Origin of the sequence: Pseudomonas fluorescens, assembly GCF_041354075.1 — a bacterium.
GTDB classification, from domain to species: Bacteria; Pseudomonadota; Gammaproteobacteria; order Pseudomonadales; family Pseudomonadaceae; genus Aquipseudomonas; species Aquipseudomonas fluorescens_CE.
The window spans coordinates 47,480-105,150 of sequence record NZ_JARZGC010000017.1; the positions used below are offsets into that span (position 1 = coordinate 47,480).

The following is a 57,671-nucleotide window of genomic DNA, read 5'->3' on the forward strand; positions in this document are numbered from 1 at the left end:
GCCAACAGACTCGCCGCTGACGGCGCAGACAAGGTCGGGGCCAACAGACTCGCCGCTGACGGCGCAGACAAGGTCGGGGCCAACAGACTCGCCGCTGACGGCGCAGACAAGGTCGGGGCCAACAGACTCGCCGCTGACGGCGCCGATCATGTCGGCGCGGCTCGTCTCGCGTACTCCCGCAACGGCATAGGTTCGGATCGGGTCGCCTCCGCGCTCATGGACGAAGGCAGCTACACCGACCAGTTTAACGACGCCCAGTAAACGGACGCGCTCCACGCGTCTTTTCGGCCCGAAACCGCCGTCCCGGCGACGGCGGTTTCCCGAGTTTTTGTATCTGTTTGTATATGAACCCTGAACAGATACGCAGACCTCGATTTCAAAGTGTTCAAGCACACATCGACGATACACCCGAGCGTTTAACTGTGTTCACCGGATAGCAGCAGCTACCGACTCACTGAACTCAAACGCACGGAGCATCACCATGATCAACTTCCCGAAAGTTTCCTCTCTCGTTCTCGGTCTGGCACTGATCGGCGGCCTGGGCCTGTCAAACCTGGCCTCGGCCAACAGCACAAGCTTCGCCGCGCCCAGCCAGGCCCAGCCGCTTCTGGTGGAAGGTGGTGCGGACCGTCTGCAGGAATTGCGTGAGCGTGTAGCCGAGGGCGGTTCCGATCGCCTGATCGAACGCCGGGTGGCCGAAGGTGGTGCGGATCGACTGCAGGAATTGCGTGAACGTGTTGCCGAAGGCGGCTCCGATCGCCTGATCGAGCGCCGTGTGGCCGAAGGTGGTGCGGACCGCCTGCAGGAATTGCGTGAACGGTTCGCACAGGCCAACTCGGGCAACACCCTGCAAAAAGGCGTGCTCGTCGCGGAGAACCGTGCCGAATTCGGTTCGAAATATCAGCGCTACTGATAGCCGCCTGACCCGCGACACCTCAAGCCCGGAATTCCGGGCTTTGTTTTGGCGCTACAGCGCGCAGAAAAGGGAACACAGCTCATGAAAATCGGTTTTCTCGGTTTGGGCAGAATGGGACAGGCGATTGCCACCCGGCTGTTGAAAAGCGGCCACGACCTTTGGGTGTGGAATCGCTCCCCGCACGCGACGCACCCCATGCTGGGGCTTGGCGCGAAGGCCGTCGACACGGCGCAACAGGCCTTCGACGCCGATGTGGTGTTCAGCATACTCGCGGACGAGACGGCCCTGCGCGCGGTGCTGCTTGACTGCGGATTGCTGGCACGGCTGACCGGCCCGCTCATCCACATCAATCTGTCCACCGTCTCCATCACCTTCGCCGACGAGCTGGCGGCCTTGCATGCGGCGCAAGGCATCGATTACATCGCCGCACCGGTATTGGGTGGTCCCGACGCGGCAATGGCCGGCCAGCTCAACATTTTGGTCGCCGGACCCGACACTGCCATCGATCGTGTACAAACGCTGCTCGACCTGCTTGCTCGCAACACCTGGCGCATCGGCAAAAAAGCCTCGAGCGCCAACGCCATGAAACTGGCCACCCTCCACCTGCAGAAGGCGACCGCGCCGGGTCAGTGAGGCGTGAACAGCTTCTTGCCTGCGCGCAGCCCCTTAAACACCGCCCTCGCCCCCGCAAACATTGGCGCTTATCATGTCTGCCGAATCCCTCCCGGCCCTTTATGAGATAAGCATGACTTTCGATTTTGATCAGGTGTTCGATCGCCACCACACCGGCAGCACCAAGTGGAGCCGCTACCCGGCCGATGTGTTGCCGATGTGGGTCGCCGACATGGATTTCGCCGCGCCGCCGGTGGTCATCCAGGCCCTGCAAAAACGCCTGCAACACCCCTTGCTCGGTTACAGCGTGGCCCAGGATGACTTGCGCGACGCCATCGTCGCCGACCTGTGGAACAAGTACGCCTGGCGCGTCGAGCCACAGGAACTGATTTTCCTGCCGGGCGTGGAGTCCGGTTTCAACATGGCGCTGAAGGCGCTGGTGCACGCGCCCCAGAACGTGGTCGTGCAGGTCCCCAACTATCCGCCGCTGCGCCACGCGCCGAGCCACTGGGGGCTGAACAAGGTCGAGCTGAACTTCGACGCCCAGGCCGATGGCACTTACCGCACACCGCTGGACACCCTGCGTCAGTCACTGGCCGGTGGTGGTGCCTTGCTGCTGAGCAACCCGCACAACCCGCTGGGCAAAGCCTTCCCCCGGGAAGAACTGCAAGCGGTGGCCGATATCTGCCTGGCGCAGGACGCCTGGATCATATCCGACGAGATTCACGCCGAATTGTGCTTCGACGGGCGTCGGCACATTCCAACCGCATCGCTGGGGCCGGATGTCGCCCGACGCACCATTACCCTGATGTCGGCGAGCAAGGCCTACAACATCGCCGGCCTGAAAACCTCGTTCATGATCATCCAGGACCGTGCCCTGCGTGAGCGGGTCAACCATGCCCGGTGTGGCATGGTCGACAGCGTCAACCCGCTGGGCATGGAGGCTACCCGTGTGGCTTACGCCGAGGGCGCACCGTGGCTGGCCGGGTTGCGGGGCTACCTGCAAGCCAACCGTGATTATCTGGTCGAAGCCGTTCGCACCCGCCTGCCGGGCATCAGCATGAACGTACCGCAAAGCACTTACCTGGCCTGGCTCGATTGCTCGGCACTGGGGCTGGAGAACCCGCAGCGGTTCTTCCTCGAACAGGCCAAGGTTGGCCTTAGCCCTGGCCTGGACTTCGGCGATGACCATCAGCAGTTCGTGCGCCTGAACTTCGGTTGCCCACGCGCCTTGCTGGAAGAAGGCATTGCGCGGATGGAACGCAGTTTGATCGAACGTCAGCGCTGACAGGACACTGAAATCCATTTGTAGGAGCTGGCTTGCCAGCGATGGCGGTGCATCAGTCAACATTGCAGTTGAATGTGAATCCGCTATCGCTGGCAAGCCAGCTGCCACAGGTTCTTGATTGATCCTTCGAGGTGGATTACAACCCGTCATCAATCCAACCGAACTCAACGCAAAAGCGCCGGGTCCACCCCTGTGACTCTTTCACGATGAGAACGGAGATTTCTTATGACCGACTATCCCAAACCGCCCTTCAAGAAACAGGCTCAGCCGGTCCCCGGCAGCCAGAAGAAGATGGACCCGTACCCTGACTGCGGCGAACAAAGCTATAAAGGCTCGGGGCGCCTGCAGGGCAAGATTGCACTGATCACCGGTGCCGACAGTGGTATCGGTCGCGCCGTCGCCATCGCCTTCGCCCGTGAAGGCGCCGACGTCGCGATTGCCTACCTCAATGAACACGAAGACGCGCAGGAAACCGCACGCTGGGTCGAACAGGCCGGGCGCCAGAGCCTGCTGCTGCCCGGGGACATCGCGCAAAAGGCCCAGTGCCAGGCCCTCGTCGACAAGACCGTCGAGCGTTTTGGCCGCATCGACGTCCTCGTCAACAACGCCGCGTACCAGATGACCCATGAAAACTTCGAGGACATTCCCGATGAGGAATGGGTGATGACCTTCGACGTCAATATCACCGCCATTTTCCGCATCTGCCAGGCCGCGTTGAAACACATGAAGCCCGGCAGCTCGATCATCAACACCAGCTCGGTGAATTCGGACATGCCCAAGCCGACCCTGCTGCCCTACGCCACCACCAAGGGGGCGATAGCCAACTTCACCGCCGGGCTGGGGCAGATGCTCGGCGAGAAAAACATCCGGGTGAACTGCGTGGCGCCGGGGCCGATCTGGACGCCGCTGATCGTCTCGACCATGACGGATGAGGAAGTGCAGAACTTTGGCGGGCAAACCCCGTTGGGGCGACCGGGTCAACCGGTCGAGGTGGCGCCGATCTACGTGCTGCTGGCCTCGGACGAGGCCAGCTACATCACCGGTCAACGCTACGGCATCACCGGCGGCAAGCCGATGCTGTAACTCACCGTGTCGCTGCGGGTTTCCGGCAGCGGCACCCTCGTCGAGAAAAACTGAACCCCTGACAAACCCTGCCCCTCAATAGCTTTAAGGGCCCCAACGCGGGCCGCTCCCCTTCAGGAGGTTGTCATGTCCGCCCCTCTCGTCAAACTGTTTACCCAGCCGAATTTCGCCTGGACGGATATCCGCAAGGAGGAGGAAGCGCATCCGCGCCACTACCTCGCTCATTTGCTGTTGCTCGCCCTGATCCCCGCCGTGTGCCTGTTCATTGGCACAACCTACGTCGGCTGGAGCCTGGCCGAGAATGAAACGGTGAAACTCAGCAGCGCCAGCGCTCTGCAACTATGCGTGCTGCTGTACGTGACCATCGTCGCCGGCGTGGCGCTGATGGGGCTGTTCATCCGCTGGATGTCGCGTACGTTCGAGGCACGTCCCACGCTCAACCAGTGCATCGGATTTGCCGCCTACACCGTGACCCCGTTCTTCATCGCAGGTTTTGCCGGCCTTTACCCGAGCCGCTGGCTGGCGATCATCGTGCTGGGCGCCGCCTCGGTGTACTCGACCTTTCTGTTGTTCGTCGGGCTACCGACCTTCATGCATGAGCGCAAGGAACAGGGGCTGTTGAACGCTGCCTGTGTCTGGGGTGTCGGCCTGCTGGTGCTGGTGACGATCCTGGTCGAAATGATCCTGGTGTGGTTCAACGTCCTGTCGCCGGAGTATCTGCGCGCAACAGTGGGTTAAGCCTCCGATCCCGGCCTCGGGCGAGTACAGCGCATGAGCTTCATTCATTGGGTGGCGGTGCTCGGGGCGGTGCTGTTGACGCTGGCGTTGACCTCGTCGTACTTGCGCTGGATGCCGGTTACCACATCGGCAGTGTGCCTGGTGCTGGGCGTCGCCATCGGACCTGCGGCGCTCGGGTTTTTGCAATTGAACCTGGACGACGCCAGCACCTGGATGGAGCACCTGACGGAAGTCGCGGTGCTCTTTTCTTTATTCGTCTGCGGTTTGAAGCTGCGTTCCCCCTTCAGGAACAAGAACTGGCGCATTGCTGTGAGTCTGGCCGGCCCAGTGATGCTGTTGACCATCGCCGGCACAGGGTTGCTGCTGCATTACGGCTTTGAACTGCCCTGGGGCGTCGCGGTGCTGATTGGTTCGATCCTGGCACCCACCGACCCGGTGCTCGCCGCGCTGGTGCAGGTCAACGACGCGCGGGATGACGACAGCGTGCGCTTCGGGCTCTCCGGAGAAGCCGGTCTCAATGACGGCATCGCTTTCCCGTTCGTGATCCTCGGTCTATTGCTGATGCGCCAGGACGACAACCCCGGCTTTCTTGGCGACTGGGCGCTGCAAAGCGTACTGTGGGCCGTTCCCGCCGGTCTGCTGATCGGTTACGGCATGGGGCGCGGTATCGGACGCCTGACCCTGGCGCTACGGATCCGGAACGAGGACAGCACCCTCTCACCCAACGACTACCTGGCCCTCGCCTTGATCGCACTGGCGTACGTCGGCGCCGAGGCGCTGCATGGCTACGGCTTTCTGTCGGTGTTTGCCGCCGGCCTTGGCCTGCGCCATGAGGAGGTCAACTCCACTGGCGACGATGAGCTGCCCGCCGAGCATCTGGTCCAGCCGGTGGTCGGCCACCAGAACGTGGAACCGCAACATGCCGTGCACGGTGATACCCGGCGCATGGAAGACAGTCAGGTGGCCGCCGGCATCATGATGGGTGACATGCTCGCTTTCGGCGGTCTGGTGGAGCGGGCCATGGAGGTGTTCCTGGTCACCTTGCTCGGTGTCGTGCTGATTGCGCACTGGGATTGGCGCGCACTGTGGATCGGCGCCGCACTGTTTTGCCTGATAAGGCCGCTGAGCGTCGCCGCCCTGCCCTGGCGCCGCCTGCTGAACGGTCGTCAGCGCCTGCTGATCGGCTGGTTCGGCATTCGCGGCATCGGCAGCCTGTACTACCTGTTTTATGCCTTGAACCATGGCTTGGCGCCTTCGATTGCCGCGCTTTGCACCGACCTGACCTTGTCGGTGGTCGCGCTGAGTATCCTCATCCATGGTTTCAGCACGCAACCGCTCCTGGCGTGGTACGAACGGCGTAAAGAGCAAATTCCTTGATTGGATCTCTGCAACTTTCCGTCATGAGTCATCAACTTTTCCTGTTCATAAATTTGAAATCCTGGAGACCCGGGACGGGTCACAGGTTTAATTCCCCCAGATTCAGGTGCCGGTCATGATCCAGTATTCCACCCGCGATGAAATCAAGGCCTGCCGGGCCTTCGCCCTGGAGCGCAACCACCAGATGTTCGAAGAAGCCCAGGCGCTGAGCCGCAGCGCCTTCGAACTGCTTGAGGCTGGCGATCTGGACGGCGAGCTGTTTGATCGGTATCAGGCCCTGCGCAGAAAAGCCGACTTGAAATTCGCCGAGGCCATCGAACACTTGCGCGTGCTCAACGAGAACTTTCCTCCGATACACAGGGTGGCCAGCGTGCCCAGCGAATCGATCAGGCATCCATCGATCGCCTGAACACCCGGTTAACCTGTAGGAGCGAGCATGTCGAGGCGTCGAACCGTCGCGATGGTGGCGCAGACACCGCGTGGTATCAGACATACCGTGTCCATCGCGAGCATGCTCGCTCCTACAGGTTAATCGGGGGTCGCCATTGCCCCGTGTTCATTTCAGGGTGGAGGCGATGATCTCGATCAGGTTCAGTTGAGTGAATGGCTTGGACAGGCGCGGCAACTGGAGTGCGAAACCCTCCAGCCGTTCGGCGTAGCCGGTGGCGAGTATGATCGGCAGGTTCGGTCGGATCGAACGGATGGTCTGCGCCAGCTGGGCACCGTTCATGTGCGGCATGGCCATGTCGGTAATCACCAGGTCAATGGCCTTCTCGTGGTCGAACACCTCCAGCGCCTGCGCCCCGGACACGGCACTGAGCACCCGATGCCCCAGGTCTTCAAGCAACAGGCAGGTACTGGTCAGCACCAGGCTGTCGTCGTCCACCACCAGCACGCACAGACGGGACACGCCCGGTACGGATTCTTCCTGAACGGACGGCGCCACCGCCCCCTGTGTGGCCACCGGTATCCACAATTCGGCCGTGGTGCCGTGGTCCTTGCGGCTTTTCAGGATAAAGCGGCCACCCAGTTGCTCGATGTAACCGTGAACCATCGACAACCCCAGCCCCGTACCTTTACCAACGCCCTTGGTGGTGAAGAACGGGTCCATCGCCTGGGCCAGGGTCATGTCATCCATGCCCTCCCCGGTGTCACTGATACTGAGGCAGACGAAATGCCCGGTCAGCGGAGCCAGCGGTGGGTGATCCTTGGCATTTTCCGCTCTGGCGCTGACCTCGATCCTGCCGCCATGGGGCATGGCATCGCGGGCGTTGGTCACCAGATTGAGGATGGCCAGCTCCAACTGGTTGATGTCGGCCAGCACCGCCTCGACTTCCGGGGGGAAACGGGTTTCCAGCACCACCGACGGCCCGAGGGAGCTGCGCAACAGGCTGCTGATGCCTTCCACCAGGCCGGGAATGTCGACGGGCTCGGTCTTGAGTTCCTGGCGCCTGGCGAACGCCAGCATGCGCTGGGTCAGCGAAACCCCGCGCAAGGCGCCCTGCGTGGCGTTATCCAGCAAGCGAGTGAGTTTCGAATCGCCGTCCACCCGTTTGCGGACAATTTCCAGATTGCCCAGGATCACCGTCAACAGGTTGTTGAAGTCATGGGCAATGCCGCCGCTGAGTTGACCAATGGCCTGCATTTTCTGCGCCTGGAACAGGGCTTCGCGGGTTTTCTCCAGGGTTTGCTGGGCGACTGTCGCTTCGGTGATGTCCCGAGTGATCTTGGCGAAGCCGAGTAACGTGCCGGTGTCACCCCAGATCGGGTCGACCACCACGTGCGCCATGAAACGCGTGCCGTCCTTGCGCAACCGCCATCCCTTGTTCTCGAAGCGCCCTTCATGGATGGCAATGCTCAGCGTGCGCTGCGGTTCGCCGGCATCGCGATCTTCCGGCGTGTAGAACATCGAGAAATGCTCGCCGATTACCTCGAGGGGTGAGTAGCCCTTGATGCGCTGGGCGCCGGCATTCCAGTTGGTCACCCGCCCATTCGGATCCAGCATGTAGATCGCGTAATCCGTGACGCTTTGCACCAGCAGGCGAAACTGCTGTTCACTTTGCTTGAGGACTTCCTCGGCCATCTTGCGTTCGGTCAGGTCCCGGGTGATCTTGGCGAACCCCAGCAGTTGACCACTTGGTTCGTAGATCGGGTCAATCACCACGTGACACCAGAACCGCGAGCCGTCCTTGCGCACCCGCCAACCTTCGCCCTCAAAACGTCCTTCACAGGTGGCCGTGTCCAGCGCTCGCTGGGGGAGCCCTTTGAAGCGGTCCTCCTCGGTGTAGAACTGCGAAAAGTGTCGACCGAGAATTTCCGCTTCTTCATAGCCCTTGAAGCGCCTGGCGCCGGCGTTCCAACTGATGATGACGCCGTCGGGATCAATCATGTAGATCGCATAATCAATCACCGCATCGATCAACAGGCGAAAACGCCCGTCTTCGATGGCGCGGGTCTGGGGTCGATGTTCTTTCATTGCGCGCTCACGCCAGGTGGTTTTGCTGAAGTATGGGACAAACGGAAAAATTGGACAGCTGGAAATCGTATCCGCAACCGCCCGGTTCAGCCTGAAGCCAACGGCGCAGCTCCCGAGGTGTCATCCACCGACCACCAGCGGGGCAGCAATTGCCTGACCTTGTTTTCGCCAAACCGGTCATCGATCAACATCACCACGCCACTGTCTTGCTGGGTGCGTATCACCCGTCCCGCCGCCTGCACCACCTTTTGCACGCCGGGATACAGGTAGGTGTAGTCATAACCGGCACCGAAAATGGCCGCCATCCGGTGTTTGAGTTGTTCATTGACCGGGTTGAGCTGGGCCAGACCCAGGGTCGCGATGAACGCGCCGATCAGCCGCGCCCCCGGCAGATCGATGCCTTCGCCAAAGGCCCCGCCCAGCACGGCGAAGCCGATGCCCTGGCCGTCAGCGCTGAACTGATCGAGAAACGCCTGGCGTTGTCCTTCGGCCATGCCCCGCGATTGAGACCAGAGCGGGATGTGGGGATGGGTTTCGGCCAGCAATTGAGCCACCTGCTGCAAGTAGTCGAAACTGCTGAAAAACGCCAGGTAGTTGCCCGGTCGCTCGCTGAATTGTCGGGCGATCAGCGCCACGATCGGCGCCAGGGACGACTGTCGATGGACGAAACGGGTGGAGATCTGGCTGACGATGCTCACTTGCAACTGACCGGCATGGAACGGCGACTCGACATCGATCCATACCGTATTGGCCGGCGTGCCGAGCAGATCAGCGTAGTAATGCCGGGGGCTCAAGGTGGCCGAGAACAGCACGGTGCTGCGCGCCGCCGTCAGGCGCGGGCCAATGAAACCGGCGGGCACCACGTTGCGCAGGCACAGCTGTGACAACGGCCGCTTGCGATCGAGGTCGCGCTTGCTGATGTCGAACAGGTACTGCTCGTCGAAGAGTTCGGCCACCCGGCAGAACTGCAGCAGGTCGAAATAGAAGTTCTGCAGGGCGCTGTCCAGGCCCTGCGGGTGATCGTTGAGGTAATCGCCGATGCTGGCGCCACAGGAAAACAGGGCCTGGAGCAGTTTTTCCGGAGGTTTGTCATAGGCCTGATAGGGCGCCAATTGCAGGTTATGCAGGGTATTCCATTCCCGATTGACCCGCTGCAAGGGTTTCTTCAACGGCTCCGGCGCAGTTTTGCGCACGCCATTGAGGGTCGCCTGGTCGAGGCTGGCGCTGTACATCTGCCGCCCGCGTTCCACCAGGTTGTGCGCTTCGTCGACCAGCACGGAGACGTTCCACTGGTTGGCCTGGGCCAGCCCGAACAGCAGCGCACTGAAATCGAAATAGTAGTTGTAGTCGGCGACCACCACGTCGGCCCAGCGCGCCATTTCCTGGCTCAGGTAATAGGGGCAGATCTCGTGCTCCAGGGCCACCTCACGCAGGCCAGCCTGGTCGAGCAGCCGCCGCTGGCTGGCCGCCTGGCGTGCGGCGGGCAAGCGGTCGTAGAACCCCTGGGCCAACGGACAGGATTCGCCGTGGCAAGCCTTGTCCGGATGCTCGCAGGCCTTGTCCCGGGCGATCATTTCCAGCACCCGCAGCGGTGGAGAACTGGCGCTGTCGAGAATCACCTGCGCGGCATCGAGCGCCAGCTTGCGGCCCGGGGTCTTCGCTGTCAGGAACAACACCTTGTCCAGTTGCTGCGGTGCCAGGGCCTTGAGCATCGGGAACAGCGTGCCGACGGTCTTGCCAATGCCGGTCGGCGCCTGGGCCATGAGGCACCGGCCCGTGCTGACGGCCTTGAACACCGACTCCGCCAGATGCCGCTGCCCCGGGCGAAACCCGACATGGGGAAACGCCAGGCCTTGCGCCGCCTCGTTGCGTGCCTGGCGATGGGTCATTTCCTGTTCGGCCCAGTCCAGGAACAAGTCGCAATGGTGCTCGAAGAACCCTTTCAGTGTTTCGGCGCTGAAGGCCTCCACCAGGCAGGTTTCCCTTTCGCTGGTGATGTCGAAGTACACCAGCGCCACATTGATCTGCGCCAGGTCGAGTTTCCGGCACATCAGCCAGCCGTAGACCTTGGCCTGTGCCCAGTGCAGTTGCCGATGGTTGGCCGGCTGCCGGCTCAGTTCGCCGCGGTAGGTTTTGACTTCTTCGAGGCAGTTTTGCGTCGGGTCGTAGCCGTCCGCCCTGCCCCTGACCTTCAACGTCCGGTACAGGCCCTCCAGCGCGACTTCGCTCTGATAGCCGTCACTGCGCCGGGACGCGACCGTGCGGTGGCCTGCGATGCCTTCCAGCGCGGTCGGCGATGGCGTGAAACGCAGGTCGAGGTCACCGGCCTTGGCGGTGAACTCGCACAATGCGCGCACGGCAATGCTGTAGCTCAAGCGCTCTGCTCCGCCCATTGCACATAACACACGGCAATGGGCATCTGGTGTTCATGGCAGAAGTCGAGCCAGCGCAACTGGTTGTCCTGCAGGCGATCGCCGGGGCCTTTGACTTCGATCATGCGATAGGTCTTGTCCTGCGGCCAGAACTGGATCAGGTCCGGCATGCCCGCACGGTTGGCCTTGATGTCCAGCAACAATCGGGTGAACCAGTGCTTGAGGTGCTCGGCCGGCAGGCAATCGAGGGCCTGTTCGAGCAGTTCGCCACTCAGCGCGCCCCAAAAGACAAAGGGCGATTGCACGTTCCATTTGCTGGCGTAACGTTCGCGGATCGTTTGCCGGTAGCGCCCGTCATCGAGCTCGGCAAAACAGGCCTGGAACAGCTCCGCCCGCCGCGCATGGAAATCCTCGTAGTGCAGATCCACAGGCCCACGCTGGAACGGGTGAAAAAAGGCGCCCGGCAACGGCGCGAAGATGGCCGGCCAGCACAGCAGGCCAAACAGCGAGTTGATCAGGCTGTTTTCAACGTAATGCACCGGCGCCGATTCCTGCGCCAGATGCGCCTGAACGTAAAATTCCACAGACAGTTCGGGATCGATCCTGGGCAGTTGCAGGTCCAGTCGCTGCATGGCCCTGGGCGGCGGCCGTTTATTCGGCGGGCCACCCAGCTTGCGGCGCAACCTTGGCATGACCCGCAGCAACTGCTGTTGCTCGGCAGCACTCTGGGGCGCTTGCTCGGCAACCGTGGCCAGGTCCATCGCCAGTTGATACTCACCGCACCGTTCCAGCACCCGAATCATCCGCCCGCGCGCACCGGGCCAGTCGCAGTCGCGGTAAATGCCCAGCGCATTGGCGAAATCGGCCACGCGTTCACAGTGCTGACCGATCTGGAACAGTAACTTCGCGCGGCGCTTGTGCAGCCAGGGATTGCTCAATGTCAGTCCGTTGATCTGCGCAACGACCGTTTCCAGCGCAGCACCGGCTTCCAGATCCTGCTGGTACTGATGCAGCAACAGGCAGGCATCCACGTCGTCGCGGCTGCGCAAACCACGGGATTCGGCGCAGAACTCGACCTTTTCATAGTTGAAGATCCCGAGGTCGGCCAACACGAACTCCGACCAGTCCTGATACAGATTGCCGAAAAACATCAAGCGCAAGCGCTCGCACAGGCCCATGATGGTCAGGCTGAACAAGCGGTCCTGCAGTGCCCCGCACCATTGGCTGAACGCCAGCGCCTGGGGGTACTGCTCGCCCAGTGCCGGCAACCAGTCGGTCTTCCTGCCTTTGGGTTGCTCGATGGCGGCGCCGAAGCATTGCACGATTTCCGCCTTGAGCAGCACCTCGAACAGGGTTTCCAGGGTCAGCGGCGCCTGCTCGTCGATCCAGCCCAGCGCCAGCAACGGGCCTGCGGCGGCGGCGATGTCGCCGATCTCGAGGTAACGCAGCTTGCTCGCGCGAAAATGAATGCCCTTGCGCATCACCAACCGCACCAGCAATGCGCGTGACTCACGGGGCAGCCGACTGAAATCGCGAATGAACGCCTGCTCGTCGACACTCAGCACATCGGCATAACGTTGATCCAGCCAATCAAGCACTTGCGTGAAATTGTTCAGGTAGTAGAACGAATCGTCTAAAGGATTTTGGGTCACGGGAAAACACGGCCATGGCGGGCAATACTGGTTATGCGTACAGATACCAGCAACCACCCATGCGGTGCAAATGGAAAAGGATCAGCGGCGAGGGTCGGGCGGTTTTTTTCCCGGTCGGTCGAACTTTCTGCCGATCCACCGAACCAACCGCGTTAGAAGCTTAACGGTGGTGACCGTGCTCATCTCGTCACCACCTCATCGCAGATGAATATCGAGAGGTGCTCATGAACATCAAGAATCCGGGTCTGGCCCTGATCGTCGCCGCTTTCCTGGCCCTGGCCGGTTGCTCGACACCGACCGTGGTGACCCTGCAGAACGGCACCCAGTATTTGACCAAGGACATGCCTGACACCGACACCGCAGACGGTTTTTACGAGTTCGAGGACATTTCCGGTGCCAAGGTCAGGGTCAAGGCGGATGAGGTAGCGAACGTCCGCAAGGAAGACTGAATCTTTGCCGAACCCGCTCCCGGAGAGATACTGCCGCAGCTCATGGCCTCAGCGATCACTGGGCAGCTGGATATTCAGGGTTGTTCAGCTTAGGTTCAGGTAAATGTCAATGATTGCCATATGGGAATGAGTGTCATTATGTTACAACTTAGCACCCTATCTATTGCAGACGCGGTGCTGAATGCTCGTTCCCTTTTTGATCATGTTGCGCGAGGGCATTGAAGCCGCGTTGATTGTCGGCATCATTGCCAGTTATCTCAAGCAAACCGGTCGCGGCCAGTGGATGCCTGCGGTGTGGATCGGCGTATTTCTCGCCGCCGCGCTGGCGCTGCTGGTGGGTGGCGGCCTGGAACTGGTCAGCGCTGAATTCCCGCAGAAACAACAGGAGCTGTTCGAAGGCCTGGTCGGCCTGGTGGCCGTCGGCATCCTCAGTTCCATGGTGTTCTGGATGCGCAAGGTGGCGCGCTCCATCAAGCATTCGCTGCACGTCTCCCTCGATCATGCACTGGCCGGCTCCCGGCACCAGGTCACCGCGTTGATTGCGATGGTGTTCTTCGCCGTGGCTCGCGAAGGCCTGGAAACCGTGTTTTTCCTGCTGGCGGTGTTTCAACAGAGCGAAGGCCCGGGCGCGCCCATCGGTGCTCTGCTCGGCCTGATCCTGGCCATCATCGTCGGTTTCCTGATCTACAGCGGCAGCATGCGCCTGAACCTCTCGGCGTTCTTCCGCTGGACCGGGCTGTTCATCCTGGTCGTCGCCGCCGGCATTCTCGCCAACTCGGTGCAGGCCCTGCATGAAGCCGGGATCTGGAATCACCTGCAAACCGTCCTCTTCGACTTCAGCACCGCCCTGCCCATGGACAGCCCCCTGGGCTCGGTGCTGGCCGGCATGTTCGGTTATCAGGAAGCACCGACCGTAAGCACCCTGGGCGCCTATGTGATTTATCTGGTGGTGGCGTTGGTGATGTTTTTTCTTCCCGCCCCGCCCCCCTGTAGGAGCGCGCTTGCTCGCGATGGTCGTCAACGCTGACGCTGGCTGTCTGGCACCCAGCGGTGCCTGAGCCTCCATCGCGAGCATGCTCGCTCCTACCGTTCGGGCGATGTTGTATTCGGATTTTCATGTCAGTCAGTAAGGGCCTCCATGCCAAGTCAAACTCCACCTCAAGCCTCCCCTCCCCGTGCGCTGCGCTGGGCGGTGGCCGGTTCGGTGATCGTGATGATCGCCGCCGGCGGCCTGTTCTACTACGCCTCGAAGATGGCGGCGGCCAAGCGTCAGCCCCACCATGACGAAGTGCTGGTGACCATTCACCCGCACAGTTGCGAGCCGAACGCCCTGACGGTGCCGGCCGGCCGCGCCAGTTTCCGCATCGTCAACCGTTCGGACCGGGCCGTTGAATGGGAGATCCTCGACGGCGTGCTGGTGGTCGAGGAGCGGGAAAACATCGCCCCGGGCCTGAGCCAGGTGATCAACGCCAACCTGTTGCCCGGCGATTACGCGATCACCTGCGGTTTGCTGAGCAATCCGCGTGGCACCTTGCATGTCACGCCCACTGCCGCCTCCGATGCCGCCGCCAAAGCCAAGCCGTCGATGGTCGCCTTCGTCGGGCCGTTGTCGGAGTTCCGTGTGTACCTGAGCAGTCAGGGTACGGCGCTGATCAAAGCGGTCACTGCGCTGGAACAAGCCATCCAGGCCGGTGACCTGGCCCAGGCCCAGGCCTTGTATGTCCCGGCCCGCGTGGCGTATCAGCGCCTTGCCCCAGCGGCGCAACGGCTGGCCGAACTCGACAACCGGATCAATGCGCGCGCCGATTACTTCGAGAAACGCGAGCAGGATCCGGGCTTCAGTGGCTTCCATCGCCTGGAATTCGCGCTGTTCCATCAACGCAGCCTTGACGGCCTGGCCCCGGCAGCCCAGCAATTGCTCGCCGACGTCACCGCGCTCAAGCAGCAACTGCTGGCCCAATCGCTGCCCCCGGAACAACTGGTCAGCATCGTGCTGCGCAATCTCGACAACCTGGGCGACGTACGCGCCACCAGCGGCGAAGAGGAACGCTACAGCCACAGCGACCTCAACGGTTTCGCCGGCAATCTCGACGCCGCCCGCAAAGTGCTCGACCTGTTGCGCCCGTTGCTGGCCAAGTCCGCCGCCGACCTGCTGCCGCCCCTCGACAACGCGCTGGCCGGCCTCGACGCCGAACTCGATCGGTTCAAGGCCAAGGGCGGTTACGCCAGCTACGACAGTGTCAGCGCCGAGCAACGTCAACAGATCGCCGACAAGGCCAAGGCATTGGCCCACGCACTCGATGCCATCGATCCCGCCCTTGGCCTCTCCGGCCTGTAAGAGAAGACTTTTTCAGATGAACGATTCAGAGACATTCGACCTGCAACGTCGCCGGGTATTGATGGGCATGGGCGCCGCCGGTGTTGCCCTTGCCGGCTCGGCGTTGAGTTGCCCGGCCATGGCCGCCAGCCCTGCGCAAGTCACGGAAGCGCCCAGCAGCGACCGCACCGAAGACCACCACGATTTCCAGGGCCTGCATCAGAGCGGCATCGTCACACCGCGCCCGGCGTCCGGCATGCTGGTGTCTTTCGACGTGCTGGCCAGCGACCGCGACGACCTGGAGCGACTGTTTCGCACGCTAAACGAACGCATCGCGTTCCTGATGAAGGGCGGCCCGGTGGCCCAGGTCGATCCGAAGCTGCCGCCGGTGGATTCGGGCATTCTCGGCCCGGTGGTCACACCGGACAACCTGACCATCACCGTGTCCGTGGGCGACTCGCTGTTCGATGAGCGTTTCGGCCTGGCCGCCGCCAAGCCTAAACGCCTGATGCGCATGGTCGGTTTTCCCAACGACGCGCTGGAACCCGACTGCTGCCACGGCGACCTGAGCCTGCAATTTTGCGCCAACACCGCCGACACCAACATCCATGCCCTGCGCGACATTGTGAAAAACCTGCCGGACCTGTTGCTGGTGCGCTGGAAACAGGAAGGCAGCGTGCCGCCGCAAGCCCCCGTCAAACCCGGGGTACCAGCCCAGAGTGCGCGCAACTTCCTCGGTTTTCGCGACGGCTCGGCCAACCCGGACTCCAACGACGGCAAGACCATGGACCGCATCGTCTGGGTGCAGCCGGGCACCGACGAACCGGCCTGGGCCGCGCACGGCAGCTATCAGGCCGTGCGGATCATCCGCAACTTCGTCGAACGCTGGGACCGCACCCCATTGCAGGAGCAGGAAAGCATTCTGGGGCGTGTCAAAACCACGGGCGCGCCCATGGGTGGCACCCATGAAACCCAGGTGCCGGACTACGCCAAAGACCCCGAAGGCAAGCTGACCAAGCTCGATGCACACATCCGCCTGGCCAACCCGCGCACGGCCGCCAGCCAGGCCAACCTGATCCTGCGCCGGCCCTTCAACTACTCCAATGGCGTGAACAGGAATGGGCAGCTGGACATGGGCCTGCTGTTCATCTGCTACCAGGCCGACCTGGAAAAAGGCTTCATCACCGTGCAAACCCGACTCAACGGCGAGCCGCTGGAGGAATACCTCAAGCCGGTCGGCGGTGGGTATTTCTTCACCCTGCCGGGTGTCACGGGCGACCAGGACTTCATTGGCCGCTCGCTGCTGCAAGCCACACAACCGACAAAAACCGCGTGAACCGCACTGCACACAAACTCCTACGGAGCCGCCCCATGAAAAAATCGCCACTCGCTGTATTGCTGACCCTTGGCTTGCTCAACACCCCGTTTTCGGCTTTCGCGGCGACGGCGCCGCTGGAACTGGTGGGACCGATCTCGGACTACAAGATCTACGTCACCGAGCAATTGGACGAACTGGCCAGCCACACCCAACAGTTCACCGACGCGGTGAAAAAAGGTGATCTGGCCACCGCGCAGAAGCTCTACGCGCCGACCCGGGTGTACTACGAGTCGATCGAGCCGATTGCCGAACTCTTCAGTGACCTCGACGCCTCCATCGACTCCCGTGTCGATGACCACGAGAAAGGTGTGAAGGCTGAGGATTTCACCGGTTTCCACCGCATCGAATACTCGCTGTTCTCCGAAAAGAGCACCCAGGGCCTGGGCGAATTGGCCGACGGTTTGAACAAGGATGTCCAGGACCTGCAAACCCGTGTCGCCGGCCTGACCTTCCCGCCGGAAAAAGTGGTGGGTGGCGCGGCGGCGCTGCTGGAAGAAGTGGCGGCGACCAAGATATCCGGCGAGGAAGATCGCTACAGCCACACCGATCTCTATGACTTCCAGGGCAACATCGATGGGGCGAAGAAGATCGTCGACCTGTTCCGTCCCCAGATCGAGAAGCAGGACGCGGCGTTCATCGCCAAGGTCGACAAGAATTTCGCCACGGTGAACAAGACCCTGGCCAAGTACCGGACCCGCGACGGTGGTTTCGAAACCTACGACAAGGTGAAGGAAAACGATCGCAAGGCGCTGGTCGGGCCGGTGAATACCTTGGCCGAAGACCTGTCGACGCTGCGGGGCAAGCTGGGTCTGAACTGAGTTTCGCCTCCGCCCCCCGTTCCCTGTGGGAGCGAGCCTGCTCGCGATGGAGGCTCAGACACCGCTGAGTGTCAGGCAGCCAGCGTTATCGTTGACGACCATCGCGGACAAGTCCGCTCCTACAGATGACCGTATTTCCCTGTAGGCGCGAGCCTGCTCGCGATGGGGCCAGCAGCCCCCAACAGTTTCACGACATCACAAAATGCGGTACAGCAACCGCTCGATCCGCACCCGACTGACCCGCTTGAGAAACTTCGCCACGCCGGCCGGGTATTCCGGCAAGGTCTCCAGCGACTGATAACGCTCGATTCGGGTGGTGTGCTGGAAAATCTCCGCCAGCTCCTGACGGCGCGGCGCCAGCAACTCCCCTTTCGGGTCGTCGATCAGCAGGGCGTTCTCCAGGTCGAGGCGGAAGGCACGCGGGTTGAGATTGTTGCCGGTCAGCAGGGTGTAACGCTGATCGACCCACATGCCCTTCAGGTGATAGGTGTTATCGCCATCTTTCCACAGATGCAGGTTCAACTGACCGCTCTCGATGCTGCGATGGTGACGCTTGGCGAAACGCCGCAGGCTGATCTCGTAAAGGTACGGCAGCGCCGCGATCACCTTGAAGGGTTCGCTGGGTGGAATGTAGAAGTCGTTGGCGGTCTTGTCGCCGACCACGATGTCGATCTTCACCCCTCTGGCCAGCGCCCGGTTGATTTCCCGGATCACGGCCAGTGGCAGGTTGAAGTACGGCGTGCAGATCGTCAGTTGCTGCTGGGCGCTGGCGATCAACTCGCAGATGACCCGGTTCAACGGGTTGTTCTTGCCGACGCCAAGCAACGGGCTGACCGACAACCCGCTCCTGTCGGTACTGCCCGACGTGGTGTCATACGCCGCGTGCTTGAGACGACTGCGCAGGTCGCCAATGTCGTTGCGCAGGCTGCGGGTGGTGGGCAGGTTCGGCAAATCCAGGCGATGCACAGCCTTGGAGGCGACCAGACCGTGCTGCACCAGGTGCTGCATCGAGTCGGCCAGTTCGCGGTTGTGCAGCAGGTGATAACGGTCGTAACGATACTTGTCGAACTTGTGCAGGTAGACGTTATTCAGGCTCGCGCCGCTGTAGACCACGCAGTCATCGATCACAAAACCCTTGAGGTGCAACACCCCGAACAGCTCGCGGGTCTGCACCGGGACGCCATACACCGGGACCACGCTTTCATGGGTTCGTGTCATCTCCTGATACCACGCCGCGTTGCCCGGCTGCTTGCCGGCGCCAATCAGGCCACGCTGGGCGCGCAACCAGTCGACGACGACCACCACGTCCAGTGCAGGACAGGCCAATTTGGCGGCGTGCAGGGCATCGAGGATTTCCTGGCCGGCTTCGTCCTGTTGCAGGTACAGCGCGACGATATAGATGCGCTGGGTCGCGGTGGCGATTTTTTCCAGCAGGCATCGGCGGAACTCGGCCGCGCCACTGAGGAAGGTCACGGACTCGGCAGACAGCGCAAAGCTGCGCAGTTTAGGCAGAAGGGAGCGTTTGAAAAGCGACGGCATAGGGCTCGCAATGGGTCGAATTCACTGAGGTTGAGAGCTTACACCATGGAGGGGCCCGGGTCTTGGTGGTGTCAGCATTAACGCTATCGCGAGCAGGCTCGCGATAGCGTTTCAACAAACAACAAAAAGCATTTGACCGCGGAGAACGACCGTTCTACTGTAAGCCCCATGAACGTAATCACAAATACTGAAACCCGCGACATCATTCTGGATGTCACCGAAAAGCTGATCTACAAAAGTGGCATCGCCGCCACGGGCATGGATCTTCTGGTGAAAACCGCCGGCGTCTCCAGAAAAAGCATCTACCGCTACTTCGCCAACAAGGACGAACTGGTGGTGGCCGCCCTGCAACGCCGCGATGAACGCTGGATGCACTGGTACCGGACCTCCGTCGACCAGGCCCCGACGCCGGCCGATCGCCTGCTGAACCTGTTTACCGTGCTCGGCACCTGGTTCGCCTCCGAAGGCTTCCGTGGCTGTGCATTCATCAACACCAGCGGTGAAACCGGCGACCCGCAAGATCCGGTGCGTCTGCTCGCCAAGGAACACAAACAGAAGCTGCTCGACTACGTGTGCGAGCTCTGCACCGAACAGGGTGCAACCGATCCGCCGACGCTGGCCCGACAGCTGCTGATCCTGATCGAGGGTGCCATTACCGTGGCGCTGGTCATGGGTGATCACAGTGCGGCCGACAATGCGCAATGCGTGGCGCGAAAATTATTGGACCTGTAACAGGTTGACCAAGCCCGACAGCCACCGACAACCGTATCGCCGTGCGTTAAGCCCAGGAATGGCACGACGACTTGGGTCACTGGTTCCGCTCCTGCGCAACTGAGCAGGAATGTGGGAGCGAGCCTGCTCCCACAATGATGGCCGTGCGGTACGTCAGGCAACGGCCGCCGATTTCACCGCAGCCTCTGCTTCAAGCTCCCGTACCAACGGCAGCACTCGCTTGCCGAAGTACTCCACTTCCTCCTGGAAGTGCAGGAACCCAGCCAGTACCAGATCCACGCCCACGGCCTTCAACGCCACGATCCGTTCGGCAATCTGCCGGGGCGTGCCGATCAGGTTGGTCTTGAAGCCGTCGTTGTACTGCACCAGGTCCTCGAAGGTCGACTTGGCCCAGTTGCCCTCGCCCTCCGGCGACGCCCTGCCCGCCTGCTTCGCGGCATCGCCGAAGGCGTTCACCGCTTCCGGGTCGGCCTGGTCGATGATCTGCGCGAGCACGGCGCGCGCTTCTTCCTCGGTATCACGGGCGATGACGAAGGCGTTGACGCCGATCTTCACCGAATGATGGTTCGCCGCCGCCTTGCTGCGGATATCATCAACCTGCGCCTTGATGCCTTCGGGGGTGTTGCCGTTGGTGAAATACCAGTCCGAGACCCTTGCCGCCATATCACGGGCAGCGCGGGAACTGCCGCCCTGGAAAATCTCCGGCTGGCCCAGTGGCTTGGGCTTGAGGGTGTAATTGTCGAAGCGGTAGAAATCCCCCCGAAAGGTGAAGTTGTCCTGGCTCCAGACGCCCTTGAGCGAGCGGATGAACTCTTCGGAGCGGCGATAACGTTCGTCGTGCTCCAGCCAATGCTCGCCGATGGCCTGGAACTCCCCCTTGAACCAGCCGCTGACGATGTTCACCGCAATGCGGCCATTGGTCAGTTGATCGATGGTCGCCAGCTGTTTGGCCGCCAACGCAGGTTGCCAGGGGCCGGGCAGGATCGCCGCGATCACTTTCAATCGGCTGGTGGCGCCCAGCAGCGCGTGGCTGAACGCCACCGACTCATGCTGATACTCGGCACCGTAGCCGGCGGTGAAGCGAATCTGGGTCAAGGCGTATTCAAAACCGGCCGCCTCGGCCAGTTGCGCCAGCTTGCGGTTGTAATCGATGCCCCAGTGGGTGCGTTGCTCGATCTTGCTGACCACCAGCCCACCGCTGACGTTCGGCACCCAGTAGGCAAATTTGACGGCTTGCAGACTCATTGGCGTGTCCTCGGGACGTTAGGGATGTCCTGGGGAGAGAGCAGCAAGCGTGCCAGTGCTCAACTTGAATCCAGCGAAACCCTGGGGGAGCGAGCCTGCCCGCGATAACGGAGTGTCAGTCCACGAACCAGAGACTGATCCGTCGCTATCGCGAGCAGGCTCGCGCCCACAACTGGACCCTGTCTGCCAGGGCAATTTGTGACTTTGCTGTTGGTGCAGCAACAGTTCGCAGGAGCTGGAGAGCCAAATGGATGAACAAACCCGGGGTGCCCCTACCCGGCATGGACCCTGCAATCCTCCCTGGCATCCACTGCCGATCCAAGGAGCTGTCCCCATGACCGAACACCAGGTAATCAACCCGCTGTCCGTTGGCGTCGACTATGAGACGCTGGCCGCGCGCTTTCGCCCGATCTTCCAGCGCATTGCCGCCGGGGCGGTGGAGCGCGAACAGTCGCGCAGCCTGCCCCATGAGCCAATCCAATGGCTCAAGCACGCCGGGTTCGGCGCCGTGCGGGTGCCCGTGGAATACGGCGGTGGCGGTGCCTCCCTGCCGCAGTTGTTCGAGTTGCTGATCGAACTGGCCGAAGCCGACTCCAATGTGCCGCAAGCCCTGCGCGGGCATTTCGCGTTCGCCGAGGACCGTTTGAATGCCACGCCGGGCCCGGCGCGGGACCTGTGGTTCAAGCGTTTCGTCGAAGGTGACATCGTCGGTTGCGCCTGGACCGAAATCGGCAATGTGACCATTGGCGAAGTGATCACCAAGGTCTCGCCCCATGCCAACGGCTGGCGGCTCAACGGCGAGAAGTTCTACAGCACCGGCAGCCTGTTTTCCGACTGGATCGATGTCTACGCCCAGCGCAGCGACACCGGGGGCGATGTGATCGCCGCAGTGCGCACCCAGCAACCGGGGATCGTGCAGAGCGACGACTGGGACGGTTTCGGCCAACGCACAACGGGCAGCGGCACCTCACGGTTCATCGAGGCCGACGTCGACGCCGAAAACATCATCGACTTCGCCACGCGCTTCAAATACCAGACAGCGTTCTATCAATTGGTGCTCCTCGCCACCCTCGCCGGGATCGGTCGCGCCGCGTTGCGCGATGTGGCGCATCAGGTGCGCGAACGTAAACGCATCTACAGCCACGGCAACGCCCCGCGCGTCAGTGAAGATCCACAAATCCAGCAAGTGGTGGGCGAAGTGGCGGCGCTGGTGTACGCCGCCGAGGCCAGCGCACTGAAGGCCGCGCAACCTGCGCAGCGGGCGTACCTGGCGCGGTTCTCCGGCGATGAAGCGCTGGAACGCGAAGCCAATGCCGACGCCGAAATCCAGTCGGCGACGGCGCAAGTAGTGGTGTCGGAGCTGATCCAACGGGCCACCAGCGAGCTGTTCAACGCGCTCGGGGCGTCGGACATCCGTGAAGGCAAATCCTTGGACCGGCACTGGCGCAATGCCCGAACCGTGTCCTCACATAATCCGGTGATCTACAAGGCGCGGATTGTCGGGGATTGGGCGATCAATGGCACTGAGCCGCCGTTTGTCTGGCAGATCGGCAATGGGCCGGCCTCGAAATGATGTAGTGCCCGGCCATTAGCAATCGCGAGCAGGCTCGCTCCCACAGGGTGGAGGCATTTCAAGGGGGAGCGAGCCGAGGCCGGAGCAGTCGCCGCAACGTCTGGATACAGGTAACATATCGGCCTTCCCGCAGCGATGTCCTGCACCCTGCCGACTTAAGCCGATTCCATGCCTTTCGAACTCAGTGTTGACCTCACCACCCTGGCCATTCTGGCCCTTGTCGCTTTCATTGCCGGTTTCATCGACGCCATTGCCGGTGGCGGCGGCCTGTTGACCACACCGGCGCTGTTGACCGCCGGCCTGCCGCCCCACCTGGTGCTGGGCACCAACAAACTCAGCTCGACCTTCGGTTCGGCCACCGCCAGTTTCACCTTCTATCGGCGCAAGCTGTTTCATCCCCGGCAGTGGATGCATGCCATCGTCGGCACGTTGGTGGGTGCGCTGACCGGCGCCGTGGTTGCGCATTACCTGCCGGCCGAATGGCTGAACAAGATGCTGCCGGTGATCGTGTTCGCCTGCGGCATCTATCTATTGTTCGGTGGCACGCCGAAAGCACCGCTGGATGCCGACGCGCCGATCAAGAAGAAATGGCAGTCGACCCAGGGCTTCAGCCTTGGCTTCTACGACGGCGTGGCGGGCCCCGGCACCGGCGCGTTCTGGACGGTCAGCAGCCTGCTGATGTACCCCATCGATCTGGTCAAGGCCAGTGGCGTGGCGCGCAGCATGAACTTCGTCAGCAACATCGCGGCGCTGTCGGTATTCGTGTATTCCGGGCAGGTCGACTGGATCATCGGCCTGAGCATGGGCCTGTCGGTGATGGTCGGCGCCTTCTTTGGCGCCCGCTCCGCCATCAGCGGCGGCGCCAAGTTCATTCGCCCGGTGTTCATCACTGTGGTGCTGGGCCTGACGGTGCGCCTAGCCTGGCAGCACTGGTTCAGCGTGTCCTAAGCGGCGCGCCACGTAGACGTCGATCAGGTAACGGGCAATCGAGCGCGACGCCGGCAACGGCGGCAGCGCATGCACGTTGAACCACTGGGCGTCCTCGATCTCGTCTTCCTGGCAGACGATCTCGCCACCGGCGTACTCGGCGTGGAAGCCCAGCATCATCGAGTGCGGGAACGGCCAGCATTGGCTGCCCATGTACTGAATGTTCTTCACCTCGATCCGCACTTCCTCGCGCACCTCGCGAATCAGGCAGTCTTCGGCCGATTCGCCGGGTTCGGCAAAGCCTGCCAAAGTGCTGTAGACCCCGGAAACGAACCGCGGTGAACGCGCCAGCAGGATCTCGTCGCCCCGGGTGATCAGTACGATCATGCTCGGCGAAATGCGCGGGTAATAGCGCAAATCGCAGGGTTCGCAGTACATCGCCCGTTCCAGGGTGACCTGCCGGGTCGCCTGCCCGCAATTACCGCAAAAGCGGTGTTCGCGGGCCCAGGTGCCGATCTGCGCGGCATAACCGAGCACCTTGTAGACCACCTGATCGCCTTCGAGCATGAACGCCCGCAGACCTTTCCAGTTGCAACCGGGCACTTCACTGGCGTGGCGCAGTTCCAGCAGGAACACGGGCTCGCCATCCAGATGACCAATGCCATGCTCGGCAATGACCGACAAGTCCTGGCGCTTGAGCCATTCACGGGGGAACAGCGCGCCATTGTCATCGAACAGAAAGCCGTCGGGGCTGCGCGCAACGGCCAGGCCGCCGGGTTGATCGGTGTCCAGTACTGCGGTGGTCCAGCGTGAAATCATGGTTCAGTCAATCCGCGAAATCGGGTTTCTGTTTGCTCATGTGGGCGGCCATGGCCACGCGCAGATCGGTGGATTGCAGCATGGCGGCATTCCACGTGGCGACGTATTCGAGGCCGTCGTCGATGCGGTGATCGCGCATGTAGCTGATCATCTCCTTGGTACCGCTGACAGCGATGGGCGACTTGCTGGCGATCTCGCGGGCAATGCCCATCACACCGTCCAGCAGGCTGGCGTGATCGCTGTAGACACGATTGATCAGGCCGATGCTGCGCGCTTCCTCGGCACCGAACGAGCGACCAGTGTAAGCCAGTTCACGCAGCATGCCGTCACCGATGATCCGCGGCAAGCGTTGCAGCGTGCCGACATCGGCGGCCATCCCGATGTCGATTTCCTTGATCGAGAATTGCGCGTCCTCGGCGGCGTACCGCATGTCGCAAGCGGCGATCAGGTCGATGGCACCGCCCAGGCAGTAACCCTGGATCGCGGCGAGCACCGGTTTGCGGCATTGGTCGACTGCGTTGAACGACGCTTGCAGGGTGAGGATCTTGCGTCGCAGCAGGCGCGCATTGCGGCCCACGTCCTTGCCCAGTTCATTGGCCACGCCAGCGAGCATCATCAGGTCGATACCCGAGGAAAAATGCTTGCCGGCGCCGCTGAGCACCACCACGCGCACTTCATCGGTGTCATCGATCCACTGGAAGATCTCGATGATTTCGCTCCAGAACGCGGCGTTCATCGAATTGATTTTCTCCGGACGGTTTATTTGCACATGGGCAATGTTATCGGCCAGTTCGACGGTGAACGCGCTGTATTGGGACATGGCTGTGATCCTTTTCTACCGGGCAGAAATGAGCCACGAACTATAACAAGGCAGCCCCTCTCACCGTCAGGCAGCGCTTCGGCCAAAAACGGGACCTGCGAGTGCACCACCAAGGTGCGACGGCATTTTCCACCCTGCACATCCATATGACGCAGAGGTGACTTTTTAGGGCCGGCCGGCAGAAAAACATGCACTTCGTCGGAACAATCGGGCCACGATCAGGCACGCTCGTACCGCTTCGGACCGATTGTCGAACAATTTTGCTATCTGTCCTTTACCGCTCTAAGTTCTGGCCTAGACTCATTTTCGCGGAGCAAAACCGGTCGGTCACAAAGAATAAAAATAATAGAAACTTTTGCCGTTGCTGTCCGGTCCTCTAAAAGGTAGGCGCGTTGCGACTGGTGCATTCCTTGCAACGTCCACTCCAGCCAATCTGCTTGAGCGCGTGGTGAGCCCAGCTTGCCGATGCGGCGCCTGCCTGCGCGTGGCCACAGGATTGGCCATGAATACCCTTTGCCAGATTTTGGAACAGATCAACAACGCGGGAGATTCAGATGATAAGTGCGGCATTAGATATTCAGGGAGAGCGTGCTCATCAGCCGGTCGGGGAATCGAACAATGTGAGCGCCCCGAGTGCTCAATCGATCAGCGTCACGGGGACCCGTGCACTGACACCGGTGACCAGTCAGAATCCAAACCGAAAGCGCGTGTTGTTCGTCACCTCGGAAATCGCCGACCTGGTCAAGACCGGCGGCCTGGGCGACGTTTCCGCCGCGCTGCCCCGGGCGATGGCGCACCTGCACGACGTGCGGGTGCTGATCCCAGGCTACCCGCAAGTGCTGCACAGTGAAAACCCGATCCACATCATCGGCGAACTCGGCGGTCACGCGGCGCTGCCCCCTTGCAAGATCGGACGCATGGACATGCCCGACGGCCTGGTGATCTATGTGTTGATCTGCCCGGAATTGTACGAGCGCGAAGGTTCGCCCTACGGCGCCAACAACGGCCGCGACTGGCCGGACAACCATATTCGATTTGCCCGCCTGGGCCTCGCGGCTGCCGATATCGCAGCCAACCTGGCGCAGATTCACTGGTGCCCGGACCTGGTGCACGCCCACGACTGGCCGGCCGGCCTGGCGCCCGCGTACATGCACTGGCGCGGTCAGCGCACGCCGACGCTGTTCACCATTCACAACCTTGCCTATCAGGGCGTGACCAGCCTGGGTTCCTGCCCTGAGCTCGGCATTCCCGCCCATGCCCTGCAACAGGAAGGCATGGAGTTCTACGGCAAGATGTCGTTCCTCAAGGCCGGCATGGCCTATTCGAGCCACATCACCACGGTCAGCGCCACCTACGCCCAGGAAATCACCACCCCGGCATTCGGCTGCGGCCTGGACGGTTTCCTCGCGGCCAAGACCCAGCAAGGCCAGCTCAGCGGCATCCCCAACGGCATCGATGAAAGCTGGGACTCGGCGACCGATTCGCACCTGTTCCGCCCCTTCGCCATCGGTGACTGGGAAGGCAAGGCCGTGAACGCTGCGCACGTGCGTGAGCTGTTCGGCCTGGACGACTCCGAAGGCCCGCTGTTTGCCGTGGTCTCGCGCCTGGTCTACCAGAAAGGCCTGGACCTGACCGAAGCCGTGTCCGAATACATCGTCAAATCCGGCGGGCAGATCGCGATCATCGGTCGTGGCGAACCGGAAGAAGAACAAGCCATGCGCGAACTCGCCCTGCGCTTTCCCGGGCAGATCGGTGTGCGCATCGGTTTCAACGAAACGGATGCCCGGCGCATGTTCGCCGGCAGCGATTTCCTGCTGATGCCTTCGCGTTACGAGCCTTGCGGCCTGAGCCAGATGTACGCCCAGCGCTTCGGCTCGTTGCCGGTGGCACGCAATACCGGCGGCCTGGCCGACACCATCGAGAACGGCGTGACCGGTTTCCTGTTCGACGAATCCACCGTGGAGAGTTACCAGGAAGCCCTGAGCCGGGCATTCAAGGTCTTCGCCTTCCCGGAACTGCTCAACGCCATGCGCTGCCGCGCCATGGCCGCGCCGTTCAACTGGTGCAAGGCGGTGGAACCCTACGCCGAGCTCTACGAGCAACTGGTCGCCAAGGCCCTGGGGAAGTCGCACAAACAGTAAGAGGTTTTCATCAATGCCGTTAAGGACCCCTGAGACCTGGCCCCACGGCGCAATCATGCTGGACGCAGAACATACGCGTTTTGCCTTGTGGGCGCCTGATGCGTTTTTTGTCAGTGTCGAACTGGAAAATGGACAATCCTTGCCGCTGCTGCCTCAGGCTGATGGTTGGTTTGTGATCAAGGCCCGCTGCAAGGCGGGCACGCGTTATCGCTACAACATCGACGGCGAGATCGAAGTGCCTGATCCCGCCTCGCGGGCACAGGAGGGTGACATCACGGGGCAGAGCATCGTGGTCGACCCGCTCGCCTACGCCTGGCAAAACAGCCATTGGCTGGGCAGGCCGTGGAACGAGGCGGTGATCTACGAATTGCACGTGGGTGCGCTGGGCGGCTTCGCTGAGGTTGAAAAGCACCTGGCGCGTCTGGTGGAACTGGGTATCACCGCCATCGAGTTGATGCCCATTGCGCAATTTCCCGGCGAGCGCAACTGGGGCTACGACGGGGTCCTGCCCTTTGCGCCCCAGGCCTCCTATGGCACACCCGAACAACTCAAGCACCTGATCGACACCGCGCACGGCCATGGCCTGGCGGTGATCCTCGACGTGGTCTACAACCACTTCGGCCCTGACGGCAATTACCTGCACCGTTACGCCAAGGGCTTCTTCAATGAAGACCGGCACACACCCTGGGGCGCCGCCATCGATTTCCAGCGGCGCGAGGTGCGTGACTTCTTCATCGAGAACTCGCTGATGTGGTTGCTGGAATACCATTTCGACGGCCTGCGTTTCGATGCGGTGCATGCCATCGAGAGCCCGGACTTCCTCCAGAAACTGGCGCAGCAGGTGCGCGAGCAGGTCGACCCGGCGCGACACGTGTGGCTCACCGTGGAGAACGAACACAACCAGGCCAGTCTGCTCGAACAAGGTTACGACGCGCAGTGGAACGACGACGGCCACAACGCCTTGCACGTGCTGCTGACCGGGGAAACCGATGCCTATTACGCCGACTATGCCGACCAGCCCACGCAGCAACTGGCCCGCTGTCTGAGCCAGGGTTTCGTGTTCCAGGGGCACATCAATCGCCATGGCCAGGCCCGTGGTGAATACAGCGCTCATTTGCCCCCGACCGCGTTCGTGCTGTTCCTGCAGAACCATGACCAGATCGGCAATCGCGCGTTTGGCGAACGCTTGCATCAGTTGGCCCACCCCGACGCCCTCAAAGCGGCGACGGCGCTGTTGCTGCTGTCGCCGATGATCCCGTTGCTGTTCATGGGTGATGAATTCGCCGCCGAGCAACCCTTCCTGTTTTTCACCAGTCACCACGGCGAACTGGCGAAGCTGGTGCGTGAGGGACGCCGCAACGAATTTGCCGCGTTCAGCGCGTTTGCCGACCCCCACCAGCGCGAACGGATTCCCGACCCCAATGCACCGGACACCTTCGAAGCCTCCCGGCCACAACGGCCCACCGCGCAGGCCTCGCAAACCGAGCAGCTGTACCGTCAACTGTTGCGCATCCGCCAGCAACAGATCGTCCCGCACCTGCCCGGCACACAGGCCCTGGGCACCGATGTTCTGGGGCCTGGGGCCGTGTCGGCGCGCTGGCGACTGGGCAACGGCAGCCAGCTGCGAATAGACCTGAACCTCGGCGACAAGCCGGTGGTCCACTCCCCACAGGCCGACGCCGTGGTGCTGTTCGAACATCCGCCACAGTCCGTTGACCTGCTGAACCAGGGCACGCTTGCCCCGTATTGCGCGCTAGTCAGTCTCACGGCCGCAGCCCCTTTGCTACCCCCGGACGGAGAGCGTCAATGAGTGATGCGCAACTTGAAATACTGGCCACCCACGCGGGCCTGGCGGTGGACTGGATCGACGCCAACGGCCGTCCGCAAAAAGTCGCGCCGGCGGTACTGCGCAACGTCCTGACCGGACTGGGCCACCCTGCCGGGACCGCCCAGGAAATCGACGCCAGCCTGCTCGAACTGCAACAGGTTCAACAGACCCGACACCTGCCGCCCCTGCTGACCGTCGACTTCGGCACTGGCCTGGATCTGTCGCGTTACTTCCAGCCTGAAACGCCTTGCGAAATCCACCTCGAAGACGGCGCCCGACTCAATCTGAAACTCAACGCCGACGCCGTGCTGCCCGGCCTGATACCTGTCGGTTATCAGCACGTCGACATCGACGGTCAGTCCTTCACGCTGGCCGTTGCACCGAACCGCTGCTACAGCGTCGGCGATGCGGTCGACAACCCGATTCCGCGCGCCTGGGGCCTGAGCGTGCAGCTGTATTCACTGCGCCGCCCCGGCGATGGCGGTTTCGGCGACACCCAGGCACTGGAAGACCTGGTCCGGGTGGCGGGCGAACGGGGGGCCGAAGCGGTGGCGATCAGTCCGCTGCATGCGATGTTCAGCAGCGACACCCAGCGTTACAGCCCCTACTCTCCCTCCAGTCGCCTGTTCCTCAACAGCCTGTATGCCGCCCCTGGCGCCATACTCGGTGAACGGGCCCTGCGCGCGGCGATCGACAGCACCGGGCTGGCCGCAGACCTCAAGCACCTTGAAGAGCTGCCACTGATCGACTGGCCCGTTGCAGCCGAAGCCAAATACCGTTTGTTGCAGGCCCTGTACGAAGGTTTCGTCCAGGGTGAGCACCCGTTGCATGCCGACTTCAGCAGCTATCGGCATGCCGCTGGCGAAGCCCTGGAAAACCATTGTCGCTTTGAAGCGATCCAGGAAACCCTTGCGGCCAAAGGCGAGCGCCTCGACTGGCGAGAGTGGCCCGAACAATGGCGCGACCCACGCAGTGAGGCCCTGAAAGCGTTTGCCGAAGAAAGCGCCGCGCGCATCGGTTTCTTCGCCTTCTGCCAATGGCTGATCACCCGTTGCCTGGAGCGAGCGCAGGCGGCCGCCCGCAGCAGCGGCATGCGCATCGGCCTGATCGCCGACCTGGCCGTGGGCGCCGATGGCGGTGGCAGTCAGGCCTGGAGCCGTCAGGATGAGCTGCTGGCGTCCCTGACCGTGGGGGCTCCGCCGGACATCCTCAATCGCACGGGCCAAGGCTGGGGAATTTCCGCATTTTCGCCCGAAGGCCTGGTGCGCAACGGTTTCCGCGCCTTCATCGAAATGCTCAGGGCCAACTTCGCCCACGCGGGCGGCCTGCGCATCGACCACGTCATGGGCCTGCAACGGCTATGGGTGATCCCCAATGGTTCGCCGCCCGCCGACGGCGCCTACCTCTACTATCCATTCGACGACCTGCTGCGTTTGCTGGCGCTGGAATCCCACCGTCATCAGGCCATCGTCCTTGGCGAGGACCTGGGCACCGTGCCGGATGGCCTGCGCGACAAACTCACCGCCCGCTCGATCCTGGGCATGCGCGTGATGCTGTTCGAACAGGACAACGCGCACTTCAAGCCGATCCTCGACTGGCCAGACAGCGCGCTGGCCACCACCAGCACTCACGACCTGCCGACACTCAATGGCTGGTGGCATGGCCGCGACATCGACTGGAACGCCCGGTTGGGGCTGGTCGATGCCCAAGGCGAGATCGACTGGCGCCAGTACCGCGAACGTGAACGCGAAGGGCTGCGCCGGGTGCTGAGCGAAGACCCGCAAAACTTTCGCGAAGAACATCATGAAACCGACCAGGTGCTCGATGCGGCCATCCGTTTTCTCGGCCACACCCGTGCTCCCCTGGTCCTGCTGCCGCTGGAGGACGCCTTGGGCATCGAACAGCAGGCGAACCTGCCTGGCACCATCAACACCCATCCGAACTGGTCGCGTCGCCTGCCGGGCGACAGCGAAACGCTGCTCGATGGCGAGGACGCCGCCCGGCGCCTGGAACTGCTCGCCTGTGCGCGCCTGCAAGCCGCCGAGCGTGACCGATGAGCACGCCTGGCATCCAACCCTTGCGCGCGACCCTGCGCCTGCAATTCCATAAAGGCTTCACCCTCGACCAGGCCGTGCCACTGGTGCCGTATTTCGCCAGCCTCGGCATCAGCCACGTCTACGCCTCGCCCTTGCTGAGTGCCCGGGCCGGGTCGATGCACGGCTACGACGTGGTGGACCCGACCAGCGTCAACCCGGAACTGGGTGGCGAAGCGGCGCTTCGGCGTCTGGTGGAGGCGTTGCGCGCGCACAACATGGGGCTGATCCTCGATATCGTGTCCAATCACATGGCCGTCGGGGGCGGCGACAACCCATGGTGGCTGGACCTGCTGGAATGGGGCCGCTTGAGCCCCTACGGCGAGTTCTTCGACATCCAGTGGCATTCGCCCGATCCGCTGATGGAAGGCCAGTTGCTGCTGCCGTTTCTGGGCAGCGACTACGGCGTCGCCTTGCAGGAAGGCACCCTGCCCTTGCGCTTCGACGCGCAACGGGGAGCGTTTTACGTCGAGCATTACGAGCACCACTTTCCGATCTGCCCGATGAGCTATGGCGAACTGCTCAGAGCCGATCACGAGGAGCTCAAGGCGCTGGCCGAGCGTTTCAGCACCCTGAGCTACCAGACCGACGCCCATGGCCTGGCGAAGCCCTTGCAAAACGAGTTGCGGGAACTGGCCGGCGATCCGGCGGTGCTGCAGGTCATCGAGCAGAACCTCAAGGGCTACGATTCACTGACGCGAGAAGGCTTCGAGCGCCTGCATCGGCTGCTTGAGCAGCAAAGCTACCGGCTCGCCAGTTGGCGCACGGCAGCGGACGACATCAACTGGCGGCGCTTTTTCGATGTCAACGAACTCGGTGGCCTGCGCGTCGAGCGTCCGGCGGTGTTCGAAGCGACCCACGCGAAAATCTTCGAGCTGATCGCCCAGGGCCTGATCGACGGCCTGCGCATCGACCACATCGACGGACTGGCCGATCCACGCCGTTATTGCCGCAAGCTGCGACGCCGGGTCGACAGCCTTTCTCCCGATCGGCACTTGCCGATCTATGTCGAGAAAATCCTCGGCGAAGGCGAAACCCTGCACCGTGACTGGTCGGTGGATGGCACCACCGGCTACGAATTCATGAACCAGTTGTCATTGCTGCAGCACGATCCCGCCGGGGCTCACACGCTGGGCGAACTGTGGCAGCGCTACAGCGAACGGCCGGCCGACTTCCGCCAGGAAGCGCAATTGGCGCGCCAGCAAATTCTCAACGGCTCGCTGGCCGGTGATTTCGAAAGCGTCGCCCAGGCCCTGTTGCAAGTGGCCCGGGACGACCTGATGACCCGTGACCTGACCCTCGGGGCGATTCGCCGGGCGTTGCAGGCACTGATCGTGCACTTCCCGGTTTACCGCACCTACATCAGCCCCTGTGGTCGATCCGAGCAGGACGAAAGGTTTTTCCAGCAGGCCATGGACGGCGCCCGTCAGACGCTTGGCGAAGCGGACTGGCCAGTGCTCGATTGCCTGGCCCGATGGCTGGGCGGCGAGCGTTGGCGCCAACGGCCACGGGGGCGCTCGCGCAAAATTCTCAGGCATGCCTGCGTGCGCTTCCAGCAGCTGACTTCGCCAGCGGCGGCGAAAGCCGTGGAAGACACTGCGTTCTATCGTTCAGCGGTGCTGCTGTCGCGCAATGACGTGGGTATCAGCACTGAACAGTTCAGCGCCCCGGTGGCCGACTTCCATGCCGATTGCCTCAATCGACTGCACGCGTTCCCCGACAACCTGCTGGCCACCGCGACCCACGACCACAAGCGTGGCGAAGACACCCGCGCCAGGCTGGCGGTGTTGAGCGAGCGCAGCGCCTGGTTCGCCGAACAGGTGCCGCTATGGCAAGCCCTGGCCCGGCCGTTGCGCGACGACGACCTGATGCCAACGTCCGGCGATGAACTGATTCTCTATCAAGCGTTGCTCGGCAGTTGGCCACTGGACCTGCACAGTGACGATAGCGCAGGCCTGGAGGGCTACGCTCAAAGGGTCTGGCAGTGGCAGCAGAAAGCCTTGCGTGAAGCCAAACTGCAGAGCAGCTGGAGCGCGCCCAACGACGCCTACGAACAGGCGAGCCGGCAATTTCTCGAACGCCTGTTGCTCAGCCCTGAAGGGGAATTGTTGCGCGCCGCCCTCGCCAAGGCTGCGATGGCCATCGCCGTTCCCGGCGCCCTCAACAGCCTGGCGCAAACCTTGCTGCGCATGACCGTGCCGGGCATTGCGGACCTCTATCAGGGCAACGAGTACTGGGACTTCTCGCTGGTCGATCCAGACAACCGCCGCCCGGTGGATTACGCCAGCCGTCAGCAGTCCCTGGCCAGCCATGCGTCGCTGGCCGACCTGCTGACGAACTGGCGCGACGGGCGTATCAAGCAAACCCTGATTGCGCGCACCTTGAACCTGCGCGCCGAGCATGCCGAGCTGTTTCGCCGCGGCACGTATGAAGCGCTGGAAGTGGTCGGCAGCGAGGCGCATCGGGTGCTGGCTTTTGCGCGGACACTCGGGCATCAGCGGATCATCGTGATCGTGCCGATCCGCTGTGCGCAGTTGCTGGAAAACGGTGCCGCCCCCCGGGTTGGCGCGCTGCAGTGGGGCGATACGCGGGTCAGGTTACCGTTTGCCACCCGCGAGGAAAATCTGAAGGGACTTTTTGCAAGCGTCGCAGTCACACACCACAAGGAGCTGATGATTGGCGCTGCGCTGGGAGATTTCCCGGTCAATCTCTTTATCCAATCTTTGAGTGCAGTTCAGGAGTAGAGCGATGAGTACTGACGATAAACGCATTCGCGAGTTTGCCTACCAGATCTGGGAGTCGGAAGGGAAACCCGAAGGCCATGAAGCCCGGCACTGGGAAATGGCACGCAAACTGGCCGAAGCTGAAGCCCTGGCTCCGAAAAAATCGCCCAAGGCTGCCGGCAGCAAGACGCCCGCCGCCAAGCCTGCCGCCAGCAAAGCAGCCAACGGCAAGTCGGGTGAGCCCAAAGCCAAGGCCACAGCGGCGGCCAAGGCCAAACCGGGTGCTGCGGCCAAGGTGGTCCCACCTGGCGAAAAACCGGCCGACAAGAAACCTCGCGCTGCGCGTAAACCGCCCGCGATCTGACGTTTACCGACATCGTCCCGAAGCAAACGTGGCGAGCCTGCTCGCCACCGTGGGCACGCTCGTCCTGATAAAACCGATTTTCCAAACCTGGCCGGCTGTTGTAGGAGCGAGCATGCTCGCGATGGACGTCAACGATAACGCGGGAAGCCTGATGACCCGCAGCGTTTTCAAGACCATCGCGAGCATGCTCGCTCCTACAGAAGAAGGGTCGGGTACTTGATTGATATGCCCTTGCAGGAGCCTCTATGAGCAGTGCAAAAAAATCCGCGCCAGAACCGCTCGCCGAGCCTTCGAGAATCCGCGAAGGCCTGCCCTTCCCGCTGGGCGCCACTTGGGATGGCCTGGGGGTCAACTTCGCGTTGTTCTCCGCCAACGCCACCAAGGTTGAACTGTGCATTTTCGATGACACGGGCAAAGTCGAGCTTGAGCGCATCGAGTTGCCGGAATACACCGACGAGATCTACCACGGCTACCTGCCCGACGCCCATCCGGGGCTGATTTACGGCTACCGAGTGTATGGCCCCTACGACCCGGCCAACGGCCATCGTTTCAACCACAACAAACTGTTGATCGACCCCTACGCCAAACAACTGGTCGGTGAGCTGAAATGGTCCGAAGCGCTGTTCGGCTACACCATCGGCCATCCGGACGCCGACCTCAGCTTCGACGAACGCGACAGCGCGCCGTTCGTGCCCAAATGCAAGGTCATCGACCCGGCGCACACCTGGGGCCACGATCACCGCGTCAGTGTGCCGTGGGACAAGACGATCATTTACGAAACCCACGTGCGCGGCATCAGCATGCGTCACCCGGCGGTGCCGGAAAATCTGCGCGGCACCTTCGCCGGGTTGATGGTCGATGACGTGCTGGAACACATCCGCAAGCTGGGCGTGTCGTCCGTCGAGTTGCTGCCGATCCACGCCTTCGTCAACGACCAGCACCTGCTGCACAAGGGCATGACCAACTACTGGGGCTACAACAGCATCGCGTTCTTCGCCCCTGACCCGCGTTACCTGGCCAGCGGCAAGATCGCCGAGTTCAAGGAAATGGTCGCGCACCTGCACGAAGCCAACCTCGAAGTGATCCTCGACGTGGTCTACAACCACACAGCCGAAGGCAACGAGCAAGGGCCGACCCTGTCCATGCGCGGCATCGACAATGCCTCGTACTACCGCCTGATGCCCGACGACAAGCGCTTCTACATCAACGATTCCGGGACCGGCAACACCCTCGACCTGAGCCACCCCTGCGTGCTGCAAATGGTCACCGACTCTCTGCGTTACTGGGCCACGGAAATGCACGTCGATGGTTTCCGCTTCGACCTAGCGACCATCCTCGGGCGTTACCATGACGGCTTCGACGAGCGCCACAGCTTCCTGGTCGCCTGCCGTCAGGACCCCGTGCTGCGCCAGGTGAAAATGATCGCCGAACCTTGGGATTGCGGCCCCGGCGGCTATCAGGTCGGTGGTTTCCCTCCCGGCTGGGTCGAGTGGAACGACAAGTTCCGCGACACCGTTCGCGCCTTCTGGAAAGGCGATGAGGGCCAGTTGGCCGATTTTGCCAGCCGCATGACCGCCTCTGGCGAAATGTTCAACCAGCGCGGCCGCCGTCCGTACTCGTCGGTGAACTTCATCACCGCTCACGACGGCTTTACCCTCAACGACCTGGTGTCGTACAACGACAAGCACAACGAAGCCAACGACGAGAACAACCAGGACGGCAGCAACAACAACCTGTCGTGGAACCACGGCGTCGAAGGGCCGACCGACGACCCCGAGATCAACGAACTGCGCTTCCGTCAGATGCGCAACTTCTTCGCCACCTTGCTGCTGTCCCAGGGCACGCCGATGCTGGTGGCGGGCGACGAGTTTGCCCGCACTCAGGACGGCAACAACAACGCCTATTGCCAGGACAGTGAGATCGGCTGGGTCAACTGGGACCTGAGCGAAGACGGCAAGGGTCTGCTCAAGTTTGTCAAACGCCTGATCAAGTTGCGCCTGGCCTATCCGATCCTGCGTCGTGGGCGCTTCCTGGTCGGCAGCTACAACGAGGACATCGGCGTCAAGGATGTCACCTGGCTGGCGCCCAATGGCGAGGAGATGAGCATCGAGCAATGGCAGGACGCCCATGGCAAATGCCTCGGCATGCTGCTTGACGGGCGCGCCCAGGAAACCGGAATCCGCCGCAAGGGCGCTGATGCGACGCTGCTGCTGGTGGTCAACGCCCACCACGACGTCGTCAACTTCGTCTTGCCGCAGGTACCGGACGGTGGTTTCTGGACCTGCATGGTCGACACCAATCAACCCTCGATCCGTGGCCAGGAACGCTTCGAGTTCGGCCACGAGTATTCGGTGACCGGACGCTCACTGCTGCTGTTCGAATTGCAGCATGAGGAAGAGGAGTAAAATGGAGCTGCAGCGGTTTCTTCAGCAGCAGGTGCCGGACTATCCGGACACGGCGGCATTAGGCCGGGGCTTGCGGCAGTTGGTCGAGGCAGGTCTCGACCAGTTGCCGCTGCCAGGCAGCGGACGCACATTGGATCGCTTCCAGAGCCTGGCGGCCGTCGGCGGGCATGATCTGGGATTGTGCAAGCTGTACGAAGGCCATACCGACGCACTGGCGATCATGGCGCAACTGGGCGCAACGCCCGCAGCCGCCAGCACCTGGGGCATGTGGGCAGCGGAGCCCCCGGACGCCAGGCTGCGGATCGCCGGCCAGGGCGATCGGGTGACCTTGCACGGGCGCAAGACCTGGTGCTCCGCCGCGGCGGTCCTGAGCCATGCACTGCTGACTGCGTGGGACGAACAGGATCGCCAGCAACTGGTTGCCGTCGCACTCGATCAACCGGGGGTCACGCTCAGCGATCAAGGCTGGCAGGCGGTGGGCATGGCGGCCACCGGCAGCATCGACGTGCTGTTTGACGGCGCCGAAGGCTTGGCCGTCGGCAACCCCGGCGACTACCTGCAACGTCCCGGATTCTGGCAAGGCGGCGTCGGTATCGCCGCGTGCTGGTACGGCGCGGCGCAGAGCCTCGCCGAACGCTTGCGCCGGCACTGCTCGCAACGTGAAGAGCCGCATGCCCTCGCCCACCTGGGTGCGGTCGACAGTGCCCTGCACGGGGCTGCGACGGTGTTGCGTTGCAGTGCCATTGCCATCGACGCCGCTCCGCTGAACGATGCCGAACGCCTGGCGCGGCGGGTTCGCGCCGTGGTCGAGGACGCTGCGGAGCAGGCCCTGCGCCATGTGGGCCACGCCCTTGGCGCCGGTCCCTATTGCAAGGACCCGCAATTCGCTCGCCTGAGCGCCGACCTGCCGGTATTCCTCCGCCAGAGCCACGCCGAACGCGACCTCGCGGCCCTGGGCCTGCATATTCTTCCGGACACCTGGGCGCTATGAAAACCAATCCCATCGTCGGCCAGGGCACCCCCTTGCACCTGTGGCAGACCTCTCGCCATCTGGCGCAGGTGCCGGTGATCGACATCCTCGATCTGGTGCCGGCGAGCTCCCGCGCGGTGATCGTGGCGCCGCACCCGGACGACGAAGTGCTCGGCTGCGGTGGCTTGCTGCAACTGCTCGCCGCCGCCGACCGGGCGCTGCAACTGATTTCGGTCACCGATGGCAGCGCCAGTCACCCCGGCTCGCGGCGCTGGCCGGTGACGCGCCTGGGCGTGGTCCGCCCACAGGAGTCGGCCGAAGCGCTGCGCCGCCTCGGCTTGCCTGTGCATCAGCTGAAATGGCTGCGTGGCGGTTTCACCGACAGTCAGGTGGCCGCGCGAGAACCCGAGCTGGTTGACTTCATCGAACGCCACCTGCGCCCTGGGGACGTGGTCTTCACCACCTGGCGTGAGGACGGGCACTGCGATCACGAAGCGGTCGGGCGCGCCACGTTCGCCGCCGCGCGACGGGTTGGCGCCACCGTGCACGAGCTGCCAGTGTGGACCTGGCACTGGGCAACGCCCGAAGACCGCCTGGTGCCCTGGCAGCGAGCGCGCAAGATCCTTCTGGCGCCGGCGCTGGTGGCACGCAAACGTCATGCGATTCACGCTTTTGCCAGTCAGTTGGAGGGCGATCCGCAGATCGGCTTGCCCCCGGTGTTGGCGCCCTACGTCATCGATCGCCTGCTGCAACCGTTCGAGGTGGTGTTTCTATGAGTGTCGAGGATCGCTATTTCGACGGGTTGTTCGCTGGCAGCGACGACCCCTGGGCGTTTCGCCAGCGCTGGTACGAACAGCGCAAGCGCGCGATCACCCTCGCCGCCCTGCCTCGTGCGCACTACCGCTCGGTGTTCGAGCCGGGCTGCGCCAACGGTGAATTGAGTGCCGAACTGGCCAGCCGCTGCGATCGCCTGCTCTGTTGCGACACGGCTACCGCCGCCGTGACCTTGGCCCGTACGCGCCTGAGCCTGTTCGAGCATGCTGAAGTGCGCCACAGTCGCTTGCCCGGCGATTGGCCAAACGAACAGTTCGACCTGATCGTGCTCAGCGAAATCGGTTACTACCTGGATGCCGAAGACCTCGAGCGCTTGATCCAGCTCGCCAGCCAATCGCTGACCGCCGATGGACAGTTACTGGCGTGCCACTGGCGCCCGCCGATCGAGGGTTGTCCGCTGAACGCCCGGCAAGTGCACGACCTGCTGCACGAGCACCTGGGCCTGGCGCGTCTGGCTCTGCATCAGGAAGCCGATTTCATCCTCGAACTCTGGAGTCGCGAACCCCGCTCCGTGGCGGCGCTGGAGGGTTTGCGATGATTGGCATCCTGATCCCCGCGCACAACGAGGAAGCCTTGCTTGACGACTGCCTGCAAGCCGCCCTGCGCGCCGCGCAACACGAGTCGCTGGGCGGTGAGGCAGTCGAAGTGCTGGTGGTGCTCGACAGTTGCACCGATCGCTCTTCGGCCATTGCCGCCCGGTATCCGGTGCATCGCCTGGAAATCGAGGCGCGCAATGTCGGCCAGGCCCGCGCAGCAGGGGCGCGTATGCTGCTGGAACGCGGGGTTCGCTGGATTTCCTGCTCTGACGCCGACAGTCGGGTGGCCCATGACTGGCTGGTGGCGCAACTGGCGCTCGAGGTAGACGCGGTATGCGGCACGGTGACCGTCGAAGCGTGGGACGAGTCGTTTGGCGAACCGGCGCAGATTCGCTACCACCAGCATTATCAGCAGCGCGACGGCCACCGGCATATACACGGGGCCAACCTGGGCATCAGCGCCGAGGCCTACCGGCGCGCCGGCGGCTTCGAGCCCCTGGCGTGCGATGAAGACGTGCAACTGGTGCGTCAGTTGGAGCGTTGCGGCGCGACCATCGCCTGGAGCCAGCGGCCCCAGGTACTCACCAGCGCACGCCTGGACAGCCGGGCCCGGGGTGGCTTTGGCGACTACCTCTGCAGCCTGGCGCAGCGCGGATAAAACACTGACTGGAACGAACAAGCACGCGACGAATAGCGTGACTTGAGCAATACTCTTGCACGCTGCAATCCAGGGTATGGAGCGCGGCACATTGCTATCAACCAGAACAAGGACGTAGCCTGATGAAACCTGTATCCCTCATCGACAGTAGCCTGTCAGCGCAAATCTGGAACTCTGCACCTCAACTGGACAATGTTCCGGTCATCAACACCCAGACACTGGTCCCGCCCGGCGCCCGCGCCGTGGTGATCGCCCCGCATCCCGGCGACGAAGTGGTGACCTGCGGCGGCCTGCTGCAACTGCTTAGCGGCCTGGGCCATCCGCTACAACTGATCTCGATCACCGATGGCAGTGCCAGTCATCCGGGCTCGCAGCAATGGTCGGAAAAACGTCTGAGTGTGTTTCGCCCCCAGGAAAGCGTGGAGGCCTTGCGCCGCCTCGGACTGCCCATGCATAGCCTGAAATGGATTCGTGGCGGGTTCACGGATAACGCACTGGCCGAACGCGAACCTCAGTTGAGCGAGTTCATCGCCCGCTACCTGCGCCCCGGCGACGTGGTGTTCAGCACCTGGCGCGAGGACGGCAACTTCGACCATGACGCGGTCGGCCGGGCCAGTGCCAACGCCGCAGCCCTGACAGGCGCCGCCTTCAACGAAGTGCCGGTATGGGCCTGGCACTGGCCAACGCGCGACAGCAGCCTTTTCCCCTGGCACCGCGCACGCAAGTTGCGCCTCGACACCTGGACCGTGGCGCGCAAAAGCCACGCCACCCACGCCTACGCCAGCCAGCTCGACGGCGAGCCCGCCGTCGGCCTGCCGCCGTTACTGCCGCCGGTGCTGCTGGAGCGCATGCGCCTGCCCTATGAGATCGTCTTCGTCTGAGTGCCCACGTCGGACTGAACTGCCCGCTGCTGCATCAGTCGCATACATAGGCAACCCGGATTCAGAGGAGTGAATGTGACCAGTGATTCCAAGCGGCAGGCCATTGAATCGGTGCCTGTGAGCACACCCCCGGTGGTTCACCGGCTCAGAGTCCTGACGGTCAACACCCACAAGGGTTTCACCGCGTTCAACCGGCGTTTCATCCTCCCGGAACTGCGTGAGGCGGTACGCAGCACCTCAGCGGATCTGGTGTTCCTGCAGGAGGTCGTCGGTGAGCACGAGCGGCATTCTTCACGCCTCAACAACTGGCCGCAGATGTCACAATACGAATTTCTGGCGGACAGCATGTGGAGCGATTTCGCCTACGGGCGCAATGCGGTCTACCCCGCCGGCCACCATGGCAATGCCCTGCTGTCCAAATATCCGATCCGCGAATACCGCAACCTCGATGTGTCGATCACCGGTCCCGAACGGCGCGGGTTGCTGCATTGCATCCTGGATGTGCCGGGCCATCGCGAGGTTCACGCCATTTGCGTACACCTCAGCCTGCTGGAAAGCCATCGCCAGTTGCAACTGCAACTGCTCTGCCAGTTGCTCGAATCCCTGCCCGATAAGGCCCCGGTGATCATCGCCGGCGACTTCAACGACTGGCAGTTGCAGGGCAACGCCGCGCTGGCGCGTCGCGACTACCTGCACGAGGCCTTCGAGCGTCACCATGGCCGCCCGGCCAAGACCTATCCGGCGCGTTTTCCCTTGTTGCGCCTGGACCGGATCTATCTGCGCAATGCCAGCAGTCACGACCCGCAAATCCTCGGCAACAAGCCTTGGACGCACCTTTCCGATCACCTGCCGCTGGCGGTGGAAGTGCATTTGTGACACGGCTGCAAAGCTTGGCTCGTCGCGAATAAATGCCCCGACCTGTTACTTATGACAGTAGCCGGCCAGCAAGTCTGTTGTTAGGGTGCAGTTGTCTGTGTCCATCGATGATACGGACGGGAACGTAGCGCAAGTTTTGCCAGGGTTTTCAGCAGGGAGCTGTATTTGTCGTCAATTCGCGCTGCCATGGGCGCTTGAGCCACTGCCACTCCAACGGCGTGCAGAGCTCGGGCGCAAATCAATGCGGAGAGACGAACATGACCTTTTTGACCCTGCGGCCAATGGGCCGATATGGCGCCTGCGCCTTCTCCTTGCTGCTCGGCGCAAGCGGCTCGCAAGCCACCTGGGCAGCCTGTGCATTGACGCCCACTGCCGGCAACGACAACTTCACGTGCGACAGCGGCACCAGTGGTCCGCTGACCGACAACCTGGGCAACAACAGCCTGACCTTCCCCGCCAACGGCACCGGCTCGATCAACGGTAACGTGACCTTCGGTGCGGGTGCGGACACCGTGATCATGAATTCCGGCGTCATCAACGGATCGTTGAATGTCGCCGACGGCACCAACACCGTCAACATCGCCGGTGGGACAATCACCACGGCGGTCAATCAGGGCAGTGGCATCGACAGCTTCACCATGAGCGCCGGGACCATCGGCTCGCTGGCCCAGGGCGACAGCCGAGATACCTTCCTGATGACCGGTGGCACCATCACCGGCGCCTTCGAGGACGGCGACGTGGCCAAAATGACCGGAGGCTCCATCGGCCGGGTCGACATGAAACTCGACAACAACATTTTCGACCTGTCGGGCGGCACCATTCTCGGCAACCTGGTGACCGGGTTCGGCCAGGACACCATCATCGTTTCCGGCGGGCTGATTGGCGGCAACGTCAGCGTCAGCGGTGGCAACGACAACATCACCGTCACAGGTGGCGAGATCGTCGGCGAAGTGCGCGCCAGTATCGGCGACGACACGCTGCTGTGGGACGGTGGCGGGATCATCCGCTCGGCGGTGCTGATGGACCTGGGCAACGATCGCGTGACCCTGCGCAATCTGACCGACAGCACCCTGGCCCTCAACCCGAACTTGGATGGCGGTGCCGGCAACGACCGATTGACCTTCGACCAGACCACCGCCTCGGGCGCCACCCGTTACAACAACTGGGAAACGGTCAGCCTGAGCAACGCTTCGCGCTTCGACCTGCTCAGTGACACCTTTCGCCTGGGCGACAGCAACATTGGCACCGGCGTGTTCAACGTTGACGGCAGCAGCCTGCTGACGTCCGTCCAGGGCAGCATTGCTCCCCTCACCCCCGGCCTGCTGGCCACACTGAACAACAGCGGCGTGATCGACCTCACCCAAGGCAACACGCGCACCAACGACACCCTGACGGTCCAGGGCAACTACGCCGGCAATGGCGGCCAGTTATTGCTCCAAAGTGCGGTGGCTGACGACGCTTCTCCCAGCGACAAACTGGTGGTCAACAACGGCACATTGACCGGCACCACGCTGATTGCCGTCAGCAACGTGGGCGGCGCCGGTGCCCTGACCCTGCAGGACGGCATCCAGTTGGTGCAGGCGCAAGGCACGGCGGTCAGTGAGAGCGGCGCATTCGCGCTGGCCGCCCCGGTGTCAGCCGGTGCCTACGACTACAACCTGTTCAAGGGCGGCGTCACCGCCGGCAGCGAAAACAGCTGGTACCTTCGCTCCTCGGTGGTCGCCCCGCCGTTGGTGGAAGTGGCCAACGCCGACCCGACGCTGCCACCCACCCTCGAGCCGCTGGTGCCGATACCGGTGGTGGCCGCTGTTGCCGGGGTCGTGCCCGTATTGCCTGCGGCTCAACCCGGCGCCGCGCCGATCCCCATCTTCAGGCCGGAAGTCCCGGTGTGGTCGGTGATGCCACCGGCCGCCGCACAATTGGCCCTGAACGCCCTCTCCACCTTCCACGATCGCCAGGGCGATCAAGGTCTGCTCACGCAAACCGGCGCCCTGAGCGCGGGCTGGGGCCGGGTCTACGGCAAAAACTTCGACCAGACCTGGGCCGGCACCGTCACGCCCCGTGTCGATGGCTCGCTCTACGGTTTCCAGGTCGGCACCGATCTGTTCGGCTCGACACTGGCCGGCGGCCAGACCCAGCGCAGCGGTGTGTTCGTCGGCCACTCGCGCTTGCGCGGTGATGTCGACGGCTTCAATGGCGGCTTCGAAGGCAAAAAGGCCGGCAAGGTGGACCTCGAAGGCGACAGCCTGGGGGTCTATTGGACCCTGACCGACAACGCGGGCGCCTACCTCGACACCGTGGCGATGTACACCCGACTCGACGGCGACAGTCATTCCGATCGCGGCCTGAAGATCGACAATGAAGGCCACGTCGCGACCCTGTCGGCCGAAGTCGGTTACCCACTTGCCGTCAGCGACAAGTGGGTGATCGAACCCCAGGCGCAAGCGATCTATCAGAAAATCAGCCTCGACAGCCAGGATGACGGCGTGTCGCGTGTTTCATTCGACTCCGACAGCGCCTGGACCGGACGCGTCGGCGCACGGCTCAAGGGCAGTTACCAGGTCAGCGGCCGCTCGGTCGAACCTTACCTGCGTGCCAACCTGTGGCACACCTTTTCGGGGACCGACACCCTGACCTTCGCCGGCACGGACGAGATCACCACCGAACAGAAAACATCATCTCTGGACCTGGGTCTCGGCGTGATCCTGAATCTATCATCGGCGGTCAGCGTGTACGCCAGCACCGATTACACCAGCAATATTGACAGCAATCAGCTGCGCGGGACCCAGGCGAACATGGGAGTCAGAGTGAGTTGGTGAGCCGGTAGCCTGCTATGCAAACCCCTCTAGCCTGCGGCTGACGGGACGTTTTTTTGAACAAACAAGAACTTAGAGTCTCGATCAAAAACATGGAGTTGCAATCGCTAAAATTCACATACCATTTATCGGCCATTTTCTTGACGCAGGGTCGCAGGTCTTCTTAGCTTCACGTACTACCCCCGAAGTACCTGAGGGGGCACCCCACCAGACACCCGTTAAAACGGGCGGCCAGCGGCTTGCCCCCATTCCATTCGGTCGCCCCTCATTCGGGGTAGGAGAGACGCCACAGCGAGATCCAGCATGCGATTGCAAGGTAGACCTCCATGAAAACTTCTTTCACCCAACAAGAGATCAAAGTCACTTTCTGCACGGTGTCGAGTTCACTCCTGCTGTGTTCATCCATGGAAGTGCAGTCATCACCTGCCGAGGAACAGACAGCCCCCTGGTATGACCAGCAGGTCCCTGTACTCACATTGCCCGCACTTGCGGCCAGCTACCCCGGGCGCTTCAGCGCCGCGTCGGATATGCGAAGTACACGCCTGACCACCCAGGACGCCGCGCCCTCAGCCTGGGATCAACTCTATGGGCAGGCCGCGCGCCAGGCGCAGACCGATTATGAATCCCCAGCGGGTGCGCTTGGCTACGCGAACCCGAACAAAGGCCCGGCGATCCTGACCCTGCAAAGCGGCAGCGGTCATGTTCAGCAAGTCGGCCTGATCGGTGGCACAAGTCACATCCAGGGCAACGCAGACGGCCCACTGATTCATCGCGCGCTGGCCGATCCTCATACCGACACCTTGAACCTGCAAGGCCAGAGCCTCGGCGCCTACTGGAGCCTGACCGGTCCTCAGGGCTGGCACGTCGACCTGAGCGCCAGCGGCGGCCGCGTCAACGGCTTCAGTCGCAATCAGCAAGGTGCCCGCCAAGCCACCGAAGGCAGCGCCGTCACGCTCTCGGTGGAAGGTGGTTTCCCGATCGGCCTGAGCGATAACTGGGTGGTTGAGCCGCAGGCACAGTTGATCAATCAGCGCATCACCCTGGACACCCCTTACGCGGGCTCCGGCAATGCATCATCCAGCGACCTCACCTCGTGGAGCGGCCGGGTCGGCGCCCGACTGAAAGGCAGCTACGACATCAATGGCCTGGGGTTCGAACCCTATGTGCGGACCAACCTGTGGCACACCGTCTACACCGGCAACACCGTGACCCTCGACCAGGTCGACAAGATCAGCAGCAGTCGCAAATCCTCGACGGTCGAAGTGGGGTTGGGATTGGTGGCACGGATGACCCCGGCTGTCAGCCTGTACGTCAGCGCCGACTACAGCAGCGACGTCGACGACAACGACCTGAACGGGCTGATCGGCAGTCTGGGTGTGCGGATGCGATGGTGAGGGACTGACCCAAGCCGATGCGGCGTTTGTCAGCACGCCATCGCGAGCGGGCTCGCTCCCACAAGGGTCACAGCGGACCTGTGGGAGCGAGCCTGCTCGCGATGAGTTCAACGCGGTATCAAGACGTCAGCCTTCCGGCCTCAGTATCAACACCGCCAACGGCGGCAAATTCAGCACCAGCGACTCCGCCTGCCCATGGCTGGGCTCCGGTTGCGTCATCACTGCCCCGCCATTGCCATAATTGGAACCGGCGTACTTCTCCGAATCACTGTTGACGACTTCGTTCCAGCGCCCGCCAAAGGGTACGCCAATGCGATATTCCGTCCGGGGCACGGGCGTGAAGTTGGCCACCACCAGCAGCGGTCGCCCGTCCTTGCTCCAGCGCAGGAAGGCGTAGACGCTGTTGATCGCGTCATCGCCGATCAGCCACTGGAAGCCTTGCGGGGCGTCGTCCTGATCGTGCAGCGCCGGTTCTTCGCGATACAGCTGGTTGAGGTCGCCGACCAGTTTCTGCACCCCTTTGTGTTCCGAATACTGCAGCAGGTACCAATCCAGTTGCTGGTCGTGGTTCCACTCGCGCCACTGACCGAACTCGCAGCCCATGAACAGCAGCTTCTTGCCAGGATGCGCCCACATGAAACTCAGGTAGGCCCGCAGGTTGGCGAATTTCTGCCAGCGGTCGCCGGGCATCTTGTCGATCAGCGAGTGTTTGCCGTGCACCACTTCGTCGTGGGAGATCGGCAGTATGAAGCGCTCGGACCAGGCGTACACCAGGCCAAAGCTCAGTTCGTTATGGTGATGGGCGCGGTAGACCGGGTCTTGCTGGATGTAATGCAGCGAGTCGTGCATCCATCCCATGTTCCATTTGTAGTCAAACCCGAGGCCGCCCTGCTGGGTGTTCTGGCTGACACCGGGCCACGCCGTTGACTCTTCGGCAATCACCAGCGCGCCGGGAGCTTCGAGATTGACCACGTCGTTGAGGTGACGCAGGAAGTCGATGGCTTCCAGGTTTTCCCGCCCGCCGTGACGGTTCGGCACCCACTCGCCGGCCTTGCGCGAGTAATCGCGATACAGCATCGACGCCACGGCATCGACGCGCAGGCCATCGACGTGGAAATGCTTGAGCCAGTGCAGCGCCGAAGCCAGCATGTAGCCGTGCACCTCGGTCCGGCCAAGGTTGTAGATCAGCGTGTCCCAATCCTGATGAAAGCCTTCCTGCGGGTTGCCGTACTCATAGAGCGCGGTGCCATCGAATTGCGCCAGGCCGTGGGTGTCGGTGGGGAAATGCGCCGGCACCCAGTCGAGGATCACGCCGATGTCCGCCAGGTGGCACGCATTGACGAACGCGGCGAAATCTTGCGGTGAACCGTATCGGGCGCTTGGGGCGAATTGCGACAGCAGTTGATAGCCCCACGAACCGCCGAACGGGTGCTCCATGATCGGCATCAGCTCGATGTGGGTGAAACCCAGCTCCTTCACATACGGAATCAGACGTTCGCCCAGCTCGTGCCAGGTGTACTGGCGGGCCACTTCGCCCAGGTCGTCCAGTTCGCACTGCCAGGAGCCGGCGTGCAATTCGTAGATCGACAGCGGCGCGCTCGGTTTCGAGCGCTCGAGCCGGTCCTGCATCCATTGCTGATCCTGCCAGTCGATGTTCAGCGGCGCGGCAACTTTCGAGGCAGTGTCCGGCGGCAGCGTGGTGGCCAGCGCCATGGGATCGGCCTTCAGCGGCAAAATGCCATGAGCGCCGAGAATCTCGTACTTGTAGGCCTCCCCGGGCCCGAGGCGCGGGATGAACAGCTCCCAGACCCCGGTCGGATGGCGAAGGCGCATCGGGTGGCGGCGTCCATCCCAGTTGTTGAAGTCACCGACCACCGACACCCGCTTGGCATTCGGTGCCCACACGGCGAACCGCACGCCATCGACACCCTCGACGTTTTTCAACTGCGCGCCCAGGCAACTGCTCAAGTCGCGGTGATTGCCTTCGGCAAACAGGTACAGGTCCATCTCGCCCAGCAGCGGACCGAAGCTGTAGGGGTCTTCCGCAACCTGCTCGCCACCGGCCCAGCGCGTGCGCAAAAGGTAGGGCTGCGCGTGATCGAAATGCCCGACGAACAGCCCGGGTGTCTCGGTGGCCTGCAGCGCACCGAGTTCTTCACCCGAGTCCTTGCTCAGCACCTGAACGCTCAAGGCGTCCGGCAGATAGGCGCGAATGTACTGCCCGCCGGCGTCGTCGCCGTGGGGGCCGAGAATGGCAAATGGGTCGTGGTGTTCGGCGCGTACCAGCGCCTCAATATCCCGCGATCTGGGCAGTAACGCCTCTTTGCGGTGACCCTGTTCCTTGTTCGAGAAACTCATGACTACTCTCCACCAAGATCGGAAAAGGGTTCAAGCCCACTCAATAATCCATATAAACCGTGCAACGGCACGGGCAGCCAGGTGGGCCGGTTTTCGGCCTCGTATGCCACCTCGTATGCCGCCTTTTCCAGACCGAACAACGCCAGCGCGGCGTTCTCGCCTTCCGGATCTTGCCATGCATGACCAAGACTAGCTGCCGCCAGCCGATAAGCGTCGATAAATGCCTGTTTCGCTTCAACCAGGTAGCGCTGCGTCACTCGCTGCCGTGCAACCTGGGCTTCGTCGGTGTTGTCGACGTTGTGCACGTTGATCGCCATCGCCGCCGCATAGTCGAAGGAACGCAGGACACCGCTCACATCCTTGTACGGACTGTGCTTGCCGCGTCGCTCGGCCAACGGCCGCGCCGGTTCGCCTTCGAAGTCGATCAGGTAGGCATCACCCTTGATCACCAGCACTTGCCCCAGGTGCAGGTCGCCGTGCACACGGATGCGCAAACCACCCGCCGCCTTCCTGCCCAGGTCCTGGACATGGGCGAGAACGGTCTTCCTGTTGTCCAGCAGATGACTGACAAGCGTTTGGTCCGCAGGGTTCAGTTCATCTTGATGCTGCTTGAGCAACTTGAGCGCGTGCTCCACTTGCGCCGCCACATCCTTGGCCGATGCCACGGCCTCTTTTTGCGTGGTGGTCTGTGGCGCGAAATCCGCGTTATCGGTGGACGCGGCCAGCACCTGGTGCATTTCGCCCAACCGCTGGCCGAGCATGCCGGCAAAGTCCCGAAGTTCGCCGAGCGCGTTGTAATGCTGCTCCTGCTCGGACATGGCACCGGCGAGCTCGTCGCGCAACGCCCTTTCCAGATTGTTCTGCGTCCACTCCCAGGCGTCGCCCTGATTGCTCAAGTAGCCCTGGGCGATCATCAGCAGGTTGTCCTCGCCCTGCGCATCGCGACGTACCACCGAACCCAGCAGCGGAGAGATGTTGGCGAAGCCGGCCTGGGTCAGGTAGGCGCTCATCTCAAGCTCAGGGTGCACACCCGAGGCGACCTTGCGGATCAGCTTGAGCACCAGACTGTTGCCGATCACCACGGAACTGTTCGATTGCTCGGCGGACAGGTAGCGCACCTCGGATTCATCCGTCAGCCCCAGCCTGGCCAACTCGGGCGTCGGCTCGAACCGGATTTCGCCGCCGTCGGAGGTCAGCACGCTGTGGTTCTGCATGCCTTGCAGGACCTTGCGAATGAAGTCTTCCAGGGCGAACGCATCGGTGATCAGGCCGACTTGAGGGCCGCGCCGCACGCGAGACAGCGCCAATTGCTGGGGCAAGGCCGGGCCGACCTGGTCATCGGCGATGAAACCGAACGGCAACTGGTAGCGGCTGGTCTGGCCGCCACTGGTGACTTCGATTTCACTCAAGAGCACCGGGTGCTGTGCATCACCGAAACGCACCCCATAGGCCAGATGGATACGCTCGATGGCCGCGTCCTTGCCGGCAAACCAGCGTCGGTTCTGTAACCAGTCGGGCAGGATGGCCTGTTCGAGGGTGTCGCGCGACGGTGCTTCGAGCAACTCTTCCATGCGTTTTTTCAGCACCAGGGTGGTGAAATCCGGCAGGCTCTGGGCCGGTTCTACGTGCCAGGCGGGCATTTGATTCTCCACAGCGAGTCCGAACCAATAGAAGCCATAGGGCGCCAGGGTCAGGAGGAAGTTGAGTTGGCCGATCGGCGGGAACGCATTACCGCCGAGCATCTCTACCGGCACCATGCCGACATAGGCCGAGAGGTCCAGCTCCGCTGCCTGGGCGCTGCGGGATACGTTGGCCACGCACAGAATGATTTCGTGCCGGCCATCGTCCCCGGTGAATTCACGGGTGTAGGCCAGGATCCGCCGGTTGCTCGGCGACAGCATCTTCAGCGTGCCGCGCCCGAAGGCCTTGGACTGTTTGCGCACGGCAAGCATGCGCCGGGTCCAGTTCAACAGCGAATGCGGATCGCCCGCCTGGGTTTCGACATTCACCGACAGGTACCCGTACTGCGGGTCCATGATCGGCGGCAGTACCAGGCTCGCCGGGTCGGCACGGGAGAAGCCGCCGTTACGGTCGATGGACCATTGCATCGGTGTGCGCACGCCATCGCGGTCGCCCAGGTAGATGTTGTCGCCCATGCCGATCTCGTCGCCGTAATACAGGGTCGGCGTACCCGGCATCGACAGCAGCAGGCTGTTGAGCAGTTCGATGCGGCGCCGGTCGCGCTCCATCAACGGCGCGAGGCGACGACGAATGCCCAGGTTGATCCGCGCGCGGCGGTCCGCCGCGTAGTAGTTCCACAGGTAGTCGCGCTCCTTGTCGGTCACCATCTCCAGGGTCAGTTCATCGTGGTTGCGCAGGAAGATCGCCCACTGACAGTTGGCCGGGATTTCCGGGGTCTGGCGCAGAATATCGGTAATCGGGAAACGGTCTTCCTGGGCCAGCGCCATGTACATGCGCGGCATCAGCGGGAAGTGAAACGCCATGTGGCATTCGTCGCCATTGGCGCCGGACTTGTCCGTGTCGCCGAAATACAGTTGGGTGTCTTCCGGCCACTGGTTGGCCTCGGCGAGCAGCATGCGGTCGGGATAATTGGCATCGATCTCGGCGCGGATCTGCTTGAGGACGTCGTGGGTCTCGGGCAGGTTTTCGTTGTTGGTGCCATCACGCTCGATGAGATAAGGAATCGCGTCCAGCCGCAGGCCATCGATGCCCATGTCCAGCCAGTAGCGCATCACCGCCAGCACGGCCTTCATCACCTGCGGGTTGTCGAAATTCAGGTCCGGCTGGTGCGAGTAGAAACGGTGCCAGAAGTACTGGCCGGCCACCGGGTCCCAGGTCCAGTTGGATTTCTCGGTATCGAGAAAAATGATCCGCGTGCCATCGTACTTGCCATCGTCGTCGGACCACACGTAGAAATCCCGCGCCGCCGAGCCCGGCTTGGCCTTGCGTGCGCGCTGGAACCACGGATGCTGGTCGGACGTGTGGTTGATGACCAGCTCGGTAATGACCCGCAGGCCCCGTTTGTGCGCCTCGGCAATGAACCGCCGGGCATCGGCCAGGGTGCCGTAATCAGGGTGCACGCCTCGGTATTCGGCAATGTCGTAGCCGTCGTCGCGGCGCGGTGAAGGGTAGAAAGGCAGCAGCCAGATGGTGTTGACGCCGAGGTCGGCGATGTAATCGAGCTTGTCGATCAGGCCGGGAAAATCGCCGATGCCGTCGTTGTTGGAGTCGAAAAACGATTTGACGTGGACCTGATAGATCACCGCGTCCTTGTACCAGAGCGGGTCCTTGATGAAGGTGGCTGCCTTGGGTTTCTTCGCCATGTGGAACTCCTGATGAATTCGAGAAAACCGCTTGCGTCCCTTTAGGAGCGGGCTTGCCTGCGATGGCGATCTTGCAGTGACCACTTGATTGACTGTCCTGCCGCCATCGCGGGCAAGCCCGCTCCTACAGGGGCCTTCAGCGCTTCAAGTAGTGATCCGCCAAATCCCGAACGGCTGGTGCGCCGGATCGATCCGCATGAACTGGTACTTGCCATGCCACGTCCAGCGATGGCCGTTCATCAGGTCTTCACCCTGGGTGCTGGCGTCGTCAGGCAGGCCCATCTCCCACAGCGGCAATTCGAAATTCGCCTCCTGGACGTTATGCGGATCGAGGCTGACGGCCACGAGAATGAAGTTGCTGCCATCGGCACTGCGCTTGCCGAAATACAGGATGTTGTCGTTCCAGGCGTTGTAGATCGTCAGCCCCAGATGCGTATGCAGCGCCGGGTTCTGCCGGCGGATGCGGTTGAGCTGGGCGATCTCGGCGATGATGTTGCCCGGCGCAGTGAAATCCCGTGGGCGAATCTCGTATTTCTCGGAGTCGAGGTATTCCTCCTTCCCCGGTACAGGCGCCGACTCGCAGAGTTCAAACCCCGAGTACATGCCCCAGAGCCCGGAGCCCATGGTCGCCAGCGCTGCGCGAATCAGGAAGCCGGCGCGCCCCGATTCATGCAGGAAGGCCGGATTGATGTCCGGCGTATTGACGAAGAAGTTCGGCCGGTAGCACTCGCGCCAAGGTGACTGGTTGAGCTCGGCGAAATAGGTCGCCAACTCATGCTTGGTGTTGCGCCAGGTGAAATAGGTGTAGCTCTGGGAATAACCAACCTTCCCCAGGCGCGCCATCATTGCGGGCGTAGTGAAAGCTTCGGCGAGGAAAATGACTTCTGGGTGCAGCGCCCGCACGTCAGCGATCAGCCATTGCCAGAACGGCAGCGGCTTGGTGTGAGGATTGTCGACACGAAAGATCTTCACGCCCTCCTCGACCCATCCCGCTACGATGTCGCGCAATTCGATCCAGAGGCTGGGGATCGCGTCGGCGGCATAGAAGTCGACGTTGACGATGTCCTGGTACTTTTTCGGCGGGTTCTCGGCGTATTTAATCGTGCCGTCCGGGCGCCAGTTGAACCAGCCCGGGTGCTGCTGCAGCCACGGGTGATCCTGGGAGCACTGGATGGCGAAATCGAGGGCGATTTCCAGCCCATGGGCGGCGGCCGCTTCCACCAGGCGACGGAAGTCCTCACGGCTGCCCAGTTGCGGGTGTATGGCCTCGTGACCGCCGTCGGGGCTGCCGATGGCATACGGGCTGCCCGGATCATCCGGGCCGGCGGTCAGCGAATTGTTCGGACCTTTACGGAAACTGCGGCCGATCGGGTGGATCGGCGGGAAGTACAGCACATCGAAGCCCATGTCCTGGATCATCGGCAGCCGTGAATGCACATCATTGAAGGTGCCATGACGGGCGGGGTCGTCGGTGATCGAGCGGGGAAACAACTCATACCAACTGGCGAACTCGGCAAGTTCGCGCTCGACGTCCAGCGGATACTCGGGACTGAAGCTCAAATAAGCGCGGTGATCGGCCTGGGCCATCAGGTCGGCGCTGCGCGGTTGCAGAAACAGCGCCACCTGCTCCATTTCGAGCAGTGCTGCCAGTTCATGGTGCAGCGCCGCCAGCGCTTCACTGAGTGGTCCGTCGGAGCGCTCGGCGGCGTGCTGGATCAACTGCCGGCCTTCCTGCAGCTCAAGACTCACCGGCACTCCGGCCGCATGCTTCTTTTCCAGCTCGTAGCAGAAGCTGGCGAACTGGTCGACCCAGGCCTCGATGCAGAACACATGGCGGCCCTGGCTCCTGACCCGAAAGCTGCCCCGCCAGCCGTTGTTGCCCAGGTCGGTCATGGATTCGCGTTGCCACGTCTCTTCGCCCTCGGCCTGCCAGCGCACCTGCACCGCCAGTTTGTCGTGGCCGTCGGCGAACACCTTGCTGGTGACCACCACTTCCTGCCCCGCCACGGCCTTGACGGCAAATTGCCCGCCGTCGAGGGTCGGCATGGTGTTCTCGATCGCGATGCGCGGCAGCAGCAACGCCTGCGACAGTGGGATATGAGCGTTGTAGTTCAGCTCAGTCGGTGTTTCGGCAGTCATCGAGCCTCTCTCCTGTACGCCCCATGGACGCTCTGGTGCAGGGCCACCGCTCGCGCACAAGCAACGGCCCCGGAATGAACACACTTAGGTTCCGAGCGACAGGCGCGGATAAAAGTTCAGGTCAATTAGCGGGAATCAAATCCGCTGCGCCGCAGTCAACCCATTTGAGTACGCAAACTACTTAAGCACGACTTACGCCATGTGCCACCGGAGGTAGTCATCATGAGTATTCCAATCCCGGCTGAAACGCCCGACCCGAACATCGACGCCCCGACCATTCCGCCGACCGACCCCGCGCCGATCCCGGAAAAAGAACCGCCCGGGTCCACCCCGCCACCGAGGGAAGAACCCCCGTCAACCATGCCGCCGGTGATCGTGGCGCCCGAGTGATGTCCCCTTGATGATCGTTCCCCGGCGAAGGCCGGGAACGATCTCACGCACAAAATGCACGAAGAATCCGACGAGTCTGTAGTCCCCCTCCTGTATTGAAAATCCTCCTCCGCCTGCCGCTTTACCCGGCTGCCCCGCCTGTTTTTCATAGGGGCTGTTTTTTCATAGTGGCTCTCCGTCAGCCGAAATCACGTCCGTGCGGGAATCACTCAGCGGCTGGCCCTATCGTGAAACTATTCAATTTCGAATTGCTGTTTTTCCTGCCCCAACGAGAAACCCGGGCGAAGACCTCACTCCAGCACGACAACGAGCAAAGCCAGAACATCGACTTCGCCAGGAACGAGTTGCCCCCCGAAACCTGTAGGAGCGAGCATGCTCGCGAACAATCTGAGGGCGCCGCGGGGCATCAGGAGCCCAAGGTCATCGTTCACGACCATCGCGAGCAGGCTCGCTCCCATATTCCCGACAACCCTACGAACCCTCCTTGTCCTTATCGAACATCGCCACAATCCTCGGCATCACACTGAACACCGCCAACGCCAGCAGCGTACTGAACACCGCCGTCGCCTCCCGGCCCAACCCGGCCGAGACGCCAATCGCGGCGGTCATCCACAGGCCCGCAGCGGTGGTCAGGCCCTTGACATGACCTTCGTCGCCTTCGTGGTTTTTCAGGATGGTGCCGGCGCCCAAAAAGCCGATACCGGCGATCACGCCCTGTACCACCCGACTCATGGCGTCTGCCTGGGCGCCCGCCGTCTGCGGCACCAGCACGAACAGCGCCGCGCCCAGCGCCACCAGCATGTGCGTGCGCACCCCGGCCGCCTTGCCCTTGTGCTCGCGCTCAAAACCGAGGATGGCGCCCAGCAGTGCGGCTATCAGTAATCTGACGGTAATCCGTGTCAGTTGCGCGGCATCGCCGATGTCGGCGAATTCCGCTTGCAGGGTCACCCATACCTCATGCCACCAGGCATCCATGACGCAATCCTTGTGATTGATAGATAGAGGATGGACCACACCGACCATTAATCAGTTGCACAGAACGAAGGCCGGCCGGTGTGCCCTAACGCCCTACAACCCCGCAGAAAAAAGGACAGAGCCATGACTGTGCGCATCGAAAACCAGACCTGTTTCTTCACCACCGAAAACGGCGAGGAAATTCGCCTCTGCCCTGATGTGGAAATCATCACTGACGGCGAAAAATCAATGTCGGCCGTCGATATCAATGGCCAGCGCATCTACATCACCGAAGCAGAAGCGGATGCATTGACCGTAGCAGGTGCGGTCGACGGCCGTCGGCACTTGAAGGCGACGGACAGTGATTCGGTGATTTGACTGACGCGCATCAACACAGCCTGCGGGCCGCTGATATACGCGCCCGCACGGCGATAAACCCGGTGCTTCAAGTTGTCGCAGGCAACCGTACCGCTTGCATCTGATCCGCTTTTTATTGAAATACCTGAGTCTGTTATGCAAACAGTTCGTCGCTCATAGTGACCCGGCCTGATGGAGGCTGATGAGCGAAAGACCATGAGCGAACTAATCCCCGTCCGAACCGTAGAAACCTTCGAGCCTTTGCGTCCAAAGATGAAGGCCAAGTCCACCGACACCCTGGTCCACACCCGCAGTTTCACCGGCAGGTTCCGCAATCTGCGCCTGCTCGGGGCCGGCTTCTTGTACCTGCTGTTCTTCGGCACGGTCTGGCTGAACTGGGGCGATCGCCAGGCCGTCCTCTGGGACCTTTCCGAAAGCAAGTTCCACATCTTCGGCGCAACGTTCTGGCCACAGGACTTCATCCTGTTGTCGGGTTTGCTGATCATTGCCGCATTCGGCCTGTTCGCAATCACCGTGTTTGCCGGTCGCGTGTGGTGCGGCTATACCTGCCCCCAGAGTTCCTGGACCTGGGTCTTCATGTGGTGCGAGAAAGTCATCGAAGGCGAGCGCAACCAGCGGATCAAGCTGAAGGCGGCGCCCTGGGGCCTGAACAAACTGCTCCGTCGCTCGGCCAAACACACGGCCTGGCTGGCGATCAGCCTGATGACCGGGCTGACCTTCGTCGGCTACTTCACCCCGATCCGCCCGCTGGCCGAAGAACTGCTGACCTTGCAGATCGGCGGCGTCAGCCTGTTCTGGGTGCTGTTCTTCACCGGCGCCACCTACCTCAATGCGGGCTGGTTGCGCGAAGCGGTGTGCATCCACATGTGCCCCTACGCACGATTCCAGAGTGTGATGTTCGACAAGGACACCCTGGCCATTTCCTACGACGTGGCCCGTGGCGAAAACCGGGGCCCGCGCAAACGCGAGGTCAAACCGGCCGAAGTGGGCCTTGGCGACTGCATCGATTGCCAGCTCTGCGTGCAGGTCTGCCCCACCGGCATCGACATCCGCGATGGCTTGCAGATGGAATGCATCGGTTGCGCCGCCTGCATCGACGCCTGTGATTCGATCATGGACAAGATGAACTACCCGCGCGGCCTGATCCGCTACACCTCCGAACAGGAACTGCAGGGCGGCAAGACGCACCTGCTGCGCCCACGCCTGATCGGCTACACCCTGGTGCTGGTGGCGATGATCGGCGCGCTGGTCCTGGCGCTGGTCGAACGGCCGATGGTGTCGCTGGACGTGACCAAGGACCGTGGCCTGTTCCGCGAGAACGGTCAGGGGCAGATCGAGAACATCTACAGCCTCAAGGTGATCAACAAGACCCAGCAACGTCAGGACTACCAACTGAGCCTGGTCGATGGCGACGGCTTCCAGCTGCAAGGCAGGACCGAGCTGAGCCTGGCTGCCGGGGAGATTGTCGATGTACCGGTGTCGGTGGCGATGACCACGGAACGCGCCGCCAGCAGTTCGCAAACCTTGAGTTTCAAAATTATCGACAGCGACGAGCCCGAGATCTACAGCGTGGCCAAAAGCAGGTTTGTTGCGCCGATGAATCGCTGATCCCTTAGACTGCGGTGCGCTCTATCGCGAGCAGACCCGCTTCCTCAAGGCGATCCTTGTGGGAGCGGGCTTGCCCGCGAAGAAGTCACCCGGATTATCTTGCATGCCACCCAGACGGGCCTTTGATGAAACGCTACGAAAAATTCGCCGATGACATTGCCGAACTGATCCGCTCCGGTGTCCTGGGGCCCGGCCAGCGCGTACCCTCGGTGCGTTATGCCAGCCAGACCTACGGCGTCAGCCCGTCCACGGTGTTCCAGGCCTACTACCTGCTGGAGCGCCGCGGTCTGATCCGCGCCCGCCCGCGCTCCGGTTACTTCGTCAACACCCATGCGCCAAGCCCGTTTTCCGAACCGGTGATCAGCAGCCAGGTCAACGAGTCCACCGAAGTCGACGTCAGCGAACTGGTGTTTTCGGTCCTCGACTCGATCAAGGACCCGACCACCGTGCCCTTCGGCTCGGCATTCCCCAGCCCGACCCTGTTCCCCCTGCAACGGCTGTCGCGTTCGCTGGCCAGCGCGACCCGGGACATGGACCCGCGCATGGTGGTCACCGACATGTCGCCGGGCAACCCGCAACTGCGGCGCCAGATCGCCCTGCGTTACATGGTCGGCGGCCTGATGCTGCCCATGGAAGAGTTGCTGATCACCAACGGCGCCCTGGAAGCGCTGAACCTGTGCCTGCAGGCCGTGACCGAGCCGGGCGACCTGGTGGCCATCGAAGCCCCGGCGTTCTACGCCTGCCTGCAGATTCTGGAGCGGTTGAAACTCAAAGCCGTGGAAATCCCCGTGCACCCGCGTGACGGCATCGACCTCGGCGTACTCGCGCAAACCCTGGAACGCCACCCGAT

General features: G+C 62.5%; 45 protein-coding genes and 1 pseudogene (1 of these 46 cut by a window edge). 35 read left to right on the forward strand and 11 right to left on the reverse strand.

The features are described 5' to 3' along the window. From QIW53_RS19880 to QIW53_RS19915, 8 genes and pseudogenes are all read left to right on the forward strand, one after another. Window positions 1–261: pseudogene (locus QIW53_RS19880) on the forward strand (hypothetical protein); the annotation flags it as partial. 220 nt (window positions 262–481) lie between these two features. Further along, a complete protein-coding gene (locus QIW53_RS19885) occupies window positions 482–913 on the forward strand; it encodes a hypothetical protein (protein WP_371051336.1) in 432 nt (143 codons plus the stop codon). Between the two features lie 84 nt (window positions 914–997). Next, window positions 998–1,549, forward strand: coding sequence for an NAD(P)-dependent oxidoreductase (locus QIW53_RS19890; protein ID WP_371051337.1), 552 nt, complete (start codon window positions 998–1,000; stop codon window positions 1,547–1,549). A 112-nt stretch (window positions 1,550–1,661) separates the two neighbouring features. Beyond that, window positions 1,662–2,816 (forward strand): MalY/PatB family protein, encoded by a 1,155-nt coding sequence (locus QIW53_RS19895; RefSeq protein ID WP_371051338.1) that lies wholly within the window; start codon window positions 1,662–1,664, stop codon window positions 2,814–2,816. A 225-nt stretch (window positions 2,817–3,041) separates the two neighbouring features. Continuing rightward, window positions 3,042–3,899, forward strand: a complete 858-nt coding sequence (locus tag QIW53_RS19900; RefSeq protein ID WP_371051339.1) for a glucose 1-dehydrogenase — start codon at window positions 3,042–3,044, stop codon at window positions 3,897–3,899. A 126-nt stretch (window positions 3,900–4,025) separates the two neighbouring features. Then, the gene (locus QIW53_RS19905) at window positions 4,026–4,637 is read left to right on the forward strand and encodes a Yip1 family protein (protein ID WP_192308055.1); all 612 of its coding nucleotides are present in this window, start codon (window positions 4,026–4,028) and stop codon (window positions 4,635–4,637) included. Window positions 4,638–4,670: 33 nt separating this feature from the next. Continuing rightward, window positions 4,671–6,014, forward strand: a complete 1,344-nt coding sequence (locus QIW53_RS19910) for a cation:proton antiporter (RefSeq protein ID WP_371051340.1) — start codon at window positions 4,671–4,673, stop codon at window positions 6,012–6,014. A gap of 115 nt (window positions 6,015–6,129) precedes the next feature. Continuing rightward, on the forward strand, window positions 6,130–6,423 hold the full coding sequence (locus QIW53_RS19915; protein ID WP_371051341.1) for a hypothetical protein: 294 nt from the start codon (window positions 6,130–6,132) through the stop codon (window positions 6,421–6,423). 147 nt (window positions 6,424–6,570) lie between these two features. Here QIW53_RS19915 and QIW53_RS19920 read toward each other — a convergent pair whose 3' ends face one another. From QIW53_RS19920 to QIW53_RS19930, 3 genes are all read right to left on the reverse strand, one after another. After that, the gene (locus tag QIW53_RS19920) at window positions 6,571–8,490 is read right to left on the reverse strand and encodes a hybrid sensor histidine kinase/response regulator (protein WP_371051342.1); all 1,920 of its coding nucleotides are present in this window, start codon (window positions 8,488–8,490) and stop codon (window positions 6,571–6,573) included. A gap of 86 nt (window positions 8,491–8,576) precedes the next feature. Further along, complete coding sequence (locus tag QIW53_RS19925; protein WP_371051343.1) at window positions 8,577–10,865, reverse strand: ATP-dependent DNA helicase; 2,289 nt, start codon at window positions 10,863–10,865, stop codon at window positions 8,577–8,579. Further along, window positions 10,862–12,514 carry a VRR-NUC domain-containing protein gene (locus QIW53_RS19930; RefSeq protein ID WP_371051344.1) on the reverse strand — a complete coding sequence of 551 codons (1,653 nt, stop codon included), beginning with the start codon at window positions 12,512–12,514 and terminating at the stop codon, window positions 10,862–10,864. Before QIW53_RS19930 ends, QIW53_RS19925 begins: the two co-directional genes overlap by 4 nt. A 224-nt stretch (window positions 12,515–12,738) precedes the next feature. Here QIW53_RS19930 and QIW53_RS19935 point away from each other — a divergent pair, with 224 nt between their 5' ends. The 5 genes from QIW53_RS19935 (at window position 12,739) to efeO (QIW53_RS19955) (ending at window position 17,476) form a co-directional block, all read left to right on the forward strand. Beyond that, entirely contained in the window at window positions 12,739–12,963 is a 225-nt protein-coding gene (locus QIW53_RS19935; protein WP_371051345.1) for a YgdI/YgdR family lipoprotein, read from the forward strand. Window positions 12,964–13,144: 181 nt separating this feature from the next. Then, window positions 13,145–13,990, forward strand: a complete 846-nt coding sequence (gene efeU, locus QIW53_RS19940; protein WP_371051346.1) for an iron uptake transporter permease EfeU — start codon at window positions 13,145–13,147, stop codon at window positions 13,988–13,990. Window positions 13,991–14,101: 111 nt separating this feature from the next. Continuing rightward, window positions 14,102–15,301: an iron uptake system protein EfeO gene (gene efeO, locus QIW53_RS19945; RefSeq protein WP_371051347.1), complete on the forward strand. Its 1,200-nt coding sequence runs from the start codon at window positions 14,102–14,104 to the stop codon at window positions 15,299–15,301. Window positions 15,302–15,317: 16 nt separating this feature from the next. Beyond that, a complete protein-coding gene (gene efeB, locus QIW53_RS19950; protein WP_371051348.1) occupies window positions 15,318–16,616 on the forward strand; it encodes an iron uptake transporter deferrochelatase/peroxidase subunit in 1,299 nt (432 codons plus the stop codon). A 35-nt stretch (window positions 16,617–16,651) separates the two neighbouring features. Then, on the forward strand, window positions 16,652–17,476 hold the full coding sequence (gene efeO / locus QIW53_RS19955; protein ID WP_371051349.1) for an iron uptake system protein EfeO: 825 nt from the start codon (window positions 16,652–16,654) through the stop codon (window positions 17,474–17,476). Between the two features lie 195 nt (window positions 17,477–17,671). On the opposite strand, the gene pssA is transcribed toward efeO (QIW53_RS19955), so the two are convergent. Continuing rightward, a complete protein-coding gene (gene pssA / locus QIW53_RS19960) occupies window positions 17,672–19,015 on the reverse strand; it encodes a CDP-diacylglycerol--serine O-phosphatidyltransferase (protein ID WP_371051350.1) in 1,344 nt (447 codons plus the stop codon). Between the two features lie 168 nt (window positions 19,016–19,183). Between pssA and QIW53_RS19965 the strand changes: the two genes are divergently transcribed. Further along, window positions 19,184–19,747, forward strand: a complete 564-nt coding sequence (locus tag QIW53_RS19965) for a TetR/AcrR family transcriptional regulator (protein WP_371051351.1) — start codon at window positions 19,184–19,186, stop codon at window positions 19,745–19,747. A 153-nt stretch (window positions 19,748–19,900) separates the two neighbouring features. Here the strand turns inward: QIW53_RS19965 and sfnG are convergent, their stop codons facing one another. Continuing rightward, window positions 19,901–20,992 (reverse strand): dimethylsulfone monooxygenase SfnG, encoded by a 1,092-nt coding sequence (gene sfnG, locus QIW53_RS19970; protein ID WP_371051352.1) that lies wholly within the window; start codon window positions 20,990–20,992, stop codon window positions 19,901–19,903. Between the two features lie 334 nt (window positions 20,993–21,326). On the opposite strand from sfnG, the gene QIW53_RS19975 reads away from it, so the two are divergent. Both QIW53_RS19975 and QIW53_RS19980 read left to right on the forward strand, forming a co-directional pair. Further along, window positions 21,327–22,565 (forward strand): acyl-CoA dehydrogenase family protein, encoded by a 1,239-nt coding sequence (locus QIW53_RS19975; protein WP_371051353.1) that lies wholly within the window; start codon window positions 21,327–21,329, stop codon window positions 22,563–22,565. 168 nt (window positions 22,566–22,733) lie between these two features. Further along, complete coding sequence (locus QIW53_RS19980; protein WP_371051354.1) at window positions 22,734–23,513, forward strand: TSUP family transporter; 780 nt, start codon at window positions 22,734–22,736, stop codon at window positions 23,511–23,513. Here QIW53_RS19980 and nudC read toward each other — a convergent pair. Both nudC and QIW53_RS19990 read right to left on the reverse strand, forming a co-directional pair. Continuing rightward, on the reverse strand, window positions 23,481–24,311 hold the full coding sequence (gene nudC / locus QIW53_RS19985) for an NAD(+) diphosphatase (RefSeq protein ID WP_371051355.1): 831 nt from the start codon (window positions 24,309–24,311) through the stop codon (window positions 23,481–23,483). The two genes, QIW53_RS19980 and nudC, sit on opposite strands and share 33 nt — an antisense overlap. Window positions 24,312–24,318: 7 nt before the next feature. After that, window positions 24,319–25,131, reverse strand: a complete 813-nt coding sequence (locus QIW53_RS19990; protein WP_371051356.1) for a crotonase/enoyl-CoA hydratase family protein — start codon at window positions 25,129–25,131, stop codon at window positions 24,319–24,321. 554 nt (window positions 25,132–25,685) lie between these two features. Between QIW53_RS19990 and glgA the strand changes: the two genes are divergently transcribed. From glgA to QIW53_RS20065, 15 genes are all read left to right on the forward strand, one after another. Further along, entirely contained in the window at window positions 25,686–27,272 is a 1,587-nt protein-coding gene (glgA, locus tag QIW53_RS19995) for a glycogen synthase GlgA (RefSeq protein WP_371051357.1), read from the forward strand. 13 nt (window positions 27,273–27,285) lie between these two features. Beyond that, window positions 27,286–29,082 (forward strand): malto-oligosyltrehalose trehalohydrolase, encoded by a 1,797-nt coding sequence (gene treZ, locus QIW53_RS20000; RefSeq protein ID WP_371051358.1) that lies wholly within the window; start codon window positions 27,286–27,288, stop codon window positions 29,080–29,082. Then, complete coding sequence (gene malQ / locus QIW53_RS20005; protein WP_371051359.1) at window positions 29,079–31,157, forward strand: 4-alpha-glucanotransferase; 2,079 nt, start codon at window positions 29,079–29,081, stop codon at window positions 31,155–31,157. The genes treZ and malQ overlap by 4 nt, the downstream gene beginning before the upstream one ends. Further along, on the forward strand, window positions 31,154–33,937 hold the full coding sequence (locus tag QIW53_RS20010; RefSeq protein ID WP_371051360.1) for a malto-oligosyltrehalose synthase: 2,784 nt from the start codon (window positions 31,154–31,156) through the stop codon (window positions 33,935–33,937). The genes malQ and QIW53_RS20010 overlap by 4 nt, the downstream gene beginning before the upstream one ends. A gap of 4 nt (window positions 33,938–33,941) precedes the next feature. Continuing rightward, window positions 33,942–34,280 carry a DUF2934 domain-containing protein gene (locus QIW53_RS20015; RefSeq protein ID WP_371051361.1) on the forward strand — a complete coding sequence of 113 codons (339 nt, stop codon included), beginning with the start codon at window positions 33,942–33,944 and terminating at the stop codon, window positions 34,278–34,280. A gap of 28 nt (window positions 34,281–34,308) precedes the next feature. Beyond that, a complete protein-coding gene (locus QIW53_RS20020; protein ID WP_371051362.1) occupies window positions 34,309–34,500 on the forward strand; it encodes a hypothetical protein in 192 nt (63 codons plus the stop codon). A 25-nt stretch (window positions 34,501–34,525) separates the two neighbouring features. Next, window positions 34,526–36,685, forward strand: a complete 2,160-nt coding sequence (gene glgX / locus QIW53_RS20025; RefSeq protein WP_371051363.1) for a glycogen debranching protein GlgX — start codon at window positions 34,526–34,528, stop codon at window positions 36,683–36,685. A 1-nt stretch (window position 36,686) separates the two neighbouring features. Further along, window positions 36,687–37,676: an acyl-CoA dehydrogenase gene (locus QIW53_RS20030; RefSeq protein ID WP_371051364.1), complete on the forward strand. Its 990-nt coding sequence runs from the start codon at window positions 36,687–36,689 to the stop codon at window positions 37,674–37,676. Beyond that, window positions 37,673–38,431, forward strand: coding sequence for a PIG-L deacetylase family protein (locus QIW53_RS20035; protein ID WP_371051365.1), 759 nt, complete (start codon window positions 37,673–37,675; stop codon window positions 38,429–38,431). Before QIW53_RS20030 ends, QIW53_RS20035 begins: the two co-directional genes overlap by 4 nt. Next, window positions 38,428–39,027 (forward strand): SAM-dependent methyltransferase, encoded by a 600-nt coding sequence (locus tag QIW53_RS20040; protein ID WP_371051366.1) that lies wholly within the window; start codon window positions 38,428–38,430, stop codon window positions 39,025–39,027. The genes QIW53_RS20035 and QIW53_RS20040 overlap by 4 nt, the downstream gene beginning before the upstream one ends. Then, entirely contained in the window at window positions 39,024–39,683 is a 660-nt protein-coding gene (locus QIW53_RS20045) for a glycosyltransferase (RefSeq protein WP_371051367.1), read from the forward strand. Before QIW53_RS20040 ends, QIW53_RS20045 begins: the two co-directional genes overlap by 4 nt. 122 nt (window positions 39,684–39,805) lie before the next feature. Next, window positions 39,806–40,564 carry a PIG-L deacetylase family protein gene (locus tag QIW53_RS20050; protein WP_371051368.1) on the forward strand — a complete coding sequence of 253 codons (759 nt, stop codon included), beginning with the start codon at window positions 39,806–39,808 and terminating at the stop codon, window positions 40,562–40,564. A gap of 75 nt (window positions 40,565–40,639) precedes the next feature. Next, a complete protein-coding gene (locus QIW53_RS20055) occupies window positions 40,640–41,440 on the forward strand; it encodes an endonuclease/exonuclease/phosphatase family protein (RefSeq protein WP_371051369.1) in 801 nt (266 codons plus the stop codon). Between the two features lie 257 nt (window positions 41,441–41,697). Beyond that, complete coding sequence (locus QIW53_RS20060; protein WP_371051370.1) at window positions 41,698–44,259, forward strand: autotransporter family protein; 2,562 nt, start codon at window positions 41,698–41,700, stop codon at window positions 44,257–44,259. 323 nt (window positions 44,260–44,582) lie between these two features. Next, window positions 44,583–45,650: an autotransporter domain-containing protein gene (locus tag QIW53_RS20065; RefSeq protein ID WP_371051371.1), complete on the forward strand. Its 1,068-nt coding sequence runs from the start codon at window positions 44,583–44,585 to the stop codon at window positions 45,648–45,650. Between the two features lie 126 nt (window positions 45,651–45,776). Here the strand turns inward: QIW53_RS20065 and glgB are convergent, their stop codons facing one another. The 3 genes from glgB to QIW53_RS20080 all read right to left on the reverse strand — a co-directional run bounded on the left by glgB (window position 45,777) and on the right by QIW53_RS20080 (window position 53,491). Continuing rightward, on the reverse strand, window positions 45,777–48,008 hold the full coding sequence (gene glgB / locus QIW53_RS20070) for a 1,4-alpha-glucan branching protein GlgB (protein ID WP_371051372.1): 2,232 nt from the start codon (window positions 48,006–48,008) through the stop codon (window positions 45,777–45,779). Between the two features lie 2 nt (window positions 48,009–48,010). Continuing rightward, window positions 48,011–51,352, reverse strand: a complete 3,342-nt coding sequence (gene treS / locus QIW53_RS20075) for a maltose alpha-D-glucosyltransferase (RefSeq protein ID WP_371051373.1) — start codon at window positions 51,350–51,352, stop codon at window positions 48,011–48,013. Between the two features lie 144 nt (window positions 51,353–51,496). Further along, entirely contained in the window at window positions 51,497–53,491 is a 1,995-nt protein-coding gene (locus tag QIW53_RS20080; RefSeq protein WP_371051374.1) for an alpha-1,4-glucan--maltose-1-phosphate maltosyltransferase, read from the reverse strand. A 222-nt stretch (window positions 53,492–53,713) separates the two neighbouring features. Here QIW53_RS20080 and QIW53_RS20085 point away from each other — a divergent pair, with 222 nt between their 5' ends. Continuing rightward, a complete protein-coding gene (locus QIW53_RS20085) occupies window positions 53,714–53,881 on the forward strand; it encodes a hypothetical protein (RefSeq protein ID WP_371051375.1) in 168 nt (55 codons plus the stop codon). A gap of 471 nt (window positions 53,882–54,352) precedes the next feature. Here the strand turns inward: QIW53_RS20085 and QIW53_RS20090 are convergent, their stop codons facing one another. Then, window positions 54,353–54,856 (reverse strand): MgtC/SapB family protein, encoded by a 504-nt coding sequence (locus tag QIW53_RS20090; protein ID WP_371051376.1) that lies wholly within the window; start codon window positions 54,854–54,856, stop codon window positions 54,353–54,355. Between the two features lie 123 nt (window positions 54,857–54,979). Here QIW53_RS20090 and QIW53_RS20095 point away from each other — a divergent pair, with 123 nt between their 5' ends. The 3 genes from QIW53_RS20095 to mapR all read left to right on the forward strand — a co-directional run. Next, on the forward strand, window positions 54,980–55,213 hold the full coding sequence (locus QIW53_RS20095) for a DUF3203 family protein (RefSeq protein ID WP_371051377.1): 234 nt from the start codon (window positions 54,980–54,982) through the stop codon (window positions 55,211–55,213). Between the two features lie 195 nt (window positions 55,214–55,408). Further along, window positions 55,409–56,821: a cytochrome c oxidase accessory protein CcoG gene (ccoG, locus tag QIW53_RS20100; protein WP_371051378.1), complete on the forward strand. Its 1,413-nt coding sequence runs from the start codon at window positions 55,409–55,411 to the stop codon at window positions 56,819–56,821. A 125-nt stretch (window positions 56,822–56,946) separates the two neighbouring features. Beyond that, window positions 56,947–57,671 carry the 5' portion of a GntR family transcriptional regulator MpaR gene (mapR, locus tag QIW53_RS20105; RefSeq protein WP_371051379.1) on the forward strand. It continues 685 nt past the right edge of the window, so 725 of the gene's 1,410 nt are visible here — the first part of the coding sequence; it begins with the start codon at window positions 56,947–56,949; its stop codon lies off the right edge, out of view.

Coding starts and splice junctions, on each gene's coding strand:
- QIW53_RS19885 (WP_371051336.1), top strand. CDS start 482: ATGATCAACTTCCCGAAAGTTTCCTCTCTCGTTCTCGGTCTGGCACTG.
- QIW53_RS19890 (WP_371051337.1), top strand. CDS start 998: ATGAAAATCGGTTTTCTCGGTTTGGGCAGAATGGGACAGGCGATTGCC.
- QIW53_RS19895 (WP_371051338.1), top strand. CDS start 1,662: ATGACTTTCGATTTTGATCAGGTGTTCGATCGCCACCACACCGGCAGC.
- QIW53_RS19900 (WP_371051339.1), top strand. CDS start 3,042: ATGACCGACTATCCCAAACCGCCCTTCAAGAAACAGGCTCAGCCGGTC.
- QIW53_RS19905 (WP_192308055.1), top strand. CDS start 4,026: ATGTCCGCCCCTCTCGTCAAACTGTTTACCCAGCCGAATTTCGCCTGG.
- QIW53_RS19910 (WP_371051340.1), top strand. CDS start 4,671: ATGAGCTTCATTCATTGGGTGGCGGTGCTCGGGGCGGTGCTGTTGACG.
- QIW53_RS19915 (WP_371051341.1), top strand. CDS start 6,130: ATGATCCAGTATTCCACCCGCGATGAAATCAAGGCCTGCCGGGCCTTC.
- QIW53_RS19920 (WP_371051342.1), bottom strand. CDS start 8,490: ATGAAAGAACATCGACCCCAGACCCGCGCCATCGAAGACGGGCGTTTT.
- QIW53_RS19935 (WP_371051345.1), top strand. CDS start 12,739: ATGAACATCAAGAATCCGGGTCTGGCCCTGATCGTCGCCGCTTTCCTG.
- efeU (WP_371051346.1), top strand. CDS start 13,145: ATGCTCGTTCCCTTTTTGATCATGTTGCGCGAGGGCATTGAAGCCGCG.
- efeO (WP_371051347.1), top strand. CDS start 14,102: ATGCCAAGTCAAACTCCACCTCAAGCCTCCCCTCCCCGTGCGCTGCGC.
- efeB (WP_371051348.1), top strand. CDS start 15,318: ATGAACGATTCAGAGACATTCGACCTGCAACGTCGCCGGGTATTGATG.
- efeO (WP_371051349.1), top strand. CDS start 16,652: ATGAAAAAATCGCCACTCGCTGTATTGCTGACCCTTGGCTTGCTCAAC.
- pssA (WP_371051350.1), bottom strand. CDS start 19,015: ATGCCGTCGCTTTTCAAACGCTCCCTTCTGCCTAAACTGCGCAGCTTT.
- QIW53_RS19965 (WP_371051351.1), top strand. CDS start 19,184: ATGAACGTAATCACAAATACTGAAACCCGCGACATCATTCTGGATGTC.
- sfnG (WP_371051352.1), bottom strand. CDS start 20,992: ATGAGTCTGCAAGCCGTCAAATTTGCCTACTGGGTGCCGAACGTCAGC.
- QIW53_RS19975 (WP_371051353.1), top strand. CDS start 21,327: ATGACCGAACACCAGGTAATCAACCCGCTGTCCGTTGGCGTCGACTAT.
- QIW53_RS19980 (WP_371051354.1), top strand. CDS start 22,734: ATGCCTTTCGAACTCAGTGTTGACCTCACCACCCTGGCCATTCTGGCC.
- nudC (WP_371051355.1), bottom strand. CDS start 24,311: ATGATTTCACGCTGGACCACCGCAGTACTGGACACCGATCAACCCGGC.
- QIW53_RS19990 (WP_371051356.1), bottom strand. CDS start 25,131: ATGTCCCAATACAGCGCGTTCACCGTCGAACTGGCCGATAACATTGCC.
- glgA (WP_371051357.1), top strand. CDS start 25,686: ATGATAAGTGCGGCATTAGATATTCAGGGAGAGCGTGCTCATCAGCCG.
- treZ (WP_371051358.1), top strand. CDS start 27,286: ATGCCGTTAAGGACCCCTGAGACCTGGCCCCACGGCGCAATCATGCTG.
- malQ (WP_371051359.1), top strand. CDS start 29,079: ATGAGTGATGCGCAACTTGAAATACTGGCCACCCACGCGGGCCTGGCG.
- QIW53_RS20010 (WP_371051360.1), top strand. CDS start 31,154: ATGAGCACGCCTGGCATCCAACCCTTGCGCGCGACCCTGCGCCTGCAA.
- QIW53_RS20015 (WP_371051361.1), top strand. CDS start 33,942: ATGAGTACTGACGATAAACGCATTCGCGAGTTTGCCTACCAGATCTGG.
- glgX (WP_371051363.1), top strand. CDS start 34,526: ATGAGCAGTGCAAAAAAATCCGCGCCAGAACCGCTCGCCGAGCCTTCG.
- QIW53_RS20030 (WP_371051364.1), top strand. CDS start 36,687: ATGGAGCTGCAGCGGTTTCTTCAGCAGCAGGTGCCGGACTATCCGGAC.
- QIW53_RS20035 (WP_371051365.1), top strand. CDS start 37,673: ATGAAAACCAATCCCATCGTCGGCCAGGGCACCCCCTTGCACCTGTGG.
- QIW53_RS20040 (WP_371051366.1), top strand. CDS start 38,428: ATGAGTGTCGAGGATCGCTATTTCGACGGGTTGTTCGCTGGCAGCGAC.
- QIW53_RS20045 (WP_371051367.1), top strand. CDS start 39,024: ATGATTGGCATCCTGATCCCCGCGCACAACGAGGAAGCCTTGCTTGAC.
- QIW53_RS20050 (WP_371051368.1), top strand. CDS start 39,806: ATGAAACCTGTATCCCTCATCGACAGTAGCCTGTCAGCGCAAATCTGG.
- QIW53_RS20060 (WP_371051370.1), top strand. CDS start 41,698: ATGACCTTTTTGACCCTGCGGCCAATGGGCCGATATGGCGCCTGCGCC.
- QIW53_RS20065 (WP_371051371.1), top strand. CDS start 44,583: ATGAAAACTTCTTTCACCCAACAAGAGATCAAAGTCACTTTCTGCACG.
- glgB (WP_371051372.1), bottom strand. CDS start 48,008: ATGAGTTTCTCGAACAAGGAACAGGGTCACCGCAAAGAGGCGTTACTG.
- treS (WP_371051373.1), bottom strand. CDS start 51,352: ATGGCGAAGAAACCCAAGGCAGCCACCTTCATCAAGGACCCGCTCTGG.
- QIW53_RS20080 (WP_371051374.1), bottom strand. CDS start 53,491: ATGACTGCCGAAACACCGACTGAGCTGAACTACAACGCTCATATCCCA.
- QIW53_RS20085 (WP_371051375.1), top strand. CDS start 53,714: ATGAGTATTCCAATCCCGGCTGAAACGCCCGACCCGAACATCGACGCC.
- QIW53_RS20090 (WP_371051376.1), bottom strand. CDS start 54,856: ATGGATGCCTGGTGGCATGAGGTATGGGTGACCCTGCAAGCGGAATTC.
- QIW53_RS20095 (WP_371051377.1), top strand. CDS start 54,980: ATGACTGTGCGCATCGAAAACCAGACCTGTTTCTTCACCACCGAAAAC.
- ccoG (WP_371051378.1), top strand. CDS start 55,409: ATGAGCGAACTAATCCCCGTCCGAACCGTAGAAACCTTCGAGCCTTTG.